General features: G+C 68.2%; 50 protein-coding genes, 1 other RNA gene and 1 pseudogene (2 of these 52 cut by a window edge). 20 read left to right on the top strand and 32 right to left on the bottom strand.

The window, feature by feature from the left end; all coding sequences use genetic code 11:
* The 8 genes from ftsA to ftsW all read right to left on the bottom strand — a co-directional run.
* Nucleotides 1-149 carry the 5' end (the start) of a cell division protein FtsA gene (ftsA, locus tag V5F77_RS01010; protein WP_429003676.1) on the bottom strand. The gene continues 1,141 nt to the left of window position 1, outside the view, so 149 of the gene's 1,290 nt are visible here — the first part of the coding sequence; the start codon lies at nt 147-149; the stop codon falls past the left edge of the window.
* 32 nt (nt 150-181) lie between these two features.
* Complete coding sequence (locus tag V5F77_RS01015) at nt 182-1,174, bottom strand: cell division protein FtsQ/DivIB (RefSeq protein ID WP_429003446.1); 993 nt, start codon at nt 1,172-1,174, stop codon at nt 182-184.
* The gene (locus V5F77_RS01020) at nt 1,141-2,061 is read right to left on the bottom strand and encodes a D-alanine--D-alanine ligase (protein ID WP_429003447.1); all 921 of its coding nucleotides are present in this window, start codon (nt 2,059-2,061) and stop codon (nt 1,141-1,143) included. The genes V5F77_RS01015 and V5F77_RS01020 overlap by 34 nt, the downstream gene beginning before the upstream one ends.
* 71 nt (nt 2,062-2,132) lie before the next feature.
* Entirely contained in the window at nt 2,133-3,068 is a 936-nt protein-coding gene (murB, locus tag V5F77_RS01025) for a UDP-N-acetylmuramate dehydrogenase (RefSeq protein WP_429003448.1), read from the bottom strand.
* 56 nt (nt 3,069-3,124) lie between these two features.
* A complete protein-coding gene (locus V5F77_RS01030; RefSeq protein WP_429003449.1) occupies nt 3,125-4,012 on the bottom strand; it encodes a cation diffusion facilitator family transporter in 888 nt (295 codons plus the stop codon).
* Between the two features lie 77 nt (nt 4,013-4,089).
* A complete protein-coding gene (gene murC, locus V5F77_RS01035; RefSeq protein WP_429003450.1) occupies nt 4,090-5,505 on the bottom strand; it encodes a UDP-N-acetylmuramate--L-alanine ligase in 1,416 nt (471 codons plus the stop codon).
* Nucleotides 5,502-6,632, bottom strand: a complete 1,131-nt coding sequence (gene murG, locus V5F77_RS01040; RefSeq protein ID WP_429003451.1) for an undecaprenyldiphospho-muramoylpentapeptide beta-N-acetylglucosaminyltransferase — start codon at nt 6,630-6,632, stop codon at nt 5,502-5,504. The genes murC and murG overlap by 4 nt, the downstream gene beginning before the upstream one ends.
* Nucleotides 6,629-7,801: a putative lipid II flippase FtsW gene (gene ftsW / locus V5F77_RS01045; RefSeq protein WP_429003452.1), complete on the bottom strand. Its 1,173-nt coding sequence runs from the start codon at nt 7,799-7,801 to the stop codon at nt 6,629-6,631. The genes murG and ftsW overlap by 4 nt, the downstream gene beginning before the upstream one ends.
* A gap of 136 nt (nt 7,802-7,937) precedes the next feature.
* Here ftsW and V5F77_RS01050 point away from each other — a divergent pair, with 136 nt between their 5' ends.
* Entirely contained in the window at nt 7,938-10,589 is a 2,652-nt protein-coding gene (locus V5F77_RS01050) for a ligase-associated DNA damage response DEXH box helicase (RefSeq protein ID WP_429003453.1), read from the top strand.
* A gap of 791 nt (nt 10,590-11,380) precedes the next feature.
* On the top strand, nt 11,381-12,082 hold the full coding sequence (gene pdeM, locus V5F77_RS01055; RefSeq protein ID WP_429003454.1) for a ligase-associated DNA damage response endonuclease PdeM: 702 nt from the start codon (nt 11,381-11,383) through the stop codon (nt 12,080-12,082).
* A gap of 164 nt (nt 12,083-12,246) precedes the next feature.
* Here pdeM and V5F77_RS01060 read toward each other — a convergent pair whose 3' ends face one another.
* From V5F77_RS01060 to V5F77_RS01085, 6 genes are all read right to left on the bottom strand, one after another.
* Nucleotides 12,247-13,056, bottom strand: a complete 810-nt coding sequence (locus V5F77_RS01060; protein ID WP_429003455.1) for a DUF2076 domain-containing protein — start codon at nt 13,054-13,056, stop codon at nt 12,247-12,249.
* Nucleotides 13,057-13,202: 146 nt separating this feature from the next.
* Nucleotides 13,203-14,801 (bottom strand): malate synthase A, encoded by a 1,599-nt coding sequence (aceB, locus tag V5F77_RS01065; RefSeq protein WP_429003456.1) that lies wholly within the window; start codon nt 14,799-14,801, stop codon nt 13,203-13,205.
* A 91-nt stretch (nt 14,802-14,892) separates the two neighbouring features.
* Nucleotides 14,893-15,531 carry a thiamine phosphate synthase gene (gene thiE, locus V5F77_RS01070; RefSeq protein ID WP_429003457.1) on the bottom strand — a complete coding sequence of 213 codons (639 nt, stop codon included), beginning with the start codon at nt 15,529-15,531 and terminating at the stop codon, nt 14,893-14,895.
* A gap of 157 nt (nt 15,532-15,688) precedes the next feature.
* The gene (gene glcF, locus V5F77_RS01075) at nt 15,689-17,017 is read right to left on the bottom strand and encodes a glycolate oxidase subunit GlcF (protein WP_429003458.1); all 1,329 of its coding nucleotides are present in this window, start codon (nt 17,015-17,017) and stop codon (nt 15,689-15,691) included.
* 61 nt (nt 17,018-17,078) lie between these two features.
* Entirely contained in the window at nt 17,079-18,287 is a 1,209-nt protein-coding gene (glcE, locus tag V5F77_RS01080; protein ID WP_429003459.1) for a glycolate oxidase subunit GlcE, read from the bottom strand.
* Nucleotides 18,288-18,312: 25 nt separating this feature from the next.
* Nucleotides 18,313-19,809 carry an FAD-linked oxidase C-terminal domain-containing protein gene (locus V5F77_RS01085; RefSeq protein WP_429003460.1) on the bottom strand — a complete coding sequence of 499 codons (1,497 nt, stop codon included), beginning with the start codon at nt 19,807-19,809 and terminating at the stop codon, nt 18,313-18,315.
* Between the two features lie 170 nt (nt 19,810-19,979).
* Between V5F77_RS01085 and V5F77_RS01090 the strand changes: the two genes are divergently transcribed.
* From V5F77_RS01090 to V5F77_RS01100, 3 genes are all read left to right on the top strand, one after another.
* The gene (locus V5F77_RS01090) at nt 19,980-20,915 is read left to right on the top strand and encodes a LysR family transcriptional regulator (protein ID WP_429003677.1); all 936 of its coding nucleotides are present in this window, start codon (nt 19,980-19,982) and stop codon (nt 20,913-20,915) included.
* Between the two features lie 123 nt (nt 20,916-21,038).
* Complete coding sequence (locus V5F77_RS01095; RefSeq protein ID WP_429003461.1) at nt 21,039-21,749, top strand: AzlC family ABC transporter permease; 711 nt, start codon at nt 21,039-21,041, stop codon at nt 21,747-21,749.
* A complete protein-coding gene (locus V5F77_RS01100; protein ID WP_429003462.1) occupies nt 21,742-22,053 on the top strand; it encodes an AzlD family protein in 312 nt (103 codons plus the stop codon). Before V5F77_RS01095 ends, V5F77_RS01100 begins: the two co-directional genes overlap by 8 nt.
* A 70-nt stretch (nt 22,054-22,123) precedes the next feature.
* Here the strand turns inward: V5F77_RS01100 and V5F77_RS01105 are convergent, their stop codons facing one another.
* From V5F77_RS01105 to V5F77_RS01135, 7 genes are all read right to left on the bottom strand, one after another.
* Nucleotides 22,124-22,843, bottom strand: coding sequence for a thioesterase domain-containing protein (locus V5F77_RS01105; protein WP_429003463.1), 720 nt, complete (start codon nt 22,841-22,843; stop codon nt 22,124-22,126).
* 173 nt (nt 22,844-23,016) lie between these two features.
* Entirely contained in the window at nt 23,017-24,603 is a 1,587-nt protein-coding gene (locus tag V5F77_RS01110; RefSeq protein WP_429003464.1) for a hypothetical protein, read from the bottom strand.
* Nucleotides 24,604-24,679: 76 nt separating this feature from the next.
* The gene (locus V5F77_RS01115) at nt 24,680-25,363 is read right to left on the bottom strand and encodes a LutC/YkgG family protein (RefSeq protein WP_429003465.1); all 684 of its coding nucleotides are present in this window, start codon (nt 25,361-25,363) and stop codon (nt 24,680-24,682) included.
* Nucleotides 25,363-26,817, bottom strand: a complete 1,455-nt coding sequence (locus V5F77_RS01120; protein WP_429003466.1) for a lactate utilization protein B — start codon at nt 26,815-26,817, stop codon at nt 25,363-25,365. Before V5F77_RS01120 ends, V5F77_RS01115 begins: the two co-directional genes overlap by 1 nt.
* Entirely contained in the window at nt 26,814-27,653 is an 840-nt protein-coding gene (locus tag V5F77_RS01125) for a (Fe-S)-binding protein (RefSeq protein ID WP_429003467.1), read from the bottom strand. The genes V5F77_RS01120 and V5F77_RS01125 overlap by 4 nt, the downstream gene beginning before the upstream one ends.
* A gap of 149 nt (nt 27,654-27,802) precedes the next feature.
* Nucleotides 27,803-28,429: a pentapeptide repeat-containing protein gene (locus V5F77_RS01130; RefSeq protein ID WP_429003468.1), complete on the bottom strand. Its 627-nt coding sequence runs from the start codon at nt 28,427-28,429 to the stop codon at nt 27,803-27,805.
* 12 nt (nt 28,430-28,441) lie between these two features.
* The gene (locus V5F77_RS01135; protein WP_429003469.1) at nt 28,442-28,975 is read right to left on the bottom strand and encodes a L,D-transpeptidase family protein; all 534 of its coding nucleotides are present in this window, start codon (nt 28,973-28,975) and stop codon (nt 28,442-28,444) included.
* A gap of 117 nt (nt 28,976-29,092) precedes the next feature.
* On the opposite strand from V5F77_RS01135, the gene V5F77_RS01140 reads away from it, so the two are divergent.
* From V5F77_RS01140 to V5F77_RS01150, 3 genes and pseudogenes are all read left to right on the top strand, one after another.
* Nucleotides 29,093-29,779: a response regulator transcription factor gene (locus tag V5F77_RS01140; RefSeq protein WP_429003470.1), complete on the top strand. Its 687-nt coding sequence runs from the start codon at nt 29,093-29,095 to the stop codon at nt 29,777-29,779.
* Nucleotides 29,780-29,805: 26 nt separating this feature from the next.
* Nucleotides 29,806-30,291, top strand: coding sequence for a cyclic nucleotide-binding domain-containing protein (locus V5F77_RS01145; RefSeq protein ID WP_429003471.1), 486 nt, complete (start codon nt 29,806-29,808; stop codon nt 30,289-30,291).
* A 27-nt stretch (nt 30,292-30,318) separates the two neighbouring features.
* Nucleotides 30,319-30,720: pseudogene (locus tag V5F77_RS01150) on the top strand (DUF2267 domain-containing protein); the annotation flags it as partial.
* A gap of 229 nt (nt 30,721-30,949) precedes the next feature.
* On the opposite strand, the gene V5F77_RS01155 reads toward V5F77_RS01150, so the two are convergent.
* From V5F77_RS01155 to V5F77_RS01170, 4 genes are all read right to left on the bottom strand, one after another.
* Entirely contained in the window at nt 30,950-31,774 is an 825-nt protein-coding gene (locus V5F77_RS01155; protein WP_429003472.1) for an exodeoxyribonuclease III, read from the bottom strand.
* A 157-nt stretch (nt 31,775-31,931) separates the two neighbouring features.
* A complete protein-coding gene (locus V5F77_RS01160) occupies nt 31,932-32,870 on the bottom strand; it encodes an outer-membrane lipoprotein carrier protein LolA (protein ID WP_429003473.1) in 939 nt (312 codons plus the stop codon).
* 116 nt (nt 32,871-32,986) lie between these two features.
* A complete protein-coding gene (locus V5F77_RS01165; protein WP_449317015.1) occupies nt 32,987-35,548 on the bottom strand; it encodes a DNA translocase FtsK in 2,562 nt (853 codons plus the stop codon).
* A gap of 14 nt (nt 35,549-35,562) precedes the next feature.
* Nucleotides 35,563-36,753, bottom strand: coding sequence for an aminotransferase class I/II-fold pyridoxal phosphate-dependent enzyme (locus tag V5F77_RS01170; protein ID WP_429003474.1), 1,191 nt, complete (start codon nt 36,751-36,753; stop codon nt 35,563-35,565).
* A gap of 232 nt (nt 36,754-36,985) precedes the next feature.
* Here V5F77_RS01170 and V5F77_RS01175 point away from each other — a divergent pair, with 232 nt between their 5' ends.
* A complete protein-coding gene (locus tag V5F77_RS01175; RefSeq protein ID WP_429003475.1) occupies nt 36,986-38,251 on the top strand; it encodes a serine hydrolase domain-containing protein in 1,266 nt (421 codons plus the stop codon).
* Between the two features lie 39 nt (nt 38,252-38,290).
* Here the strand turns inward: V5F77_RS01175 and V5F77_RS01180 are convergent, their stop codons facing one another.
* Nucleotides 38,291-39,259, bottom strand: a complete 969-nt coding sequence (locus V5F77_RS01180) for a bifunctional riboflavin kinase/FAD synthetase (protein WP_429003476.1) — start codon at nt 39,257-39,259, stop codon at nt 38,291-38,293.
* A 139-nt stretch (nt 39,260-39,398) separates the two neighbouring features.
* Entirely contained in the window at nt 39,399-40,289 is an 891-nt protein-coding gene (locus V5F77_RS01185; RefSeq protein WP_429003477.1) for a TIGR01459 family HAD-type hydrolase, read from the bottom strand.
* A gap of 166 nt (nt 40,290-40,455) precedes the next feature.
* Between V5F77_RS01185 and V5F77_RS01190 the strand changes: the two genes are divergently transcribed.
* On the top strand, nt 40,456-40,872 hold the full coding sequence (locus tag V5F77_RS01190) for an Ohr family peroxiredoxin (protein WP_429003478.1): 417 nt from the start codon (nt 40,456-40,458) through the stop codon (nt 40,870-40,872).
* Between the two features lie 75 nt (nt 40,873-40,947).
* Here the strand turns inward: V5F77_RS01190 and rnpB are convergent.
* From rnpB to V5F77_RS01205, 3 genes are all read right to left on the bottom strand, one after another.
* Nucleotides 40,948-41,340: RNase P RNA component class A (gene rnpB / locus V5F77_RS01195), an RNA gene on the bottom strand.
* Nucleotides 41,341-41,371: 31 nt separating this feature from the next.
* Complete coding sequence (locus tag V5F77_RS01200) at nt 41,372-42,184, bottom strand: N-acetylmuramoyl-L-alanine amidase (RefSeq protein WP_429003479.1); 813 nt, start codon at nt 42,182-42,184, stop codon at nt 41,372-41,374.
* A 220-nt stretch (nt 42,185-42,404) separates the two neighbouring features.
* The gene (locus V5F77_RS01205) at nt 42,405-43,112 is read right to left on the bottom strand and encodes a TerB family tellurite resistance protein (RefSeq protein ID WP_429003679.1); all 708 of its coding nucleotides are present in this window, start codon (nt 43,110-43,112) and stop codon (nt 42,405-42,407) included.
* Nucleotides 43,113-43,427: 315 nt separating this feature from the next.
* Here V5F77_RS01205 and V5F77_RS01210 point away from each other — a divergent pair, with 315 nt between their 5' ends.
* From V5F77_RS01210 to mraY, 7 genes are all read left to right on the top strand, one after another.
* Nucleotides 43,428-43,901 carry a division/cell wall cluster transcriptional repressor MraZ gene (locus V5F77_RS01210; RefSeq protein ID WP_429003480.1) on the top strand — a complete coding sequence of 158 codons (474 nt, stop codon included), beginning with the start codon at nt 43,428-43,430 and terminating at the stop codon, nt 43,899-43,901.
* Nucleotides 43,898-44,938, top strand: a complete 1,041-nt coding sequence (gene rsmH, locus V5F77_RS01215) for a 16S rRNA (cytosine(1402)-N(4))-methyltransferase RsmH (RefSeq protein WP_429003481.1) — start codon at nt 43,898-43,900, stop codon at nt 44,936-44,938. Before V5F77_RS01210 ends, rsmH begins: the two co-directional genes overlap by 4 nt.
* Nucleotides 44,938-45,606 (top strand): cell division protein FtsL, encoded by a 669-nt coding sequence (gene ftsL, locus V5F77_RS01220; protein ID WP_429003482.1) that lies wholly within the window; start codon nt 44,938-44,940, stop codon nt 45,604-45,606. Before rsmH ends, ftsL begins: the two co-directional genes overlap by 1 nt.
* Before the next feature lie 195 nt (nt 45,607-45,801).
* Nucleotides 45,802-47,562: a peptidoglycan D,D-transpeptidase FtsI family protein gene (locus V5F77_RS01225; RefSeq protein WP_429003680.1), complete on the top strand. Its 1,761-nt coding sequence runs from the start codon at nt 45,802-45,804 to the stop codon at nt 47,560-47,562.
* A 40-nt stretch (nt 47,563-47,602) separates the two neighbouring features.
* Nucleotides 47,603-49,096 (top strand): UDP-N-acetylmuramoyl-L-alanyl-D-glutamate--2,6-diaminopimelate ligase, encoded by a 1,494-nt coding sequence (locus V5F77_RS01230; RefSeq protein WP_429003483.1) that lies wholly within the window; start codon nt 47,603-47,605, stop codon nt 49,094-49,096.
* On the top strand, nt 49,093-50,526 hold the full coding sequence (locus V5F77_RS01235) for a UDP-N-acetylmuramoylalanyl-D-glutamyl-2,6-diaminopimelate--D-alanyl-D-alanine ligase (protein ID WP_429003484.1): 1,434 nt from the start codon (nt 49,093-49,095) through the stop codon (nt 50,524-50,526). Before V5F77_RS01230 ends, V5F77_RS01235 begins: the two co-directional genes overlap by 4 nt.
* Nucleotides 50,527-50,530: 4 nt before the next feature.
* Complete coding sequence (gene mraY / locus V5F77_RS01240; RefSeq protein WP_429003485.1) at nt 50,531-51,613, top strand: phospho-N-acetylmuramoyl-pentapeptide-transferase; 1,083 nt, start codon at nt 50,531-50,533, stop codon at nt 51,611-51,613.
* A gap of 57 nt (nt 51,614-51,670) precedes the next feature.
* On the opposite strand, the gene V5F77_RS01245 is transcribed toward mraY, so the two are convergent.
* Nucleotides 51,671-51,871 (bottom strand): YgaP family membrane protein, encoded by a 201-nt coding sequence (locus V5F77_RS01245; protein ID WP_429003486.1) that lies wholly within the window; start codon nt 51,869-51,871, stop codon nt 51,671-51,673.
* A gap of 67 nt (nt 51,872-51,938) precedes the next feature.
* Here V5F77_RS01245 and V5F77_RS01250 point away from each other — a divergent pair, with 67 nt between their 5' ends.
* Both V5F77_RS01250 and murD read left to right on the top strand, forming a co-directional pair.
* Complete coding sequence (locus V5F77_RS01250; protein WP_429003487.1) at nt 51,939-52,313, top strand: ArsR/SmtB family transcription factor; 375 nt, start codon at nt 51,939-51,941, stop codon at nt 52,311-52,313.
* A gap of 86 nt (nt 52,314-52,399) precedes the next feature.
* Entirely contained in the window at nt 52,400-53,803 is a 1,404-nt protein-coding gene (murD, locus tag V5F77_RS01255) for a UDP-N-acetylmuramoyl-L-alanine--D-glutamate ligase (protein ID WP_429003488.1), read from the top strand.
* Nucleotides 53,804-53,910: 107 nt separating this feature from the next.
* On the opposite strand, the gene V5F77_RS01260 is transcribed toward murD, so the two are convergent.
* Nucleotides 53,911-55,854: a c-type cytochrome gene (locus tag V5F77_RS01260; protein WP_429003489.1), complete on the bottom strand. Its 1,944-nt coding sequence runs from the start codon at nt 55,852-55,854 to the stop codon at nt 53,911-53,913.
* Between the two features lie 199 nt (nt 55,855-56,053).
* Here V5F77_RS01260 and ligA point away from each other — a divergent pair, with 199 nt between their 5' ends.
* Nucleotides 56,054-56,736, top strand: partial view of an NAD-dependent DNA ligase LigA gene (gene ligA / locus V5F77_RS01265; protein ID WP_429003490.1) — the beginning only. 1,579 nt of this gene lie beyond the right edge of the window; the window shows 683 of its 2,262 coding nt (coding positions 1-683); the start codon lies at nt 56,054-56,056; its stop codon lies off the right edge, out of view.

Genomic DNA, 56,736 nt, shown 5'->3' on the forward strand with positions numbered 1-56,736 from the left:
ATGCCGAGCACGTCGATGGAATGGGTGCGCCGCCGCAGCACGTCGGAGCTGCCGCGCGGCTTCAGGCGGGCGATGACGCACACGATCTTGCTGGTACCGATGTCGAGCACCGCGATGATGCCGCTCTTCTTGGACGGCAACGGACGCATCTTCGGAGCGAAACCCTGTGCGAGCCGATGTCTCACGCCGCGCCTCCTTTCTTGGCCTTCGCACGGGCCTTCAGCATCTGGGCGCGGGCATCGGCCGCAGCGTCGGACAGGCGCACGACCACCCGGTCGGGCAAGCGCAGATCGACGATGGTGATGTCGCGGGTGAGCAGTTTCTTGTCGCGGTCGAGATCGGCGAGCTGGAGCAGTGCGCCGTCAACCCCATCCTCGGGCAGGCGAACGTCGATGCCGTTGCGCAGCTTCAGCGTCCAGCGGCGCTCGGCCACCAGGATCGCGGCGCGCACCTGGTCGCGCACCGCCGGCACGCGGGCGAGCGCATCGACGATCTCGCCGACACGTTCCTGCGCACCCTCGCCCACCACGATGGGCAGATTCACATAGCGCGGATCGTCCGAATAAGGCGCGATCGACGTGCCGTCCTTGGCGATGACGTTGATCTGGCCGTTCATCTGCCACAGCGCGTAGGCCTCGCGCTCCACCACATGGATATCCACCCGGTCGGGATAGACCTTGCGCACGCTGGCATTGGCGATCCAGGGCATGGATTCCAGCCGCGCCCGGGTCTCGTCGGCATTGACGAACAGGATCGAGGTGGTCGGCTTGATGCCCGCCGCCGCCAGGATTTCCGCGGGCGTGACGTGATTCTGGCCGGAGAGATTGACCTGGGCGATCTTAAAGCCGGCCACATTGGCGGCGGCGTCGCCGAGATCCACCACGAATTCGCGGGCTTCCTCCACATGGCCGCCCAGCACCACGCCATAGGCGGTGAAGCTGCCGATCACGACGAGGCTGAGGATCGCCGCGCCGCGGCGGCCGAATCGGGAGGCGCCGAGGCGCACCGTCATACGGCGCAGGAACAGGGCGATGCGGCTCGGCGGCGGCGGCTCGCGCATCGGCTGCGGGCGGACCGGCTTGCGGCCGACGATTTGTCCAGGCGGGTTCGCAGCCGGGCGCGGCCCTTGCGGGCGGTCCCTTACCGATCCAGCGACGCGTCCTCCACCATCCATGTCACAAGCTCGCCGAACGATACGCCCGAGTGGGCTGCCAGTTCGGGCACCAGGGAGGTCTCGGTCATGCCGGGTTGCGTGTTGACTTCCAGACAGATCAGGCCGGCGTCGTCGCCCGCATTTTCGTCATATCGGAAGTCCGCACGCGAGACGCCCCGGCACCCGAGTGCCTTGTGTGCCGCGAGCGTAAATATCCGCGCCTGTTGGTAAATTTCGGGTAAAATACGGGCAGGAAGAATGTGCCTGGAGCCGCCCGGCGCATATTTGGACTCGTAATCGTAAAACGGCTGGGTGGCCTCGATCTCGATCACGCCCGTGGCCTCCTCGCGGATCACCGCGCAGGTCAGCTCCAGCCCGGGGATGAAGCGTTCCGCCAGCAGGGTTTCGCCGTGCGGCCAATCGGCCCGGTTCAGTTCCTGGGGCGGATGGGCCTGGTCCTCGCGCACGATGAAGACGCCGACGCTCGACCCCTCCGCCACCGGCTTCAACACATAAGGCGGGGCTATGACATGGCCCCGCGCCGCTTCGGCCCGCGTGACCACCTTGCCGAACGCGACCGGGACGCCCGCCGCCGCCATCACGATCTTGGCTTGCGCCTTATCCATGGCAAGCGCGGAGGAGAGCACGCCGGAATGGGAATAGGGAATGCGCAGGATTTCCAGGATGCCCTGGATCGTCCCGTCCTCGCCGGGATGGCCGTGGAGCACGTTGAGCGCGGCATCGGGCCGGAGGCGAGCCAGCACTTCGGCGATGTCGCGCTTCACATCGACGCGGGTGACGCGATAGCCGCTCTGCTCCAGTGCGCCCGCACAGGCTTCGCCGGATCGCAGGGAGACCTCCCGCTCGGCGGACCAGCCCCCCATCAGCACCGCGACATGTTTGCTCATCTTCGCCCGTCCTTCGGCCGCGCCCGGCGGCGCGCGCGCGCCATCTAAAGCCGTCCAGCGTTTGCAATTCCCTAAAGCGGTGCGGGAATGCCGATCCGCTTGATCTCCCACTCCAGCGTCACGCCGGAGGTCTCCAGCACCCGGCGCCGCACCTCGTCCCCAAGCGCCTCGATCTCGGCCGCCGTGGCCCCGCCGAGATTGATGAGGAAATTGGTGTGCATCTGCGACACCTGCGCCCGTCCCAGCACCAGCCCGCGGCAACCGGCCGCGTCTACCAATTGCCAGGCCTTGGCGCCGGGCGGGTTCTTGAAGGTGGAGCCGCCGGTGCGGCTCTTGATGGGCTGCGTCGCCTCGCGCGAGGAGGTGATGCGCTCCATCTCGGCGGCGATCTCGGCCGCATCCCCCGGCGTGCCGGCGAACACCGCCTGGGTGAAGATGAAATCGTCCGCCACCGCGCAGTGGCGATAGGTGAAGCCCATGTCGGCATTGGACAGCTCATGGACCGCGCCGGTCCGGTCCACCGCCCGGCAGGAAACCAGCGCATCCTTGGTCTCGCCGCCATAGGCACCCCCGTTCATGCGCAGCACGCCCCCCACCGCGCCGGGAATGCCGCGCAGGAAGGCGAGGCCCTTGAGGCCCGCATCGGCCGCCGCCCGCGCCACCTTCACATCCGGCACGCCGGCGCCGGCCAGAACCCGCGTTCCCTCCACGCGGAGGTCACCGAACCCCTTGCCGAGGCGGATCACCACGCCCGGCACGCCGCCGTCGCGCACGATCAGGTTGGAGCCGAGACCGATCACCGTTACCGGAACGTCCATCGGCAGGCGTGCCAGCGCATAGGCGAGGTCGGCCTCGTCGGCCGGCACGAACAGGACTTGAGCCGGCCCCCCGACTCGGAACCAGGTGAGATCCGCCAGGGCCTGGTTCGCGGCAAGGCGGCCGCGCAGATCGGGCAGCAGCGCCGTGAGTTCCGGCACGAGATCGGCAAGGAGCGGGGTCGCGGACATGGGAAGCGTTTAGAACGGCACGGCGCGAAAGCCAACCTGCGTCGGCCGCGACACGCCTAGACCACCACCACGCCCCGGTGCTTCGCCTCGTCCTCCGGCTCCACATGGATGGTGACGATGGCGTGGTCCATCTCCTTGGCGAAAGCGCGCTCGATGCGGTCGCAAATCTCATGCGCGGCCGCCACCGTCATGCCGCCCGGCACCACGAGGTGGAATTCGACGAAGGTGATGCGTCCCGCATGTCGGGTGCGCAGGTCGTGCGCCTCCAGGGCGCCGTCGGCATGGGTGGAGACCAGTTCGCGAATGGCGGCCACCACGTCCGGCGGCGGGGCCGCGTCCATCAGCCCGCCGACCGATTCCTTCATCAGGCCCCAGCCGGTCCATAGGATGTTCAGCGCCACGATGCCTGCCAACAGCGGATCCAGCGTCGGCCAGCCGGTGATCGGCACCAGGATGAAGCCGGCGAGGACGCCCACCGAGGTGACCACGTCGCTCATCAGGTGCTTGCCGTCGGCCACCAGCGCAGGCGAGCGCAGCTTGCGCCCAACCCGCAGCAGCACCACGCACCAGAAGGCGTTGAGAATGGTGGCGCTGCCGTTCAGCAGCATGCCGTTCAGCGGCTGCTCCGGAAAGCGCGGATCGAGAAAGCCGAAATAGGCTTCCCGCAGGATCGAGCCGGCGGCCACCACGATCAGCACGCCTTCCAGCACGGCGGAGAGATATTCCGCCTTGTGATGGCCGAAGGGATGGTTGTCGTCGGCGGGACGGGCGCTGATCTTGAGCGCCACCAGGGCCGCGAGCGCCGCCGCCACGTTGATGATGCTTTCCAGCGCATCGGACAAAAGGGCGATGGAGCCCGTGACCCACCAGGCCGCGCCTTTCAGCCCCAGCACGATGATGCCGAGAAATACGCTGCCGACCGCGATCCAGAGCGTGCGGTTCATCTTCGTCTCCGGACGGGCGGGGGATCGTGAACGCCGCTTGCCTATCCGGTCCTACCCCTCAGTGCAACGCCTGTGGCTCACTGCGCCCCTGAAGCGAGGGCCTCCAGATCCCCCGGCAACGCATAGGCCCATTGCGTGATCGTGCCGGCGCCGAGGCAAATCACGTAATCCCCCGGCTTCGCGAGGCCCCGGACGATCCCCGCCAGGGCCTCGGGTCCTTCCAGCGCCGTAACGCTGCGGTGGCCGCGCGCGCGCAGCCCCTGGACCAGATGGTCGCGGTCCGCACCTGGGATCGGCGTTTCGCCGGCGGCATAGACGGGCGCAACCACCACATGGTCGGCATCGTTGAAGCAAGTGGAGAACTCGTCGAACAGGGAGGCGAGGCGGGAATAGCGGTGCGGCTGCACCACCGCGATCACCTGCCCCTCGCTGGCGGCGCGGGCCGCGCGCAGCACGGCGGCGATCTCGACCGGGTGGTGGCCGTAGTCGTCGAACACCGTAACCCCATTCCACGCGCCAGTGCGGGTGAAGCGGCGCTTGACGCCACCAAACTGGGCGATCGCCTCCAGGATGCGCGCGTCCGGCACGCCCAGCTCATGGGCCACGGCGATGGCGGCGGTGGCGTTCAGGGCATTATGGCGGCCTGGCATGGGCAGGCGGAAGCCCTCGATGCGGCTCAGCGTGTCGCCGGCCCGGTCGCGGAACACCACGTCGAACTTCGTGATGCCGCCCTTCAAGTCCACGTTCATCAGCCGCACGTCGGCCTGCGGGTTCTCGCCATAAGTGATGATGCGCCGATCCTCGATGCGCCCGACCAGCGCCTGCACCACCGGATGGTCAATGCACATGACCGCGAAGCCGTAGAACGGCACGTTCTCGACGAACGCCTTGAACGCCTCCTGCACCTTGTCGAAGGTCTTGAAATGGTCGAGGTGCTCGGGGTCGATATTGGTGACGATGGCGACTTCCGCCGGCAGCTTCAGGAAGGTGCCGTCGCTCTCGTCGGCCTCCACCACCATCCATTCGCCGGCCCCGAGGCGAGCGTTGGTACCATAGGCGTTGATGATGCCGCCGTTGATGACGGTCGGGTCCATGCTGCCGGCGTCCAGCAAGGTCGCCACCAGGGAGGTGGTGGTGGTCTTGCCGTGGGTGCCGGCAATGGCGACGCAGCTCTTCAGGCGCATCAACTCCGCCAGCATCTCGGCGCGGCGCACCACCGGCAGGCGCTTGGCGCGCGCCGCCTGCAGCTCGGGATTGTCGCGCTTGATCGCGGAGGAGACCACCACCACGTCGGCCTGGTCCACATTTTCGGCCCGATGGCCGACCACCACCGTGATGCCCTCGTCGCGCAGACGCTTTACATTGGCGCTCTCGGCCACATCCGAGCCCTGCACCTGATAGCCCAGATTATGCAGCACCTCGGCGATGCCGCTCATTCCGATGCCGCCGATGCCGATGAAATGGATGGAGCCGAGCGCCTGCGGAAGCTTCATACGGATGGTCCTCGATACGTGGCGATGGGCGCCCCCTGCGCCAGATGCGCGACGACATCGGCCAATTTCTCGGCCGCGTCGAGCGCGCCGGCGCTTCTCGCTGCTTGCGCCATGTTCGTCAATGCACGCGGATCGACGCCAAAGGTCGAAAGCGCCGCGGCAAGCCGCTCCGGCGTGAACGCGGACTGCGGCACCACCAGGGCGGCGCCGATGATCTCCAGCGACTTGGCGTTGGCCGCCTGGTCCTGGTCGAGGGCGTTGGGCAGCGGCACCAGGATGGCGGGCCGCCCGATGGCCGCGAGTTCCGCAACCGTGGAGGCGCCGGAGCGGGCAATCACCAGATGGGCCCGGCCCATGCGCGCCGGCAAATCGTCGAAAAACGGCCTGACCTCGGCATCGACCTGCAGGTCGAGATAGGTCTGCCGCACCCGTGCCAGATCCTCCTCCCGGGCCTGCTGGACCACTGAAAGGCGGCTGCGCAGATCGCCGTTGAGGCGCGCGATCGCCTGCGGCACCACGTCGGCCATCACCCGCGCGCCCTGGCTGCCGCCGAACACCAGCAATCGCAGCGGACTGCCGACCTCGGGCGCATCGAACCGCGTCTCCGCCGCAGCGTGCACCGCCGGCCGCAGGGGATTGCCGGTGAACACCGCCTTCCCCGCCAGATGGGGCTCGTCGGCCAGGATGTCAGGAAAGCCCGTGGCGATCGCGCTCACCCGCGCCGCCAACATGCGGTTCGCTCGCCCCATGACCCCGTTCGCTTCATGAATCAGGCTCGGTACGCCGGAAAAGGTGGCCGAGAGCACCGGTGGCACGGTGGGATAGCCGCCGAACCCGACCACGACGGCGGGCTTCAGCCGGCGCATCAGCGCCAGGCCGCGCACGAGACCCCGCAGCAGCGTGACCGCGGTGCGGGCCAGCGCGAGCGGCGAGCGGCTGCGCACGGTATCGGCGGGGAGCACATGCAGGGCGCCGGCGGGAAAATGCCCGGCATAGCGCGCGGCGCGGCTGTCGGTGACGAGATCCACCGCATAGCCGCGTCGGCGCAGCACATGCGCCAGCGCCTCGGCCGGAAACAGATGGCCGCCGGTACCCCCGGCGGCCAGTAAAATCAGAGGCTTGCTCATGCAGCGACAGCCTCATGCGACGGAGCCTCCGCCGGCGGCTCGCTTAACGCGGCGAGCGCCGCCGCACCGGGGTGCCGCCGCGAGAGGGCGAGCAGCATGCCCATGCCGAAGGCGAGCGAGATCAGCGAGGAACCGCCGTAGGAAATGAACGGCAGCGTCATGCCCTTGGCGGGCATGAGGTGAACGTTCACCGCCATGTTGATGGACGCCTGGAGGCCGAAGAGGATCGCCAGCCCGCTGGCGGCGAAACGGGCGAAGGGGTCCTGTTCGTCGAGCGCGCGGATGAGGCTGCGCAGGATGACGAAGGCGAACAGGGACAGCAGGATCAGGCACAGGATGATGCCGAACTCCTCCGCCGCCACGGCGAACACGAAATCGGTGTGGCCATCGGGCAGGATGCGCTTCACCGTGCCCTCGCCCGGCCCCTGGCCGAACCATCCGCCGTGGCGGAAGCTCTCCAGCGCGGTGTCGATCTGGTAGGTGTCGCCGGAGGCGGGATCGAGGAAGCGGTCGATGCGCTTCTGCACGTGCGGCACGACATGATAGGCGAGGACCGCCCCGCCGGCGCCGAAGCCGATGAGGCCCACCATCCAGATCCAGCGCAGGCCGGCGAGGAAGAACAGCGCCCCCCACACCAGCACCACCAGCATGGTCTGGCCGAAGTCGGGCTGGAGCACCAGCGGCAGCATCACGCTGCCCAACAGGGCAATGGCCAGAAGCTGGGCCGGCATTTCCGGTCGCTTGCTGCTTTCCGCGAACAGCCAGGCCGCCAGCACGACGAAGGCCGGCTTGAGGAATTCGGACGGCTGCACCGTGATCGGGCCGATGTTCAGCCAGCGCCGCGCACCCTTCACCTCGGGGCCGATCACCAGGGTCGCGAACAGCAGCACCAGGCACACCAGGAACACCACGATGCAGACGCGGCGAATGGTGCGCGGCGACAGGAACGAGGTGACGATCATCACGCCGATGGCGGGAATCAGGAACATCACCTGCCGGTTCACGAAATGGAACGGATCGGCGATGCCGAGGCGCGCTGCCACGGGCGGGCTTGCGGCGAGGCACAGCACGATGCCGATGATGATAAGGGTGAACAACGTGCCGAGCAGCAGGCGGTCCACCGTCCACCACCATTCGCTGAGCATGGTGCGGTCGGCGCGCGACATCATGGGGCGGAACTCCGGGGGAATTGGAATTTGTCGCTAAGATGCGACAGCTTGATTGACGCGTGATTAACCGCCCGCCGCTGGCCTCCCCCGGATCAATGCACCGATCGCTTTCGTCGTCTTTCCCGAATGCCCGCCCATGGCACAAAGGGAGAACGCGGCTTATCTTCCCCCCGTGTCCACTTTCGACAAAAAGCGCGCCCACGCGCTGCCGGACCCTTTCCGGCTCTGGTTCGCGCACCGTGGCTGGGTGCCGCGCGCGCACCAATTGGACCTGCTCGCCTCGGCGCGGGCGGGACGCTCGACCCTGCTCATCGCGCCCACGGGCGCCGGCAAGACGCTGGCCGGCTTACTGCCGACCCTGGTGGAATTGAGCGAAGCACGCCGCGCAAAGCCCCGGGCGAAGGCCCTCCCCCGGGCGACGGAGGAAGACGCCGGGACGCTCCCCGCCGCGGGCCGCACCCCGCCGCCGCGCGAATCGCCCTTGCACACCCTCTATATCTCTCCGCTCAAGGCGCTCGCGGTGGACATCGCCCGCAATCTGGAGACGCCGATCGCCGAGATGGGCCTGCCGATCCGGGTCGAGACCCGCACCGGTGACACCCCGGCCTCGCGCCGCCAGCGCCAGCGACGCGATCCCCCCGACATTCTGCTGACCACGCCCGAGCAGATCGCGCTTCTGCTCGCCTCCAAGGATGCGGAGTATCTGTTCGCCGGGCTCAAGCGGGTGGTGCTGGACGAACTGCACGCCCTCGTCACGTCCAAGCGCGGCGATCTGCTGGCGCTGGCCTTGGCGCGGCTGCGGGCGATCGCGCCGGGCTTGCAGAGCGTCGGCCTCTCCGCGACGGTGGCCGAGCCCGACGATCTGCGCCGTTATCTGGTCGGCCAGCATCCCGGCGCCAACGGCGAACCGGAGGCGCTGGCCGATCTCGTGATCGCCAAGGGCGGGGCGGCGCCCGACCTTTCCATGCTGGAGAGCGAGGCGGTGATGCCCTGGGCCAGCCACACCGCGCTCCACGCCTTGCCGGAAGTCTACGGGCTGATCGCCGCCCACAAGACCACTTTGGTGTTCGTCAACACCCGCTGGCAGGCGGAATTCCTGTTTCAGGAACTCTGGCGGATGAACGAGCTGAACTTGCCGATCGCGCTCCACCACGGCTCGCTCGACGTGGAGCAGCGCCGGCGGGTGGAGGCGGCCATGGCGGCCGGCAAGCTCAAGGGCGTGGTGTGCACCTCCTCCCTCGACCTCGGCATCGACTGGGGCGACGTGGACCAGGTGGTCAATATCGGCGCGCCGAAAGGCTCCTCGCGGCTGATGCAGCGGATCGGCCGGGCGAATCACCGGCTGGACGAGCCCTCCAAGGCGGTGCTGGTGCCGGCCAACCGGTTCGAGGTGCTGGAATGCCGGGCGGCGCTGGAGGCGGTGCGGGCCGGGGGACAGGATACCCCGCCCGAGCGCACCGGCGCGCTCGACGTGCTGGCCCAGCATATTCTCGGCATGGCCTGCGCCGCGCCGTTTTGCGCCGATGCGCTTTATGCCGAGGTGCGCTCGGCCGCGCCCTATCGCGCCCTCTCGCGGGCGGATTTCGACGCGGCGGTGGATTTCGTCGCCACCGGCGGCTACGCGCTGCGCGCCTATGAGCGCTTCGCCAAGATCCGCCGCACCAAGGAGGGCCTGTGGCGGGTCTCCAACCCCATGATCGCGCAGGCCTATCGCATGAATGTGGGCACCATCGTGGAAGCCACCATGCTGAAAGTGCGCCTGGTCTCCGCGCGCGGCGCCGCCAAGGGCGGGGTGGCGGGGCGGGTGCGGTTCGGCGGGCGCATGCTGGGCGAGGTGGAGGAATATTTCGTCGAGACCCTGGTCCCCGGCGACACCTTCGTGTTCGCCGGCGAGATCCTGCGCTACGAAACCCTGGTGGAGGACGAGGTCTATGTCTCGCGCTCCACCGCCACATCGCCGCGCGTGCCGGCCTATGCGGGCGGCAAGTTCCCGCTCTCGACCTTCCTCGCCGCCGGGGTGCGGGCCTTGCTCGCCGCGCCCGAGCGCTGGAAGACGCTGCCCGTCCAGGTGCGCGACTGGTTGAACCTGCAACGCCAGCGTTCGCGCCTGCCGGGGCGGTTCGACCTGCTGGTGGAAACGTTCGAGAATCGCTCCCGCCACTATCTCGTCGCCTATCCCTTTGAGGGGCGGCTCGCCCACCAGACCCTCGGCATGCTGTTGACGCGGCGGCTGGAGCGGGCCGGGTTCAAGCCGCTCGGCTTCGTCGCCAATGATTATGCCCTCGCCGTCTATGGCCTCTCCGACCTCAGCCTGGCGGTCGCACAGGGCCGGCTTTCGCTCGGCGACCTGTTCGACCAGGACATGCTGGGCGACGACCTGGAGGCCTGGCTGGCGGAAAGCGCCCTGATGAAGCGCACCTTCCGCACCTGCGCCGTGATCGCCGGGCTGATCGAACGCCGCTTCCCCGGCAAGGAGAAGACCGGGCGGCAGGTGACCATGTCCACCGACCTCGTCTACGACGTGCTGCGCCGGCACGAGAGCGACCATATCCTGCTGCGCGCGGCCCGCGCCGATGCCGCCACCGGACTTCTGGACGTACGCCGGCTCGGCGACATGCTCGCCCGCATCAAGGGCCGCATCGTCCACCAGCCGCTCGACCGCGTCTCGCCGCTCTCAGTGCCGGTATTGCTTGAGATCGGCCGCGAAAGCGTCGGCGGGGACGCCAACGAGGCGCTGCTGGCCGAGGCGGAGGAAGACCTGGTGCGCGAGGCCATGGGGGACGGCTGAGGCGCGACTTGGAATGTTTTCCTACGCCGGGACTGCGGTGCGGTGTCCCGCGAAAAAGTCGGATTCGCGGGGCGCAACGCCCGCGTCCCCGCGCCGTTTCCGGCGCGAGGGGGAGGGTGGCGGGAGCGGACGGCGCGCCGGCTAAGGCGCGCCTTGGTAAAGCAATGGTTGACGTCGGAGCCGTTGCTCCGCCCGCTCCCGCACGGTGATTTATGGCTCGCTTCGTGCGCTGCGTGGGTCGTTACCGCTCTCCCAACACGACCGGGCAAACGAACTCCGGTCCGGGACGCACGCTTTGGGCCTCCTCTTTTGACGGGCGAGGTGCGTTAAGCCCCGACCCGCCGGACAACCGCCCCCGCACCACACATCAGGTCGCTCCGGACGCATCCCTCACGGTGCAAGGCGCGCTCAGGATAGCCGGGACGGGGTGAATGTCAAGGATTTTATTCCTTTTAGGATTATTTGCTTTGAATTGAGGTTTATGGCCGGGGAAGCGCATCGGCCCCCTCACCCCGACCCTCTCCCCGTGGGGGAGAGGGGGAGCGGCGGTGCGGGCGGCAAGGCTGTCCCATCAGAAATTATCACCGCACTCGCACGTGCCTCACCTCTCCCCGCCGGGGAGAGGTCGACCGCGTAAGCGGGCGGGTGAGGGGGTGCGGAGGGGGAGGAAAGCGCTCTCGCCCCCTCACCCCAACCCTCTCCCCGGAGGGGAGACGGGAAACGGGAGCGGCGGGCGGGGGAGTGGCGGCCGCGCCGCTTGCCCCAGCGGACAGGATCGGCAATATCGCGTCATGCTGGCCCGTACCGATTCTGTTCCCCCTTCGTTCGTCGCCCTCGCCGGCGCGCAGGTGGTGCTGGACCCCTTGGGCGCGCTGGTCTGGCCCGCGCGCAGCCTGCTGGTGGTCGCCGACCTGCATCTGGAAAAAGCCTCCGCTTTCGCCCGGCGCGGCCAGATGCTGCCGCCCTATGACAGCGCGCAGACACTTGCTCTCCTGGAAACCCTGATCGCCCGCTGGGCGCCCGATGTGGTGATCGCGCTCGGCGATACGCTGCACGACCGCTGGGCCGCCGAGCGCCTCACCGAAGAGACCAAGGCCCGCCTCGCCGCGCTCCAGCACGGACGCAGCTTCGTGTGGATTGCCGGCAATCATGATCCCGAGCCCTGCGGCCTGCTGTGCGGCGAATGGGCCCGGGAGATCCGCATCGGCTCCCTCACCTTCCGCCACGAACCCGCGCCGATGGCGACACCCGGCGAAGTGGCCGGCCATCTCCACCCGGTGGCGCGGCTGGTGCAGCGCGGCCGCTCGATCCGCCGGCGGTGCTTTGCCACCGACGGGGCGCGCATGGTGCTGCCCGCGCTCGGCAGCCTCACCGGCGGGCTGAACGTGCGCCATCCCGCGATCTCCGGCCTGTTCAGCTCAAGCTATGAGGCCCATATGCTCGGCGCGGAACGCACCTATCGCATCGCCGCCTCGGCCTGCAGCGGCGACTGAGCCCCCGCGCGCCTTCTCATCCCCAAGCGCAAGGCAACAAAAAGCCCCGCGGGAGCGCCGCGGGGCCATTTATCTGGTGGCCTTGTGTCTTGTGGCCTTGTGTCTTGGGGGCCGTGTGTCTTCGAGCTAATTCAGATCAAGCCCGATAATCACGCCCAATCATCTCAGGCCCAGGAATCGTCGGAGGAATCCCCGCCGCCCCAATCGCCGCTGTCATCATAGCCGGCGTCCTGCGCATCGGCCACGTTCCAGCCGCCGTCATCGGCGGTCGCAGCGCCGGGATCGCCGCCCAGCGCGTTCTGCGCGTCGGCGCCGAGATCGCCGCTCGCCGGTGTCTCCTTCGGGGTTTCAAGCGCCGCCGCCTGCTCGGCCACCGGGCCGGTGCCGCTGGACATCAAGCTCTTGATGCCGTCGAACAGCAGCGCGCCGCCCGCGACACCGGCAGCCGTCGCCAGCGCGCCCTGGAGGAAGCCACCACCGCCGCCGCCAAACCCGCCGCCGAAGCCGCGCTGCTGGCCGCCCCAAGGACCACCCTGCTGGGGATAACCGCCCTGCTGGGGATAGCCACCTTGCTGCTGGGCATAGCCCTGCTGGCCCCACGGCGCGCCCGAATTGGGCTGAGCGCCGCTATTCACCTGCTGGGGCAGGCCCATGGGGCCGCCCGCTGCGGGACGTCCGCCGGTGCTGGGCACCGAGGTGCTCCGGCCGCCGCCGAACAGGCCGCCGAGGAAGCTGGTTTCCTGTTGCGGCGCGGGCTGGCGCGCCTGCTCTTCCAATTCCTGAATCCGGGCGGACGCCTGGGTCAGGGCATGTTCCTGAACCAGGACGGTCTGCGCCAGGGCATAGGTCGCATGGGGCAGTTCGGCAACGCGCTGCGCGATCAGCGCCTCGGCCTCGCGATCGCGCGGCTGGCCTTCCAGGCCGCGCATGCGATCGAACAGGCCGTCAATAAGCGCACGTTCCTCGGGAGTCATCTCCGCCTCCGGTTGTTGACCGTCCCGCATATGAGGAGGCCGCCATGGCGGGAGAAGGGTGCGAGCCCATGAATTTTTTGTAACGTTACGTAAGGTCGAAGCGGCCGCCGCCGCGCCAGGGCGATGCGGCGGCCGTCTTAATGCCCTCAGGCGATCAGCTTATAGGCCGGCAACGTGAGGAATTCCTCGAACTGCGGCGCCAGCGTCATGTCGGAGAACAGCGTGATCGCCTCCGGGAAGCGGCCCTTGTCATAGGTGTCCGCGCCCAGCGTCTCGCGCAGCTTGGCCATTTCATCGTCCAGCAGGCTGGTGAACAGCGCGCCGGTGACGGTGCGCCCGTCCTCCAGCTTGGCTTCGAGATGAATCCACTGCCAGATCTGCGCGCGGCTGATCTCGGCGGTGGCGGCATCTTCCATCAGATTATAGAGCGGCACCGCCCCGCGCCCGCGCAGCCACGCCTCGATATATTGCACGCCGACGCGGATATTTTCCCGCAGGCCGGCCTCGGTGCGCGCGCCCTGGTGCATCACCAGCAGGTCGTCGCGGGCGACGCTCACGTCCTGCCGCGTGCGCTGGAGCTGGTTGGCGGTGGGCATGAGGCGGTCGAACACCTCCTGCGCCACCTTCACCAGATCGGGATGGGCGACCCAGGTGCCGTCGCAGCCCTCGCCCGCCTCGCGCTCCTTGTCCGCCTGCACCTTGGCGAAGGCGGCGGCATTGGCGGCAGGATCGCCCTTCACCGGAATCTGCGCCGCCATGCCGCCCATGGCGAACGCGCCGCGCCGATGGCAGGTCTTTACCAGCAGCGACCCATAGGCTTTGAGGAAGGCTTCGCTCATCACCATGCGGCCCCGGTCGGGCGTCAGGAAGCGCGCGTTCTTTCCGAGCCGCTTGATGAAGGAGAAGATGTAGTCCCAGCGGCCGATGTTCAGCCCCGCCACATGGTCGCGCAGTTCGTAGAGGATCTCGTCCATCTCGAACACTGCCGGCAAGGTCTCGATCAGCACCGTCGCCTTGATGCTATTGGCGGGAAGACCAAGGCGCGCCTCGGCGAACGAAAACACCTCGTTCCACAGCCGCGCTTCCAAATGGCTCTCGGTCTTGGGCAGATAGAAATAGGCACCGGACCCCTGCGCCTGCGCCGCCTTGGCATTGTGGAAGGCATAGAGGCCGAAATCGAACAGGGAACCGGAAACCGGCGCGCCGTCCACCTCCACATGGGCTTCCGGCAGATGCCAGCCGCGCGGGCGGATGATCAGCACGGCCGGGGTGGCGCCGAGCTTGTAGTCCTTGCCGTTGGAGGGATCGTGGAAGTCTATTCTCCCGGCCCAGCGGTCCTTCAGATTGAGCTGGCCCTCGATCATGTTGGACCAGAAGGGCGAGGAGGCATCCTCGAAATCCGCCATGAAGACCTTGGCGCCGGAATTCAGCGCATTGACGATCATCTTGCGGTCCACCGGCCCGGTGATCTCCACGCGACGGTCCAGCAGGTCGTGCGGCAGGGGCGCGATGTGCCATTCCGCTTCGCGCACGCCTTGGGTCTCGGTGAGGAAATCGGGCAGTTCGCCGGCATCGAAGCGGGCCTGGCGGGCGGTGCGCGCCTCCAGCAGGGCGAGGCGCGTCGCGTTGAAATTGCGCTGCAGTTCGGCGACGAAGGCGAGCGCCTCGGGGGTGAGGATCTCCTCATAGCGCGGGCCGAGCGCGCCGGTGATGACAAGGCCGGTAGGCAGCGTGGGGGTCGACATGATGTCGGTCTCCTATGGGAACGAAACAAACAGCTTTCCCGGAACGGGAACGCCGCCGGTGCGCCTGAAGCGCGGTCCGGCGGGAAAATCCTCAGGCGCGGGCGGCGGCGATGATCGCCTTGAGCTCGCGCGCGGCGGCGGCGACATCGCCGGCCTTGCATATGGCCGAGACCACGGCGATGCCGTCCGCCCCCGCCGCGATGACCGCTCCCGCGCTTGCGGCGTCGATACCGCCGATGCCCACCAGCGGCAAAGAGATGCGCTTGCGCAGCGCGGCGAGCCCCGCGATGCCGATCGCCCCGCCGGCATCGCCCTTGGTGCCGGTGGCGTTCACCGGGCCGACGCCGACATAATCCACCCCCGAGAGATCGGAGGCGGCGAGTTCCTCGGGCGAGCCCACGGACAGGCCGAGGATGCGCCCGGGCCCGAGCACGCCGCGCGCGGCGGCGGGGTCGATGTCGTCCTGGCCGAGATGCACGCCGTCGGCATCGGCGGCCAGCGCCACGTCCACCCGGTCGTTGATGATGAGGGGAATGCCGTGGGGCGACAGCAGCGCCTTCAGCGCGCGCGCCTGTTCCACCAGTGCCCGCCCCTTGGCCTCGGGATCGCGCAATTGAACGATGGTGACACCGCCTTGCACCGCCTGTTTGACGGTGGCGAGCAGCCCGCGCGCCGCGGTCTGCCGGGCATCGGTGACGAGATAGAGGGAGAGGTCGAACATGGGCGACATAAGGTCTCTCTCGGCCGGAGCGGTTCGGAGCGGCGCACCGGGGGTTTACCCCATCGCGCGCCACAGACCTATGCCGCCGGATACGGAAGTCTAAGGGCCGCGCGAGCAACAGTGCTTCGCACGGAGGGCAACAGTGACGGACGACGCGCCGGCTTACTCACGCCGCCTTGGCGCCGATGCCGGCCCGGGCGAGGGGAAGCGGCACCGGGCCGCCGGTCGCCCAGTCCAGCAGTTCCACGGTGTGGACCACGGGAATGTCCGTTCCGCTGCCGATCTGCGTCATGCAGCCGATATTGCCGGTGGCGATGATCTGCGGCACCAGTGTCTCCAGATTGGCCACCTTGCGATCGCGCAATTGGCCGGCAAGTTCGCTCTGCAGCATGTTGTAGGTGCCCGCCGACCCGCAGCAGATATGGCTCTCGAACGGCTCCGCCACCTCAAAGCCGACATGGCGCAGCATCTGCACCGGCGGCCCCTTGATGTTCTGCCCGTGCTGGAGCGAGCAGGCGGCGTGATAGGCCACGCGGTGATCCATGGGCATTTGCGCCGCCGGCAGATGCAGCGTCGCGGCGAATTGGGAAATGTCCATGGCCAGCGCCGAGACCTTCGCCGCCTTTTCAGCATAGGCGGGGTCGAGGCGCAGCATGTAGCCGTAATCCTTGATGGTGGTGCCGCAGCCGGACACGGTCATCAATATGGCGTCGAGCCCGCCGCCTTCGATCTCGGCGGTCCAGGCGTCCACATTGGCGCGGGCCAGCGCCAGCGCCTGCTCCTCGCGGCCCATGTGATGCACCAGCGAGCCGCAGCATCCCTCGCCCTTCACCCGCACCACCTCGACGCCGAAGCGATTGAGCAGCCGCATGGCGGCCTCGTCGATCTCCGGCCGCAGCACCGGCTGGGCGCAGCCGCCGAGCAGCGCCACGCGCGCATGGCGCACGCCTTCGGCGGGGAATACGCCGGGCATTTCGCTGTGCGAGGGGCCGTGCGGCAGGCCGGGCGCGAGGCGCAGCATCGCCGCCAGCGGGCGCAGCGGCTTGATCGCATCGAACAAGGGCGCCAGCGGCTTGGCGATCGCCGCCCCCACGAGCGCGAAGCGGAAGCGGTTGCGATAGGGCAGCACCGCCGCCAGCAGGGCCCGGTTCAGCCGGTCGAAGAGCGGGCGCTTGTAGGTCTTCTCGATATGGTCACGGGCATGGTCCACCAGATGCATGTAATGCACGCCGGAGGGGCAGGTGGTCATGCAGGAGAGGCAGGACAGGCAGCGGTCCACATGCTTGACCACTTCCTCGGTGGCCGGGCGCGCGTTCTCCAGCATGTCCTTGATGAGGTAGATGCGCCCGCGCGGACTATCGAGCTCATCGCCCAGCAGCACATAGGTGGGGCACGTGGCGGTGCAGAAGCCGCAATGGACGCAGGCCCGCAGGATCTTGTCCGCCTCGACGATGTGCGGATCGGCCAGCTGCGCGAGGGAAAAATTGGTTTGCATGGGTCAGCGATCGCCCGCGCTATGGGAAGGACAGAAGCCGTTCATCGAGATGGGATGCATCTCACGCCCCCGCATACATGCGGCCGGGGTTGAGCAGGCCCTTGGGATCGAAGCTCGCCTTCACCCGCTGGCTCAAGGCCGCGTGGGCGGGTTCGAGCGGCTGGAACACGGCGCCGGCGCGCTGCGCCGGGTCCGCGCGCACCAGGGTCGCGTGGCCGCCGTGGGGCGCAAGATGGGCGCGCACCGCCTCGGCCTGGGGCCGGGCATCGGGCATCTGCACCCACACCAGCCCACCGGCCCAGTCGCAGAAGGCCTCTGCGTCGAGATCCCGCGCCAATTGGGCCGCAAGATGCGGCCCGGCCATGGGCGGGGTGGAAATGCGCCAGACCGCCCGTTCCCGCGTGCCCGCGAACGGCAGCACGTCGCGCACGCCGGCCCATAGCGCGGCAGACGCTTCCGCCTCGAGCACCTCGACCCCGCCGAACGGCATCAGCACGCGGATCAGCATCGCGCGGCGCGCCTTCACCGAGGGTTCGAACCCTTCCAGGCGCAGAGCCACCACGGAACGGTCGGTTTCAAGCTGCGGCAGGCGGGGTGCGAGGGCCGCAGGAAGGGTGGCGGCGGCGGAAACCTCGCAGGACGAGCCCATGGCCGCGCTCATGGCGCGCGCGCTCGAATCCGCGTCCAAGGCGAACACGACGAGGGTTTCCTGCGTGGGCGGGCGCGGAATCACCTTCAGCGTCACCTCGCTGAGCACGCCGAGGGTGCCGTAGGACCCCGCCAGCAGGCGCGGCAGGTCGTAGCCGGTGACATTCTTCACCACCCGCCCGCCGGACTTGAACACTTCCCCCCGCCCGGAGATGGCCCGCGCGCCGAGCGCATGGTCGCGCGCCGCGCCGTGGCTGATGCGCCGCGGACCCGACAGATTGCAGGCGAACACGCCGCCGATGCTGCCTGCGCCGGAGGGTCCCCCCAGCAGCGGGCCGTAATCCATGGGCTCGAACGCCATCATCTGCCCGTTCTCGGCGAGCAGCGCCTCGATCTGCGCAATCGGCGTGCCGGCGCGGGCGGAGAGCACCAGTTCCCCCGGCTCATAGAGGGTGACGCCCTGCACGGCCGAGACGTCGAGGGTGCGGTCGGTCTGGCTTGCCCGGCCGAGGCCGCGCTTGGAGCCGTGGCCCACCACCTCCAGCGTCTTGCCTGCGGCAAGCGCCATGGTGACGGCTTCGGCGATCTCCGCCTCGTCCTGGACTTTCACGATATCGGACATGGGACTTCCTGGCCGTGACGGCCGCTCAGAAACGAGGAATGTCGGGAAACGGCACCTGGCCACCGCTCACATGCATGCGGCCGAGTTCGGCGCAGCGCTGGAGCGTCGGGAACACCTTGCCGGGATTGAGCAGGTTCTGGTCGTCGAAGGCGCATTTCAGCCGCTGCTGATGGGCAAGGTCCACCTCATTGAACATGGTGGGCATCAGGTCGCGCTTTTCCACGCCCACGCCATGCTCGCCGGTGAGCACGCCGCCCACCTCCACGCACAGGCGCAGGATGTCGGACCCGAAGGATTCCGCCGCGTCCAGTTCCCCCGGCTTGTTCGCATCATAGAGAATGAGCGGATGCAGATTGCCGTCGCCGGCGTGGAACACATTGGCCACCCGCAAGCCGTATTGGGCCGACATCTCCCGCATGCGCGCCAGCACCAAAGGCAATTGCTTGCGCGGGATGGTGCCGTCCATGCAGAGATAATCGGGCGAGAGGCGCCCCACCGCCGGGAAGGCGGCCTTGCGGCCGGCCCAGAAGCCGAGCCGCTCCTCCTCGGTCTGCGACACCCGCAAGGTGGAGGCGTTGCAGCCCTTGGCGATCGCCGTCACCTCCCCCAGCAGATGGGCGCATTCGGCTTCCGGCCCGTCCAGCTCGACGATCAGCAGCGCTTCGACGTCGAGCGGATAGCCCACGTTCACGAACGCCTCGGCGGCGGCGATGGCGTCGCGGTCCATCATCTCGATGCCGCCGGGAATGATGCCGGCGCTGATGATGCGCGCCACGCATTCCCCCGCATCCTCGGACGTTGGAAAGCCCACCAGCACCGCGCGGGCGGTCTCCGGCTTCTTCAACAGGCGCACCGTGACTTCCGTGACCACCCCGAGCAATCCCTCGGAACCGACGATCACCCCGAGCAGGTCCAGCGCGCCGGGATCGAGATGCTTGCCGCCGAGCCGCACGATCTCGCCGGTGATCAGCACCAGTTCCACGCCCAGCACGTTATTGGTGGTCAGCCCGTATTTCAGGCAGTGCACGCCGCCGGAATTCTCGCCCACATTGCCGCCGATGGTGCAGGCGATCTGCGAGGAGGGATCGGGGGCATAATAGAAGCCCTCATGCTCCACCGCGCGGGTGATGCCGAGATTGGTCACGCCCGGCTGCACCACGGCGCAGCGGTTGGCGAAATCGATGTCCAGCACCTTGTTGAACTTGCCCATGGCGAGCAGCACGCCGTCCTGCAGCGGCAGGGCACCGCCGGACAGCGAGGTTCCCGCCCCGCGCGGCACCACGCGGACATTGTTGTCGTGGCAATATTTCAGCACGCGCGCCACCTGCTCGGTGGTGCTCGGAAGCACCACCACCAGCGGCAATTGCTTATAGGCGGTCACCCCGTCGGATTCGTAGGGGCGCATTTCTTTCTCGTGCGCGATCACGCCTTCGCCGGGCACGATCACACGCAGATCGGCGATGATCTTCTCGCGGTTGGCGAGGGTCGTCTCGTCCGCTGCCGGAAGCCTGAGGCTCGTCATTGCGGCATCCTTGAACCGTTTCCTTTTTTTATAAGTATAATGGGTTCGCAGCGAAAAGCGGTCGCGGATTATTTCCGCTACGGCTAAAATCAAAAAAGCAGATGGAAACAATACGCCGCGCCACCGCCCGCCCCACCGCGCAACGCCGCCCCACGGCCGATACCCGGCCCATGATCGGCAATCTCGGGGATCTGGAGATTTTCGCCCGCATCGTCACGGCCGGAAGCCTCTCCGCCGCCGGGCGGGAGCTGGGCCTTTCCCCGCCCGTGGTCTCCAAGCGGGTCCAGCGGCTGGAGGATCGGCTCGGCGCCCGCCTGTTCCAGCGCACCACCCGCAAGGTCACGCTCACCGAGGCCGGCCAAGGCTTCTATGAGCGGGTGGTGGCAATCCTTGCCTCCATCGAGGAAGCGGAGACCCAATTGTCGCGCCGCTCCACCGAGGCGCGCGGGCTGCTGCGGGTGTCGGCGCCCACCTCGTTCGGCCGCCTGCACATCGCGCCCCATCTCGGCCCGCTGCTCAACGCCAATCCCGACCTCACCATCGATCTTGAATTGTCCGACGCGTTCGTCGACATCGTCGGCGAGGGCTTCGACCTTGCGGTGCGCATCGCCGACCTCAACGATTCCAGCCTCGTCGCCCGTCGCCTCGCCCCGGTCCACCGGGTGCTCTGCGCGAGCCCGGCCTATCTTGCCCATGCCGGCGTGCCGGAAAGCTTCGCCGATCTCAACGGCCACACGCTGCTCGCCACCCACGGGCAGGACCCCTGGCGGCTGGAGGGACCGGACGGGCCGGTGACGCAGCGCGTCCATTCCCCGCTGCGCACCAATTCCAACGAAGTGGTGCGCGAGGCGGTTCTGGCCGGGGTGGGCATCGCGCTGCGCTCCACCTGGGATGTGGGCCCGGAATTGCGCAACGGCGCGCTTCAGGTGGTGCTGCCGTATTTCCACGCCTCCCATCGCGTCGGCGTGTTCGCGGTCTATCCCAGCCGCCGCTTCCTGCCGCAGAAGGTGCGGGTGTTCATCGACCATCTCGCCGCGCTCTACGGCTCGGTGCCGCCCTGGGACGAGGGGCTGGAGGAGGTTCTGGCGCCCACGCGCGCGGCCTGAGCACGGCATCGGGACGCGCGCGGCAAGCGCACGCATAGCTGACGCAGCGCGCATGTCGAAAACGGGTTGGTACCTCTCGCAGCGTTGGGCATAAAAGTTCCATGCCCTGCCCCGCCGCGATTCATGACTGAGCCCCGCCCCGCCCCGGTCCGCATCACGTCGGCCGGCGTGCGCCTCGGCATGAAGGCCATGTGGCCGCTGATGCCGGGAATCGCCGTGTTCGGCGCCGCCTTCGGCGCGGCGGCGGCGCAGAAAGGGTTTTCGGCCGCGGAAGCCGCCCTTTCCAGCGGCCTCGTGTTCGCCGGCCTCGCCCAGATGGTGGCGCTCGAAGGCTGGACCCAGAGCTGGACCCCGGCGAGCCTGCTAGCGCTCGCTCTGCTCACCTTCACCGTGAACATGCGCCATTTCCTGATGGCCGCCTCCATGCGTCCCTGGCTCGGACGGCTTCCGGGATGGCAGGCCTATGGATCGCTGCTGTTCCTGGCCGACAATAATTGGGCGGCCGCCATGCGCTACCATGCCCATGGAGGCAATGATGCTGGCTTCTTCGTCGGCTCCGGCCTGCTCACCTGGATCGTCTGGGTGGTTTCGACCGTGGCGGGACAGGTGATCGGCGGCGGCATTCCCGATCCCAAGGCGTTCGCCATCGATCTGGTGGTCCCCGCCTTCTTCATCGCCATGCTGGTGCCGAACTGGAAGGGCCGGCGCGAGGCCGTCGGCTGGGGGGTCGCGGCCGTGGTGTCGGTGGGCGCGTCCTATCTGGTGCCGGGCTGGTGGTTCATCGTCATGGGCGCCGTGGCGGGCGCGGTCGCCGGTGGCTTCACCGATGAATAGCGCGCTCGATCCCGGCACGGTGCTGGCCATCTGCGTGATGGCCGGCGCCACCATCTTCAACCGCACCGCCGGCTTCTTCCTGATGCGGCTGGTGCCGGTGACGCCGCGGGTGCGCCGCATCCTCGATTCGCTGCCCGGCGCGGTGCTGGTGGCGATCGTCGCGCCGGCCGCGGTGCATGGCGACAAGGCCATGGCCGCAGGGCTCGCCGTCGCCTTCCTCGTGACCTGGCGCACCAAGAACGATTTCTACGCGGTGCTCGCGGCGGTGCTGGTCGGCGCCGCGATCCGCGCCCTCGGGTTTTAGAGCACGCGTCGATCCGCTTGCATCGCAAGCCGACCAGATCATGCGTCTTGGGGGCCGTCTCCGACGAGCCTTAGCGGGCCACCTGCGGCGCCGTCGCCACTGCCGCTTCCGCCCGGTCCGAATTCGCGGGCGCGGCCATGGAGGGCGCGGGGACGGCGCTCGGCGCGGGCTCGCGCGGCGCCACCGGCTTGGGCTTGGGGCGCACCGCCAGCCCTTGCACCATCTTGATCACCTCGGCATGCAGCATTGGCGACTTCTCGATGTTGAAATGATCGAGCGTGGCGGCATTGTCGAGATTGCGATTGATCAGCTGCCCCTTGAAGCCCGGGCCGATCGCGAGGCTCTTGCCGAAGCCGTTGTTGTTCTGGAAGTAATTGATGAAGCGGCCGCCGGTGTTGGACACCGAGGTCACGCCCACGGGATCGAAGGTCACCACCAGGCGCGGCGGCAGGCCGAGGGCGGTCATGCGCTCCGCCATCTCGATGGCCGCGTCGGCGCCGAGCGAATGGCCGACCACCACCACCGGGGCCCGGCGGTGCGCCTTGGACCAGGCGACCGCATCATCGGCAAGCTGGGGCCACTGGCCATATTCATAGACCGTCGCGTCGATCCCCTTGGCCCGCAGCTTCCCCGCCAGATCGTCCATGCCTTGGGAAAAGACATTGGCGAGCCCGCGCATGAGATAGACCCGGACATTGGGGCTCTGGGCCTGGGCCGGCATCAGCGCGGAGGGGACAAGCACGCAGAACGCCGCGAGCAGCGACAGGACAATCCGCAGGCGAGACGTCATGGGTTCACCGTCATGTTTCTATCGTGTTCTGCCGAACAATCGCATCTCGGGCAACGGAGATGCGCGCTCCACGCTGCACAATTTCGTCACGATTGAGGCGGTTTCCACACATCCGTTGCCTGATTGCATCAGTGCCACCCGCGCCGCGCCGCTTTTTGTTGCGCCGCACCGGGTCAGGGGGCGAGGGGAGCGGCGTCCGGGGACATCGGCGAGGCCGCCTCTTCCTCGCGCAGGCGCGGTGCCGCGACCAGGGGGCCCGACAGGCCCGCCAGGAAATAAAGCGCGATTCCGGCGAACGCGATATAGGGCCCGAGGAACGGGGCCCAGGTGCGCAAGGTCCAGAAGGCCCCGGCAAACATGCCGCTGGAGCTGAGCCGGGCCCGCATGGCGGCATGGGTCGCCGGCTCGTCCAGGATATCCTCCGGCAGGATGCCGCGGATCTCGATCGTCATCAGAAACTGCCTCAGCCGCTCGGCGTCCGGGTACGGCACCTGCAGGAACGGCTTGTTCGCCAGCGCGGAGAAATCGCCGGTGCCGAGAAACTGCCGCACGTTATCGGCCTGCATCTTTCCCTGCTGCCCGCGGGTGATCACATCCGTGGGCACGACGGTAAGCGCGATGTGGCCGAGGCCGAGGGCGACGATCACGAGCCACGCGGCGGCAAAGCCAAGGCCGGGGGCGCGGCGCGGCAGGGTCAGCGCGCGATCCCTGAGCAAGGCGGCGATCGCGACGAAATTGGCCATCAGACCTACCGACGTCATGTCCAGGTAGCGCGAGGCGCCCACCCCTTGGGCGCGACCATAGGCCAGAGAAAGCCCCTGCATCGCGACCCAGCCGCCGATGCCGATGCACAGCCATGCGGGATCGCTGATCGGACGCTTCTCCATCAGCACGCGCACGGTCAGCCAAATCAGCGGGGCATAGAGCAGCAACGGGGTGATCGGGCTCGGCGGCAGCGGCCAGCTCGCAACGCTCTGCAGGGCCTCGAGGAATTGCAGCAGCGACTGCGCCTTCAACGAGGCATGTTGCGGCAGCGATGGCACCAGCGCCAACAGCACCGCGCCGAACACGAACAGCACGCCGATCCCGGCCCATTCGCGCCAGCCCCGCCGGCGGCCGACCGCCGCCTGTGCCGCCACCATCACGCCGGCCACGATCGGCGTGCAGGCGCCCGCGCCCACAGAAAAGAACGCGATCAGCGAGAACAGCGCGCCGAAGAACCAGCGCACGTCGAACGCCTCGGCCGTCGCCAGCAGCCACAGGCTCAGGACGGAAAACAGCAGCGCCAGGTAGAAGGAGGACTGGAACCCCGCCAGCGTGTTCTCCCAGCCGAACGGGACCGCCAGGAGAAGGGCGACGAAGGCCGTGAGCGCGATGGTGGCGCTCGCGCTCACCATGCGGCGCAGCAGCACGATCACCACCACGCCGCAGGCGGTGTGGATGGCGGCGTTCACGCACATCTGCAGGATCGGGTCCCAGCGGCCCGAGGCTTCCAGCAGGAGGAGATCCAGCAGCCGCGTCATCAGCACGCGGTGCTCGTTATGGAGCGCGATCAGGTTGGCGAGCGGAACGTGGCCCTCAAGATAGGGCTTGTACAGCAATGCGCCTTCCGCATTCCACTGGTCCCAATAGGGCACCGAGCTGCCGTACAGCCAGATCAGGCTGAGCTTCGCCCCCATGACCACGACGACGCAGGCGAGAAGTGCGAGCCACCAGCGAGGGCCGGAGGGATAGTCGCAATCCGAGGCTGGCACCTGCATTTCGCACATATTCCCTTTGGTCACCCGCCCGTCGCGGCGCCCTCGCGATAGGTTTGGACCAAGCTCCGGGGCGCTGTCAAAGTGACGGACCGACAAGCAGCACATGCAGGCTGCGCGGCCCGTGGGCGCCGAGCAGCAAGGTCTGCTCGATGTCCGCCGAGCGCGAGGGGCCGGTGATCCAATTGACCGTGCGCGGCAGAACCCCGGGTCCATAAGTCCACCGGATGCGGTCCCACACGGTCTCGTAATCGCCCGCCACGTCGCGCGCATCCACCACCACCAGATGGTGGTCCGGCAGCAAATTGAGCGTGCTCGGATTGTCCGGCCCGGAGAGCATCACCACCGTGCCCGATTCGGCGATGCCGGCGAAGGCGTGCGAAAGGCCGGCGAGCTGGCGCCCGTCAGAGGGGCCGATCCACACGTCGAGATTGGGCGCGCTGCCCCACGGCAGGCCGGCGAGGCGCGGGTCGGCGCCGCGCAGGATGGTGGGCGGCAGATTGCGTTCGCGCAGATACGTGGCGATCGCGGCCGGCACGTCGGCAGCGCTCGGCAGATGGTCGAGCGTGGCGGCGGCGGCGACCACCATCGCCTTGAACAGGTCCAGCCGCTCCGCCGGCGGCAGGTCGGCGCGGGCGGGAACGATGCCGCGCGGATGGCCGGCGATGCGGTCGGCCACCTCCTGCCGGCGAGGCGCTTCCTTGCCGGTGGCGCCGAGCGCGCGCCGCACCGAGGCGAAGACGATGTCGCGGGAGGAAGTCATCAGCGTCCGCCTCCCGCAGCGCGGCTGGCCTGCGCCTGCTGGCGCGCCTGCCATTGGGCCTGGAACGTGTCCCCCTCGGGGGTGGGGAAATCGCGATATTTGGTCCAGCCGCCCGCCAGCGGCAGGGAAGCGAAGCGCCCCTTCGCCTTTCCGAGCAGGGACAGGCCCCACATGGCGAGCCGCGTCGCCGGCCGGTAGAGCCAGCCGCGCCGGGCGAAGAACGCCCAGACGGCCAGTCCATAGCGCTGCGGCGCCGGGGTGAGGTGGCGCTCGAACTCCTTCTCGCGCCAATGCCGCATCAGCTTCGGCAGCGGGATGCGCACCGGGCACACGGCCTCGCATCGCCCGCAGAAGGTGGAGGCGTTGGGCAGGTTGGCGCCCTTCTCGATGCCGATCAGCGCCGGGGTCAGCACCGCGCCCATGGGGCCGGGATAAACCCAGCCGTACGCATGGCCGCCGACCGCGTGATAGACCGGGCAATGGTTCATGCAGGCGCCGCAGCGGATGCACCGCAGCATCTCTCGGAACTGGCCCGCCAGCATGCCGGAGCGGCCGTTGTCGAGGATCACCACGTGATAGTCGCCCGGCCCGTCGACATCGCCTGGGCGGTGCGGGCCGGTGGAAAAGGTGGTGTAGACGCTCATATCCTGCCCGGTCGCGGAGCGCGCCAGCACGCGCAGGATCTGGCTCGCGTCCTCCAGGGTCGGCACCAGCTTTTCCAGCGAGGCCAGCACGATGTGCGCCTTCGGCAAGGTCTGGGTAAGGTCGCCGTTGCCCTCGTTGGTGACGATGATGGAGGTGCCGGTCTCCGCCACCAGGAAATTGGCGCCGGTGATGCCGACGTCCGCCACCAGGAACTTCTGGCGCAGTTCGCCCCGCGCCTCGGCCAGCAGCGCGGTCGGCTCGGAGAGGTTGCGCTCGGGCGGCAGATGGGCATGGACGCGGCGGAAGTCCTCCTCCACCTGCGCCTTGCTGAGATGGATCGCGGGCGCGATGATGTGGGAGGGCGCCTCGCCGCGGATCTGGATCAGATATTCGCCGAGGTCGGTCTCCACCGGCGCGATGCCGTTGGCTTCCAGATGGTCGTTGAGGCCGATCTCTTCGGAGATCATGCTCTTGCCCTTGGTGACCGTCTTCGCGTCCAAATCGCGGCAGATGCGGGTGACGATGTCGCGCGCCTCGGCGGCATCCACGGCGAAATGCACCTGGCCGCCGGCCGCGATCACCTGCTGCTCGTAGCGCTCCAGATAGAGGTCGAGATGGGCCAGGGTATGGTTCTTGATGTCGCGCGCGCTGTCGCGCAGCGCCTCGAACTCAGGCAGATTGGCCGCCGCCGCCGCGCGCTTGCCGATGAAGCCCAGGCCCACCTTGGAGAGCGTCTGCTGCAGCACCGGGTCCGCCAGCGCTTCGCGGGCATTGGCCTTGAACTGCGGCGAGGTGATCTGGACGCTCATGCCCCTGCCCCTTGCTTGCGCGCGGGTTCCTTGCCCGCGGTTTGCTTGCCCGCGGTTTGCTGGCGCGCCGGCTCGCCGATGGCGGGTTCGCCGCCCTGCCCGGCCAGCACTTCCGCCACGTGGCGCACCTTGATGTCGTGGCCCATGCGCTGGAGCTTGCCGGCCATGTTCATCAGGCAGCCGAGATCGCCCGCCAGCAGCGTATCGGCGTGGCTGGCGACGATATTCGCCGCCTTCTTCTCGACGATCGCGTTGGAGATGTCGGGATATTTCACGCAGAAGGTGCCGCCGAAGCCGCAGCACACGTCGGCATCGGCCATCTCCGCCAGCTCCAGCCCCTCGACCGAGGCGAGAAGCGTGCGCGGCTGGGCCTGGATGCCCAGTTCCCGCAGGCCCGAGCAACTGTCGTGATAGGTGACCGTCCCGTCATAAGCGGCATCGACCCGTGTCATGCCGCGCACGTCCACGAGGAACGAGACCAGCTCGTACACCTTGTCGCAGAAGCGCGCGATGCGCGGCATCCAGTCCGGCTCGCCGACGAACAGCTCGGGATAATGGGTCTTGATCATCCCGGCGCAGGACCCGGACGGCACCACCACGTAATCGAAGGTCTCGAACGCCGCGACCATCTGTTCGGCCAGGGCGCGGGTGGTGACGCGGTCGCCGGAATTGAACGCCGGCTGACCGCAGCAGGTCTGGCGCGGAACGCTGACCTCGCAGCCCGCATCCGCGATCAGCTTCGCGGCGGCAAAGCCCACGGAGGGACGGATGGTGTCGACCAGGCAGGTGACGAACAACCCGACCGAGACGGGGCGCGTGTGAGGAGATGCAGTCATTTGGCCTGAGATCATTCCAGATGGCGCACGCACCGGCGCGGGGCGACGCAAGGGCACCGACAATTGGGACGAGACCGCTCGCGTTGCCTTTTCATAACACTGGAATCTCTACAAACAAAAGCTGCGCCGCCACGCTGCGCGCAAGGGTCTCAGACCACCTTCAGCCCGAGCCCGGCAAGCAGCGCGGCCGCCTGCTGCTTGGAAATCACCGCACCCTTGAAGCGCCCGGCATCGCCGAGGCGCAGGCCGCCAAGGTCCGCGCCCCGCAGGTCCGCCCCCTGGAAGCGCGCGTCCGTGACATTGGCATCGCGCAGATTGCAGCCCTGGAACACCGCGTCGCGAAAATCGGCTTCGGTGAGATCGGCTCCGGCGAAGTCGAGCTGGTCGAGGCTCGCGCGCCGGAACGACAGCCCGTGCAGCGCCGCGCTGATGAGAAGGCAGCGTTCGAAGGACAGGCCGAGCGTGCGCGCATCGACAATCTGCACCCCGGTCATCTTGCAGTCCGTGAACATCGTGGCCGAAAGACCGGTGCCACGGCACACGGCATTGTTGAGGTCGCAGCCGGAAAAGCGCGCTTCGGTCAGGTCGGCGGCGGAAAAATTCACCCGCCCGCCCTTACAGCGCGCGAATTCGCATCCGCCGAGTTCGAGCCCGCGCAGGTCCGCGCCGGCAAAGTCCCAGCCGGAAAAGCGCACCGGCTCGCCCTGGGCCCGCAGGGCGGACTCGAAATCCGCACGGACCGCAATTCCGTGCGGAGCGGGAATATCCACAGGCATGATCCGTGTTCCCTAGCTGATGATCAGGCGCGCGTTGGGTTTCAATCGCGCGGCGAGGCGGCGCAGGTCCGCCGGACGCAGGGCCACGCACCCCTCGGTCGGCAGGAAGCCGGGGCGGGCCGCATGGATGAAAACCGCTGATCCGCGGCCCTTCACACGCGGACGTGTATTGTGGTCGAGCACCAGCACAAGGTCATAGAGCGCATCGTCCCGCGCCATGCGTTCGTGGGACACGGAAATCGGGAGGTGCACGGGGCGATTGTAGCGGCGGTCCTGCGGATCGTCACACCAGCCGTCGGTCGGGGCGATCGGCTTGGCAGGCAGGAGAGTCATGGGGCGCGGACGCCGGTCCGGGCGATAGAGCACGCGCTCGATACGCCAGCGGCCGGCCGGGGTGCGCCCATCGCCCTCGCGCTTGTCGAAGCCGATGCCGGCCCGCCCGAGGGCAACGGGAATCGCCAAGCCCGCCAGCGTGAGAATGCCCCGGTGGGGTGTTCCAGGCAGGCGGCGAACGTGGATTTTTTCGATCCCCACAGGAACTTGCACGAATAAACCCCACCACTATACCAGTTTGCAACATTCTTTCGCGGGTAAATTTGCAGGATCGCCGCAGCATGATGTACTTGCGCGATTCGCGTTCCCGCAAGGGTAACGGAGGTTTTTATGGCCAATGCGTGGAAGATCCTGGTGGTCGAGGACGACCCGGAACTGCGCGAAGCCCTGATCGAGCAGCTTGCGCTTCAGGATGAATTCGAACCCGTGCCGGCGGAGACCGCCCAGGGGGCGATCGATGCTGCCCGCAACGGCGCGATCGACCTTGTCATCATGGACGTGGGCCTGCCCGACATGGATGGCCGTGATGCCGTGCGCCAGATGCGCAAGAACGGCTTCAAGGCGCCCGTCATCATGCTCACCGGGCATGATACGGACAGCGATACCATTCTCGGCCTTGAGGCTGGCGCCAACGACTATATCGCCAAGCCGTTCCGCTTCGCGGTGCTGCTGGCCCGCCTGCGCGCCCAGATGCGCAGCCACGAGGCGAGCGAGGACGCGGTGTTCGCCATCGGCCCCTACAGCTTCCGCCCCGGTGCGAAGATGCTGGTGACCGATCGCGGCTCCAAGATCCGCCTCACGGAGAAGGAAACCGCCATCCTGCGCTATCTCTATCGCGCGGGAAAATCTCCGGTGGCGCGCGAGACGCTGCTTCAGGAGGTGTGGGGCTATAATTCCGGCGTCACCACCCACACGCTGGAAACCCACATCTACCGCCTGCGGCAGAAAATCGAACCCGACCCCTCCGCCCCCACCCTGCTCGCCACCCAGGCCGGCGGCTACAAGCTGGTGCCCTGAAGCATGACCGACGCAGGGAGCCGCCCGTGAGCCTCGAACAGGACGTCGCCTTGCTGCAGGACGTCCCGACCTTCGACATGCTCACGCCGGATGCCCTGCGCACGCTGGCCATCAGCGCCGACGCGCTGCGTCTCTCGGCCGGCGATGTCCTGTTTCGGGAAGGCGATACGGCGGATGCCGGCTATGTCCTGATCTCCGGTCGCCTGGAGATGGTGGAGGAGAAGGGCGCGCGGCGCCGGGTGCTGTGCGAGGTGCTGCCCGGAGCTTTAGTGGGCGAAAGCGCTTTGGTGATCGCCCTGCCGCGCCCCGCAACCGCTTTGGCGCTCGAAGCCTCGACCCTGCTGCGCATTCCCCGCGCGACGTTTCTTCGGGTGCTGGAAGGTTTTCCCGACGCGGCGGTGCAGTTGCGCGCCCTGTTCGCCAGCCGGCTGGAAGCGACTTTGGGCGCCCTCGATACGCTGCGCCGGGAAAAGCTGGAGCCGCCCCTCCGCCCGCCGGTCCGGCGACGGTAAAGCTGGCATCGCCACGTGCCGATTCCCATGGAGCTGCAGCACGCGAGCGAGGATTTCGAGCGCTTCCTCGCCGATGCGCGCGACACGTCGGGCCTGACGACGCGCAACCAGACCTACACCATGGTGGAGGGGGTGTTGCGCACCTTCCGCGCGCGCCTCTCCCCGGCCGAGGCGATCCGCTTCGCCCAGGTGCTCCCGCCGGTGCTGCGGGCGATCTTTGTTTCGGATTGGGACCTCGGGCTCGCCCCCTTGGCCTTTGGCGAGCGCGCCAGCCTGACGCGCGAGGTTCAGGGCTTGCGCCAACACCACAATTTCGCGCCTGAGACCTGCATCGCCGACGTTGCTGCCGCGCTGCGCCGCGCCACCGATCCCGACGCCCTCGACGCGGTGCTGCAATCCCTGCCCCCAGGCGCGGCCGAATTCTGGCGCGAGCCCGCCGCCGACCGTTCCCCCCTCTCCCCCACGGGGAGAGGTGAGGCATGTGCGAATGCGGTGAGACTTTCGATTGGGAAAAAGCTTTGCCGCATGAACTTTGCTTCCCCTCTCCCCCACGGGGAGAGGGTTAGGGTGAGGGGCCAAAGCATTCTCACCGCGCCCCCTCACCCGTCCGCTGCGCGGTCGACCTCTCCCCGGCGGGGAGAGGTGAGGAAAACAGGCCTCAGACGTCGAATGTCACCGCCACCGGCACATGGTCCGAAGGTCGCTCCCAGTTGCGCGCCTCCCGCAGCACGGTCATCGCGCGCGCTTGAGGCGCAAGGCCCGGGCTGGTCCAGACATGGTCGAGGCGCCGGCCGCGATCGTTCACCGTCCAGTCGGGCGAGCGATAGCTCCACCAGGTGAACAGCTTCTCCTGCGGCGGCACGAAGCGGCGCATGACATCCACCCAGGGGCCGGAGGCCTGAAGCCGGTTCAATCGCTCCACCTCCACCGGGGTATGGCTCACCACGCCGAGCAATTGCTTGTGGCCCCACACGTCGGTTTCCAGCGGCGCGATGTTGAGATCGCCCACCAGCACCGCATGGCCATCCCGGGCGTTCACCTGCTCGGGCAGACGCTCCCAGGCGGTCAGCTCGTCGAGGAAGGCGAGCTTATGGGCGAATTTCTCGTTCAGCTCGGGATCAGGAATGTCGCCGCCCGCCGGCACGTAGAAATTATGCACCGTCACCGGCGCCGAGAGCCCGGCGGAGGCGCCGAGCGTCACGGCGATGTGCCGCGCGTCGCCTTTGGCGCAGAATTCCTGCCGCTCGATGGCCTCGAACGGCAGGCGCGAGAGGGTCGCGACCCCATGCCAGCCCTTCTGCCCGTTGAGCGCGATATGGGGAAAGCCAAGCTCGCGCACCGCGGCCAGCGGAAACTTGTCATCCTGGCACTTGGTCTCCTGCAGACACAGGACGTCGGGCTTCAAAAGCTCCACCATGGCCTTCACGAGGTCGAGGCGGATGCGGATGGAATTGATGTTCCAGGTACAGACGGTGAGGGACACGGAGTGCTCGGCGGGCTTTCGGCGGGAGCGCGAGACCTAGACCCTCGGCATACGCACTGGCAAGGGCGACGAGCCGAAGGGCGGCAGCAGGAGCCGCTCGGCCCGTCCCCCTCCCGGCCCTCCCCCCGCAAGCGGAAAAGGGAGCGAAACGCCGGCCCTACTGAAGCATGCGGTCGAAATTGATGACGAACAGCTTGGGGTCCGGCCGACGGGTATAGTCGAGCTTGTAGAGCGCGACAGAGGTATCATAGCCCTGCGGATCAGTCACAATCCACTGCTTCAGGCTGTAGTCCTTGGCGTCGAACAGGATCAGCAGGCGATAGGTGCCGACCATGGGCACGGTCTCTTCCATCACCACGCTGATGTAGAGATCATCCTGATAGACGCCCTTCACATGCGGATCGCGGGCCAGGTCCGTGCGTTCCGACAAAAGGAAGCGCAGCGGCGTCTGCGAGAGCGGCGTGATGTCCTGGGTGTTCAGCTTGCGATCGCGCACCGCCACCGACTGGCCGTTGGCGATCAGCTCGATGGGTACCGGCGCATCATATTCGAACCGCACCCGGCCGGGCTTCTGCATATAGATGTCGCCGGTCTTGCGGGTGCCGTCCGGATCGATCTGCACGAACGTGCCGGTGAGATTCTGCACCGCGTTCCAATAGGCGCTGATCTTGTCCGCCGTGGCGGGATCGGCGCGGTCGAGATTGGTCTGGGAGGGTGCGGCGACCGGACCCTGCGGCGCGCGCGGGCCGCCGGAGCGGGCGGCGCTCTGGTTCGGGGCGAGCTGCAGCGGCGCGCTCGGCGCGGCATTGGCGCTCGCGGGGCGCTGCTGGGGCAGTGGCACATTGACCGGAGCGGCGGAGGCCTGTGGCGCTGCGGCCTGCGGCACCGCGGGGGCGCTCGGCTTGGGCACCGCCACCTGCGGCGCGAAGATCTGCGAGGGACTGGGCTGCGACGCCGTGCCGCCGGGCCCCAGCACTTCGCCGGGCGGCAGCAGCACGCCCTGCGCGGCCGCGCCACCGCTTTGCCCGAGGGCGGCAAGCGCCGCGACGCCGAAGGCAAGGGCGAAGGCGAAGGGCGAAGGCCGGCGATGGGGCATCAGGGGGTCTCGATGGGCGAACGGGGCGTGCGGACGAATCTTCACTGTCACACTTCCCTTAAATCTTGCCTATGGCGAACCTGTGGCCCTGCGGCAACTCCAAATGCCGCCCCAGACTATTCCGCCGCTTCGTCGGCAAGCAGGATTTCCCGCTTGCCGGCATGGTTCGGGGCGCCGATGACGCCTTCCTTCTCCATGCGCTCCACCAGGGACGCCGCCCTGTTATAGCCGATCTGGAGCCGGCGCTGGATATAGGAGGTGGAGCATTTCTTGTCGCGCAGCACCACCGCCACCGCCTGCGAATAGAGATCCCCCTCCTCGCCGAACGCGCCCTTGTCGAACACCGCGCCATCCTCGCCGTCGCCCTCTTCGGCGAGGTCGGCGGTCACGGCTTCGAGATAATCCGGCGCGCCCTGGGCTTTGAGATGCTTGACCACCCGCTCGACCTCGTCGTCGGAGACGAACGGGCCGTGCACGCGGCTGATGCGGCCGCCGCCGGCCATGTAGAGCATGTCGCCCTGGCCGAGCAGTTGCTCCGCGCCCATCTCGCCGAGAATGGTGCGGCTGTCGATCTTCGAGGTCACCTGGAACGAGATGCGGGTCGGGAAATTGGCCTTGATGGTGCCGGTGATGACATCCACCGACGGGCGCTGGGTGGCCATCACCAGATGGATGCCGGCGGCACGGGCCATCTGCGCGAGACGCTGGATGGCGCCTTCGATCTCCTTTCCGGCGGTCAGCATCAGGTCCGCCATCTCGTCGACGATCACGACGATATAGGGCAGCGGCCCCAGCTCCATCTCCTCGCGCTCGTAGATGGCTTCGCCGGTCTCGTGGTCGAAGCCGGTCTGCACGGTGCGGGCGATGCTCTCGCCCTTCTTCTCGGCTTCGGCGACGCGGGCATTGAAGCCGTCGATGTTGCGCACGCCGAGCTTGGACATCTTCTTGTAGCGGTCCTCCATCTCGCGCACCGCCCATTTGAGCGCGATCACCGCCTTCTTGGGGTCGGTCACCACGGGGGCGAGCAGGTGCGGGATGCCGTCATAGACGGAGAGTTCCAGCATCTTGGGATCGACCATGATGAGCCGGCACTGCTCCGGCTTCAGCCGGTACAGCAGCGAAAGGATCATGGTGTTGATGGCGACCGACTTGCCCGAGCCGGTGGTGCCCGCCACCAGCAGATGGGGCATGCGGGCGAGATCGACGATCACCGGCTCGCCGCCGATGGTCTTGCCGAGCGCGATGGCGAGCTTCTGCCCGCTGTCGCCGAAATCCTTGGTGGCGAGAAGTTCGCGCAGCAGCACCTTCTCGCGCTTGGCGTTGGGCAGCTCGATGCCGATGGCATTGCGCCCCGGCACCACCGCCACGCGGGCGGAAATGGCGCTCATGGACCGGGCGATATCGTCGGCGAGGCCGATCACGCGGGAGGATTTGATGCCCGGCGCCGGCTCCAGCTCGTACAGCGTCACCACCGGGCCGGGACGCACCTGGCCGATTTCCCCGCGCACGCCGAAATCGTCCAACGTGCCCTCCAGCAGCTTGGCGGTGTCGGCGAGCGCCTCCGGGCTCATGGCCGGCCCCTTGGAGGGGGGCGGCGCGCCGAGCAATTGCAGATCCGGCAGCCGGTAGGCATGGGGCCGGCGACCCTCGGCGCGGCCCTCGCGGCCGCCCTGGCGGGTCCGGGACGACGCGGTGCGGGCGGGAGGCGCCGCCGGAATCGCGGCCTCTTCCGGGTCCGCATCGCCCTCGGTGCGGCGCACGCCGCCGAGGGCGGGCGCCTCATGGGCGGGACCGGCATGCAGGCGCGGTTCGACGCGGCCCTGGTCATCCACCGTGCGGCGCTCGGAGGCGAACATCTCGCGGGCGAAAGCCGCGCCGAGCGCCGCTGCACGCGCCGGCGCGGCCTTGGCAGAACCGGAATTGCCCGTGCGGGCCTTGCGGCGGCCGAACAGGCGCGCCTTGGCGGACAGGAAAGTGTGGGTCAGCGCGCCGAGGGTGAGCGCGCCGCGATCCTCGTCCTCGAACGCCTCATCCTCGTCGTCGTCCTCGGCGGTTTCGCCCGCTGCGAGGCGCCGCTTGGGCTTGCCGCTCCGACAGGCGAAATACATCCCGCCAAACCCGCAGACGGCGCCCACGGCAGCGATCAGCACGGTTTCGAAACCGCCGCTCCAGCCGCCCCGGAATACCGCGATCAGGCGCGGGAATAGATCGCCGATCACCCCGCCGAGGCCAGTGGGCACGGGCCAGACGCCGAAGGTCGGCAGGGCCCCGAGCAATGCGCTCATGCCGAGCACGCCAAGGGTGAGCGCGCCCGCGCGCACCTGCTCACCCGGCAGCGGACGGCAGGTGACCAGCCGCCATCCCCAATAGGCCAGCGGCAGCACCAGGAACAGGCTGGCCAGCCCTAGGCCCTGCATCAGCAGGTCGGCGAGGATGGCGCCCGGCCGGCCGAGCACGTTCTTCACCGGCGCGCCGCTGGCGTTGGAGAGGCTCGGGTCGGTGGCGGTCCAGGTCACCATGGAGACGAGCGCGAACAGGCTCGCGCCCAGCAGAGCCGCGCCGCAGATCTGGCTGGAGCGGCGGCGCATCGCGCCGCGCACGCTCTCGGGAATGAAATCCATGCCGAGCCCATGGCGCAGGGCCATGGCGGGGGCGGGACGACGGCGAGCCGGGGCCATGCGCGGAAGCTCCCTCACGTCAGCCCGGCGACGAGGCGCTCCAGCACCTCCCCGCACGTGGCAAGATCCTGGACCAGGGCGACCCTGACATAGGGGTCGCCCGCATTGATTCCGGTCGCGTCCGGGCGGGCGAGATAGCCGCCGGGCACGACCCGCAGCCCCTGCTCCTTCCACAGCCGCAGGGTGGCCGCTTCCCCGCCGCCCGCCGCCGAGGCGTCGAGCCACAGGAAGAAACCGCCGCCAGGCCGCGCATAGCCGAAGCGCCCGCCGAGCATCTGGTCGGCGAGGTCGAATTTCTGCACGTAGAGCGCGCGGGATGCCGCCACGTGGGCTTCATCGCCATAGGCGGCGATGCCCACCGCCTGCAGCGGCTCCGGCACCTGGGGCGCGGCCACCCAGCGGAAGGCGAGAAACGCCTTCTGGAAGTCCGCATCCCCCGCGCAGAAGCCGCAGCGCAGGCCGGGCAAAGACGAGCGCTTGGACAGCGAGTTGAAGGCCACCACGCCGGAAAAATCGCTGCCGCACACTTCCAGAATGCCGGTGGGCTTTTCCGCGCCGAGATAAATCTCGGAATAGCATTCGTCGGAGAACAGATAGGTGCCGTGGGCGCGGGTAATGGACAGCAGCCGCTCCAGATAGGCGCGCGAGGCGATCGCGCCCTGCGGATTGGCCGGCGAGGCGATGAACACCGCCACCGCCCGCGCCATCAGCGCGTCGTCGAGGGCGTCGAGATCCGGCAGCCAGCCGGATGCGCGGGTTGTGGGCAAGGGAATGGCCTCGCAGCCGGCGGCCTCGGCACCGGCGGCATAGGCGGCATAGAAGGGATTGGGCAGCAGCATCACCGGCCGCCCGCCACGATCCCCCGTCAGCCGCCGGGCGACGATGGCGGCGGACACCAGGCCCTCGCGCGACCCGTTCAGCACCAGGATTTCGCGATCCGCATCCACCGGCCGGGCGAGGTCATAGCGCCGGCCGAGCCATTGGGCGGCAGCGGCGCGGAACGCCGGCGTGCCCTCGGCGCGGGGATAGCGGCCGAAGCCGGGCAGCGCGCCCGCGAGCACCGGGCCGACGAAATCCGGCATGGCATGCTGCGGCTCGCCCACCGCCGCGCTCAAGGGCGCGCGGCCGGGCTCCGTGCCCGCCAGCAGGTCGGCAAGGCGGATGAAGGGGGAGCGGCGGTCCTGGGGAGCGGAAGGAGCAGGCACAGGTTCGGCTATCGTCTCGCGCGGTCGGGATCGACGCACAATGCCGAAACTCGGTTAAGAACCGCCTAAGCCCGCCGCGATCCTATCGACAGCCACATTCCGCAACGGCATTCTGCGCCTGCCACGGATCATCACACGGCCAGCAAGGCCGCACCGGGGCCGGATCGAGGCCCGGGACCGCCAAGTCCCGCCTCGGCCTGAAACGATTAAAACCACTCGGGAGAAACAATCCATGGCAGGGAGCATCATGCGACCCCTGGTGCCGGCGCTTCTCGCGCTCGGCATCTTCCACGCCGCGTCCGCGCAAGCGGACGACCTCAGCTTTTCCCAGGACGCGCTGAAGCGCATTCCCGTCGCACTCCAGCGGGAGATCGACAAAGGCACCCTTCCCGGCGCGGTGACGCTGATCGCCCACGACGGCAAGATCGTGCATTTCGAGGCCCACGGCTTTCTCGATGCCGCCAAGACCAAGCCCATGACCAAGGATGCGGTGTTCCGTGCCTTCTCCATGACCAAGCCGTTCGTCTCGGTGGCGGCGATGATGCTGGTGGAGCGCGGGCAGCTCAGCCTGCGCGACCCGGTGGGGCAATATATTCCCGAGATGAAGGCCATGACCGTCATCGCCGAGAAGAAGGACGAGAGCGGCAAGACCGTGCGCGAGGTGGTGCCGGCGAAAAATCCCATCACCATCCAGGATCTGCTGCGCCACACCTCGGGCCTCACCTATTCCGGCAGCGCCCCGTTCCCGGAAATCAAGGAGGGCTATGAGAAGGCCGACATCGAGAGCCGCAATTCCGATCTGTCGCCGGAAGCCTTCGTGAGCGGCCTCGCCAAGATCCCGCTCGCCTACGAGCCCGGCACGCGGTTCGAATATGGCCTCTCGGTGGACGTGCTGGGCGTGGTGGTGGAGCGCGTGAGCGGGAAGCGGCTCGACGTGTTCCTGGAGGAAAACCTGTTCAAGCCCCTGAAGATGAAGGACACCTCGTTCCAGCTCACGCCCGCCCAGGCGCCACGCCTCGCCGATGCGTTCGATGCCGACCCGCAGAAAGAAGCGGGGTGGAAATGGGTGCGGGTCGACCAGGACCCCGGCAAGCGCTACCGGCTCGGCGGCGCGGGCACCGTCACCACGGCGGAGGATTATTTCCGCTTCTCCCAGATGATGCTGAACGGCGGCGAGCTGGAGGGCGTGCGCATTCTCTCGCCCAAGACCGTGGACTTCATGCTGTCCGACCATCTGATCGGGCTTGCCGGCTCCACGGCGGCGAGCACCGGGCCGGGCTATGGCTTCGGGCTCGGCTTCGCGATTCGCCGCTATGAAGGGTTTGCGGTGGCGCCGGGTTCGGTGGGAGACGCCATGTGGGCGGGGGCCGGCGGCACCTCCTTCACCATCGATCCGAAGGAGGAGATCGTCGGCGTGTTCATGGCCGCCGCGCCGACGCCGCGCGTGGCCACGCGCATGCTGTTCAAGAATTTGCTCTACGGCGCGACCGTGGATTGAATGCGCGCCGGCCGGGGTCGCACCCGGCCGGTTCCCCGCTCACACCGGCCAGACCTGCGGGCGGGCGAGCACGAGGCGGGCGGCGGCGCTGTCCTTGTCCATCTGGGCAATCAGCGCCGCGATGCCGTCGAACTTCATTTCCGGCCTGAGATAGCCGTGGAAGGCGACATCCAGCTCGCGGCCATAGAGGTCGCCGGAAAAATCGAACAGATGCACCTCCAGCAGCGGGCGGCCGTTGTCGAAGGTGGGCCGGCGGCCATAGCTTGCGACCCCGTCCACCACATGCCCGTCGAACCGCACCCGCACCGCATAGATGCCGAAGGCGAGCTGCGTGCCCTGCGGCATGGCGAGATTGGCGGTGGGATAGCCGAGGTCGCGGCCGCGCTTGTCGCCGTGGATCACGGTCGACCGCACGCTCCAGGGGCGCCCCAGCATGTGCGCGGCGTGGCCCACCTGCCCGGCGGCGAGCGCATTGCGGATCGCGCTGGAGGAAATGGGGTCGCCCTCGTCCATGGCCGGCTCGACCACCTCCACCGGGAAGCCAAGACGCGCGCCGGCCTCGCGCAGGAACGCCGGCGAACCGGCGCGGGCGCGGCCGAAATGAAAGTCGAAACCCACCACCACGCCCGACGCACCGAACCGCCGCACCAGGATTTCGTCGACGAAATCCTCCGCCGTCACCCGCGCCAGCGCGGCGTCGAACGGCAGCACGATCACGCCGGAAAGCCCGGTGCGGGCGAGACAATCCACCTTCTGTCGGCCGGGGGTGAGGCGGAACAGATTGGCGTCCGGCTGGAAGAAGCTGCGCGGATGGGGCTCGAAGGTCAGCGCCGCCGCCGGCCGCCCCAGGGTCTGCGCCATGTACAGGGCGGCATCGATCACCGCGCGATGGCCACGATGCACGCCGTCGAAATTGCCGATGGCCAGCACCGGCCGCGCGATTTCCGCGGGGAGCGGCGCGATGCCCTCAATGACGGGGAAAGAGGTGTCGGGAAAGGGGGTGGGCATCGGCAAGGGCGGCCGGGCAATGGAGGGGAGAGAACCCTTCGCGCGCACACGTGCCAGCGTCAAGCACGGGATTGTGCGGAGGGAAAGCGGCGCGCGGACATCGGGGCGGCGCCCGGCGCGCCTCAAGGGCGCGGGGCGATCACCAGGCCAACCGAGGCATCACGCCGCGCGGATGGGCGTGGTCGGAAAACAGGTTCGCGAGCGCCTCGGCGTCGGGCTCGCTGCCGTTTTCCCCGTGCAATTCCTCGGCATGGATGCCGCTGGAGATGAACAGGCTGTCGAAGCCGGCCGCCGTGGCGCCGATGATGTCGGTGCGCAGCGCATCGCCGATGGCCAGCACCCGCTCGGCCCGCACCGGCGCGCCGCCGAACGCCGCCGCGTGGCGTAGGGCAACGTCGTAGATCGGCTTGTGCGGCTTGCCGCAATAGATCGCCTCTCCACCCATCTCCTGGTAGGACTGCGCCAGCGCCCCGGCGCAATAGACCAGCGTGTCGCCGCGCTCGACCACGAGATCGGGATTGGCGCACACGAACAGCAGGTTCCGCGCCTTCATGGCGGCGAGGCGGCCGGCGTAATCCTTCGGGGTTTCCACATCATCGTTCAAAAGGCCGGTACAAACGACGAGTTCGGCCTCCTCAAGGCTGGTCGGCACCACGTCGAGACCGTCGAAGGTGCCGAGATCGCGCTCCGGGCCGAGGTGGAACAGCCGCACGCCCGGCCGGGCGGCGAGCACGTCCCGCGTCACGTCGCCGGAGGTGACGATGCCGTCATAGGCGTCGCGCGGCACGCCGAACCCGTCCAGCATGGCGGCGACGAACACATTCGGGCGCGGCGCGTTGGACACCAGGAGCACCCGCGCACCGCCCGCGCGGGCGCGCTGCAAGGCCGCGCCGGCGGCGGGAAAAGCGGCGAGGCCGTTATGGAGCACACCCCAGACGTCGCAGAGGATGAGATCGTAATCGCCCACAATTTCCGAAAGGCCGGAAACCAAACGGGGGGCCACGAGCTTGTCCTTCGCGCCATCGATCATGGGCTGTCTCCTTGCTGACCTGCGGCAGGCCGGTTCGCAGGGAGGTGCCACGGCAGGCCCGCCGCCACAAGGAAAACCATGCCGCAGCGCGGGAGGAGCCCGCCCCTGGGTCATGCGTCCCGCGAGGGGCACGCCGCAGATCGCGCACCAACCGAAGGATCAGACCATGGCATTCGAAACCCTCTTCACCGCCACCGCCGTCTCCCACGGCGGCCGGGGCGGCCATTCCGAAACCACCGAAGGCTCGGTCAAGGCCGATCTCGCCATGCCCAAGGGCGGCGTCCTCGAACCGGGCAAGACCACGCCGGAACATCTGTTCGCCGCCGGCTATGCCGCCTGCTTCGGCGGCGCGCTCGAAGCCGTCTCCAAGGCTAAGGGCGTAGATGCGAGCGGCGCGGAAGTCACCATCGCCGTGAGCTTCGGCAAGGTGGAAGGCGGCTTCGGCCTCGCCGCCAAGATCAGGGCGAAAATCCCCGGCAAGAGCGAGGCCGAGGTGATGGAGCTGCTGGAGGCGGCGCACAAGGTGTGCCCCTATTCCAAGGCCGTGCACGGCAATATCGAGGTCGAGCTGTCCGCCGCTTAAGCGCTGGGACGCGGCGACGACCTTGCACGCGGCGCGGGCGCGGCCGTACCGGGCCGGGCGTCCGTTTCGGGGGAAAATACCAGCCGGCCTGTAAGCCGGGTTCTGTACGGCGGGCTTGCGCCCGCGTGGCGACCATTCATCTGGGACACCGATTGCTCGGTGCCTCTAGCAGTCAACCCGGATGGCGTCCCGAAGACAGGGCCTTCCCTTGGGAAGACGGATCTTCCCGAGGGATGCCATCCCTATTCGACTTTGCTCCCGGTGGGGTTTACCGTGCCGCTTCCGTTGCCGGTCGCGCGGTGGGCTCTTACCCCACCGTTTCACCCTGGCCCGCGCATGCGCGGGTGGTTTGATTTCTGTGGCACTTTCCCTAGGGTCACCCCCGCCGGACGTTATCCGGCACCGTGTCTCCGTGGAGCCCGGACTTTCCTCGGCACCCTGAGGTGACGCGGCCGCCCGGCCGGCTGGTGGGCCTGAATGGGCGTTCGCGCCCGCCACGTCAAGAGTGGGCGCCGCAGCCATCCCCGTGCCCATGCGGCGGCGTTCCCTCCTGGGGGCGGGCCGCGATCAGGTCGCGCAGGGTCATGATGGTGGAGGCGTCCGCCACGCCGTCCACCTTGGACCGGCGGAAATGGCGCTGGAACGCGGTCACGGTCGCCCGCGTCTGCTCGTCGAACGTACCCGTCACATCAATGCCATAGCCGTAGAGCGCCAGCATGGCCTGGAGCGCCGCCACCGGCTCGCCGCCATCGCCGATCATGAAGAAGCGTCCCCCGCGGGCGGGCGCCTCCGGCACGAGATGGCCGATGCCGGCCCGGTGCAGCAGATCCCACGGGAATTTCTCGCCCGGATCGTCCTTGCGCAGGGGCGCGACGTCCGAATGGGCCAGCACCCGGTCGGCGCGTATGGCGTGGCGGGCGATGATATCGGCGCACAAGGCGCCCACCGCCGTGACCTGCACTTCGGGAAAATCGGGATAGCCGAGGCTGTGGCCGGGATTGACGATCTCGATGCCGATGGAGCGGGAATTGATGTCGGTGGTGCCGTCCCAGGAGGAGACGCCGGCATGCCAGGCGCGGGCCGCCTCCGGCACCATCTGCACGACCGTGCCGTCCTCCAGCACCACATAATGGCAGGAGACCTCTGCCGCCGGGCTGCGCAGCAGGGCAAGGGCGGCTTGCGCGCTCTCCATGCCGGTATAGTGCAGCAGGATCATATCGACGGCCGCCTTGCGCATCCCATAATTCGGCGAGGGCGCGAGGGCGGATACGAGCCCGCTGTCGGGCGCGAAGGGAAGCGCGGTTTCGCTCATGGGCGCGGCTGCCGTGTGCGGGCGACGCGGGAGCCGTGCGGCATGCTCCGCATGTTCCCCCTCCCCGACCCTCCCCCGCAAGCGGGAGAGGGAGCCTCCAAGACTCGCAAAGCGGCGGCCGGCCCCTGCACGGAACGAGCCCTCTCCCGCTTGCGGGGGAGGGTTGGGAGGGGGCAAGCCGCCAGAGGACGAGCCGCCAAAAGCGCCATGCGGGCGCCCCTCACTTCAGCCCCCGCAGCTTTTCGATTCGGCCATAGGCCACGTTCAGCGCCGCCACCCGGTCGTTGGCGAGCTTGATGGCGGCCGGCGGCAGGCCGCGCGCGGCAAGGCGGTCGGGATGGTGCTCGCCGACCAGCGCGCGCCAGCGGGATTTCACCTCGGCGTCGGACGCGTCCGGGGCAAGGTCGAGCACGGCATAGGGATCGCCCGGGCGGCGCACATGGCGCGCCTCGATGCGCTCATAGGCGGTTTCGTCGAACCCCAGGAGCCGCGCGACCTCGGCGAGAAACACCAGTTCGTCCTCGTGCAGCGCGTGGTCGGCCTTGGCCACGTGGAACAAGGCGTCCAGCAGATCCTCGCGGGTGTCCGGCTCGTCAGCGAACAAGGTGCCGATCTGGCGGGCATAGGCCTCGAACCCGGCGGTGTCCTGCTTGGCGAGGTTGAACACCCGCGCCACGCCCTCCAATTCCTCGTCCGGAATGGCGAACACCTCGCGGAAGGCGGCGACCTCGGCCGGCACCACCACGCCGTCGGCCTTCGCCATCTTGGCGGAAAGGGCGATCAAACCCACCGAGAAAGCGGCCGGGCGCGGGCCCGGTGCAAGGAAGCGGTCGACCGCGTGTCCGGCGAGCGCGCCCACCAGCGCGCCAAGGGGTCCGCCGAGGGCGAGGCCCACGCCCGCCCCACCGATCAGGCCCACATGCTCCATCACCGCCACGGCCGTCCCTCTCCCGAAGTGCCCATTCCCATGCCCGCCCAACTCATGCGGGCGGGCAGGGCACATGCAATAGCGCGCGCCACACCGGCGCGCATCGGCGATTTCAACATTTCTTAAGGTGTACGGACCGTAAATGGCCTGTGTCTGTCCCATGTGGATTCGTTGACGGCCCATCTTATCCCATGATAACCCATAGTGACCCATATGAATGGTTCGGCGCGTCGCGCGCCAGCTCCGTTCACGCCGGTTCTTCCGGCGGGGCCGTTGCGGGTTTTGGGATCGAGCGCGGAAAGGGTCACGGGGGCCATGGACCGCTTCGTGTCCACCTACACCATGCGCCTGGACGCCAAGGGGCGGGTTTCCATCCCGGCGCCTTATCGCGCGGTGCTGGCCAAGGACGGGGCGGAATTTCTCTATTGCCATCCGAGCCTGGCCGAGCCGGCGCTCGATGCGGGCGGCAACCGCCTGCTGTCGGAGATCGACACGCTGATTTCGCGCTATCCGCCCTATTCGGAAGCGCGCGAGGAACTGGCCGCCGCCCTCTACGGCACCAGCGAGACCTTGAAGATCGACGGCGAAGGCCGGGTGATGCTGACCGAAACCCTGAAGGCCCATGCCTCCATCACGGATGCGGTGTCGTTCGTGGGGCTCGGACACAAGTTTCGAATCTGGGAACCGGAGCGTTTTCGCACCCATCTCGCGGAGGCCACGGAGAAGGTGCGTCAGCTTCGGCGCGCGCTCGGTTCCAGAGCGGAGAACGAAGGGAGCAATCTGGGATGAAAACGGGCCGCGGGGTCGGGCCCACCGACGCCGCAGGCGGACCGGCCCGTCATCTTCCTGTGATGCTGCCTCAAGTTCTCGCGCACCTCGCGCCGAAGGATGCCGGCACTTATGTGGACGGCACCTTCGGCGCGGGAGGTTACACCCGTGCCATCCTCGCGGCGGCGGACTGCCGGGTGATGGGCATCGACCGCGACCGCTCAGCCATCGCCGGGGGCGCCGGGCTCGTGCTCGAATCCAACGGCCGCCTGGTGCTGGTGGAGGATCGCTTCTCCCAGCTCGACACCCTCGCCCAGACCATGGGCTTTGCCCCGCTCGACGGCGTGGTGCTCGATATCGGCGTCTCCTCCATGCAGCTCGATGAGGCCGATCGCGGCTTCTCCTTCCGCCGGGACGGTCCGCTCGACATGCGCATGGGATCGGATGGGCCATCGGCCGCAGACCTCGTCGCCACCTTGCCGGAAGCCGATCTCGCCCACGTCATCTGGACGCTCGGGGAAGAACGGCTCTCGCGCCAGATCGCCAAGGCCATCGTGCAAGCGCGCGCGGAAGCGCCGATCATCCGCACCGCGCAACTCGCGGATATCGTTTCCAAGGTGGTCTGGGCGAAGCCCGGGGAGATGCATCCCGCCACCCGCACCTTCCAGGCGCTGCGCATCGCGGTAAACGAGGAGCTGGACGAGCTGGCCACCGCGCTCGCCGCCGCGGAGCGGGCGCTCAAGCCCGGCGGCCGGCTGGTGGTGGTGACGTTTCATTCCCTTGAAGACAGGATCGTTAAGACTTTTCTGTCACACCGAAGCAAGGCACCGTCCGCCTCGCGTCATCTGCCGCAAGCCGAGGGGCCGGCCCCCTCCTTCCGCCTCCTGTCAAAGGGGATGGTGGAGCCCGACCCCGACGAAGTGGCAGAAAATCCGCGCGCCAGGTCCGCGAAACTTCGCGCGGCCGAACGCACGCAAGCTCCGGCGCACGAGGAGGGCGATCTCGCCGGGGTGCTTCCCGCCGAGTTTTCTCAACGCCGTGGTCGGAGACGGACCTGATGTTTCGCGTCGCCAACCTCGTGATGGTCGTGGCTCTGCTTGTGACCGCCGGGGTGGTCTACCAGGTGAAGTACGCCTCCATGGCGGAAGCGGAGCGGTTGGCCCATCTGCGCCAGTCCATCCGCAGCGAGCGCGACGCCATCGCCGTGATGCGCGCGGAATGGGCGCGCCGCACCTCGCCGATCTATATCCAGGGCTTGGTGCAGCGCCACCTCGACCTGCAGCCGCTGAGCGTCGATGCCATCTCCTCGCTCGACGGCCTGCCGGAAAAGCCTGCTACCAATTCCGATTCCATCGGCGGCATGCTCGAAGCCCTGGTGGATACGCCGCTGACCACCTCCTCGGTCGGCAAGCCGGCGGTCGCAAAGGCTGAACCCGCCACGCCCGCCTCCCCCGCCAACGCCCTGCCCACGGGCGGAGGCGCTGCCGTCCTGCCGTCCAGTTCGGCCCTTCGGCCGGCCAATGCCCCGGTGCGGCCGAAGCCCGTGCCGCCGGTCGCCGCCGCTGCCCCGCGCCAGCGGCCAGCGCCGAACCTCCCGTTCTGGGCGCCAAAGCCGATCGGGCCTGCACCGTCCTACGCGCCCTCTCCGTCCTATGCGCCGCCCGCTCCCGCCGAGAACACGCTCGCCCCCATGCTTCCGCCGGGCTCGCTCCCGGCCAATCGCTGAGGAGGCCGCCTTATGGTCGCGCCCGCCGAATTGCTGAAAAAGATCGACCTGTCCAAGGTGCCCGCGCCGGTGCGCGCCGTCGGCGGAGTCGCAGGCCGCCTCGCGGGGCGGCTGGTGAGCGGCATCTTCCTGTTCTTCTTCAACATCATCCGCCGCGTCAGCCATCGCCTGGCGCGGATCATCTATGGCCTCGGCATGGGGCTGGTGCGGCTGGCGGTCGGCACCGTGAGGTTCGCCTTCGCGTTTGCCCGCGGCACCGTGCGCGCGCTGTTCGGCCTCGACCGGGTGGATGCCCAGACGGTGACCCGCGCCCGCCTGCAATTGCTGGTGGTGACCTTCTCCCTGGTGTTCATGGTGATCGCCGGCCGGCTGGTGTTCATGGCCATCACCTCCGATCCCCAGGGCACGCGCGGCGGCGGCTCGGAAGCGGTCGCATCGGCACGGCCCGACATCATCGACCGCAACGGCGACACCCTCGCCATCGACGTGAAATCGCCCTCCCTGTTCGCCGAACCCCGGCGCCTGATCGATCCCGACGAAGCGTTGGAGGGACTGCTCAAGGTGCTGCCGGACCTCGACGTCGCCGAAGCGCGCGCGCGCCTCAATTCCGGGCGCGGCTTCGCCTGGCTGAAGCGCGAAATCACCCCAAGCCAGCAGCGCGCGATCTACCGACTCGGCCTGCCGGGAATCGGCTTCGTGCGCGAAAATCGCCGCATCTATCCCGATGGACCGACCATTTCCCACGTCATCGGCGGGGTGAACGTGGACAATCAGGGCATCGCCGGGCTGGAAAAATATATCGACGGACGCGGCCTCGCCGAACTGCATCTGGCCGGCTTCGCCAGCGACAGGCAGCAGGAGCCGGTGCAATTGTCGATCGACATCCGCGTGCAGAACGCCGTGCGCGACGAGCTGGTTGCGGCGAAGGAGAAGTTCAAGGCCAAGGCGGCCATGGGCGTGGTCACCGACGTGCGCACGGGCGAGATCATCTCCATGGTCTCGCTGCCCGACTTCGATCCCAATGTCGGCGGCGATCCCAGGGACAATAATTATCTCAACCGCCTGACCACCGGCGTGTTCGAGATGGGCTCCACCTTCAAGGCCCTGTCCTTCGCCATGGCGCTCGACAGCGGCAAGATCGGCCTCACCTCTACCTTCGACGCGCGCGGCTCCATGCATTTCGGCCGCTTCACCATCCACGATTATCACGCCGAAAATCGGGTGCTCTCGGTTCCCGAGATCTTCCTGGTGTCGTCCAACGTCGGCACGGCGAAGATGGTGCTGTCGTTGGGCGTCGATGCCCACAAGGCGTTCCTGAAGAAGATGGGCCAGCTCGACCGGCTGCGCACCGAGTTGCCGGAAAGCGCCGAGCCCATCGTGCCCAAGCGCTGGGGCGAACTGAATTCGGCCACCATCGCCTTCGGCCACGGCATCGCCGTTGCCCCGCTTCAGGCGGTGATGGCCGTGAACTCCATGATGAACGGCGGCTATCTCATTCCCCCCACCTTCCTCAAGCGGACTGAGGCGGAAGCCCAGAAGGTCGCGGTGCGGGTTCTGAAGCCGGAAACCTCCGACAAGATGCGCTATCTGCTGCGCCTCAATGCGGAAAAGGGCACGGCCACCAAGGCGGAGGTGCCCGGCTATTATGTGGGCGGCAAAACGGGCACCGCCGAAAAGGTCGTGGGCGGGCGCTATTCGAAAACCAAGCTGCTGACCTCCTTTACCGCCGTCTTCCCCATGGATAAGCCGCAATATCTGGTTCTGGTGATGCTGGACGAGCCGCAGGCCGTTCCCGGTACCTATGGCTACGCCACCGCCGGCTGGAACGTGGCCCCCGCCTCGGGCAAGATCGTGGAGCGCATCGCCCCCATGTTGGGTGTGATGCCGCGCCAGAACCTGCCGACGGCGGATCAGATGATCGGCATGGCGCGCCAGAAGGTGGCCGACCGCCAGTGACCCATTCCCGCGGGCCGCGGACGAGGAAAGACGAGACGGCATGACCGAGCCCGTGCACGCCCCGGCGGAACAGACCTCTGCCACCGGCACCTGGGACCTTCCGCAGGTTCTCTCCGGCCACGCGCGGATCGTCGCGGGGCGCATGCAGGTCGCGATTACAGGTATCACCGCCGACAGCCGCAAGGTCGAGCCCGGCTTCCTGTTCGTCGCCATTCCCGGCACCAAGGTGGACGGTGGGCGGTTCGTCGCGGAAGCGCTCGCCAAGGGCGCCGCCGCCGTTCTGATGGAACCCCAAGGCGAGCCGCCGGCCATGGGCGGGGCGAGCCTCGCCTTCTCGCTTGACGTGCGAAAGTCGCTCGCGCGCGCGGCGGCACGTATCTATTCCAGGGCCCCGGGCACCATCGCCGCGGTCACCGGCACGGCGGGCAAGACCTCGGTCGCCTATTTCCTGCAGCAGGTGTGGGACCATCTCGGCTTCAAGGCGGCCTATCTGGGTACCCTCGGGCTGGTGGCGCCGGGCAGCACCAGCTATGGCGGCCTCACCTCCCCCGACCCGGTGGAACTGCACCAAACCCTGGACGCCCTGGCGCGGCAGGGCGTGACCCATATGGCGCTGGAAGCCTCCTCCCACGGGCTGGACCAGCGCCGGCTCGATGGGGTGCAGTTCGCAGCCGGCGGCTTCACCAATCTCGGCCGCGACCATCTCGACTATCATCCGAACGTGGACGCCTATTATCACGCCAAGCTGCGCCTGTTCACCGAACTGCTGCCCGATGGGGCACCGGCGGTGGCGGGGCTCGACGCCCCCTATGGCCGGACCACCCTCGCCTGGGCGCGCACGCGCGGCCTGCCGCTGCTCACGATCGGCCAGGGCGGCGATCTCGACGTCCGATCGATCGTTGCGGAGGGGGTGTCGCAGCGCATTACCTTCAACGGCGGCGACGAAGTGGTGGTGCCGCTGATGGGCCGCTTCCAGGCCGACAACGCCCTGCTGGCGGCCGGCCTCGCCTGGGCCTGCGGCGTGCCGCCCGAGGAAGCGCTCGACGCCCTGACCGGCCTGACCGGCGTGCCCGGCCGCCTGGAGCGGGTGGGCGAAGATGCCTCCCGGCCGATCTTCGTGGATTACGCCCATAAGCCCGAAGCCCTCGCGACCGTGCTGGATACCCTGCGCCCGGCGGTCACCGGACGGCTGATCGCGGTGTTCGGCTGCGGCGGCGATCGGGACCGGGGCAAGCGCCCGCTGATGGGCGCCATCGCGGCGGAACGCGCCGATATCGTCATCGTCACCGACGACAATCCCCGCAGCGAGGTGCCGGCGGCCATCCGGGCCGAGATCCGCGCCGCAGCCCCCGATGCTGTGGACATCGGCGACCGGGAGGAAGCGATCCGCACCGCGGTCATGATGCTTCAACCTGGGGATGCTCTGGTTGTCGCAGGAAAGGGTCACGAAACCGGCCAGATCGTGGGCGATCGAACCCTCCCGTTCTCGGACAAAGCGGCGGTCCTGGCCGCCTTAGGGGAGATAGGCGCATGAGCGTGGCGCAGCTTTACGGTCTGGACGAACTCGCGTCCGCCACCGGTGGCGCCGTGCGCGGAACACCAGGTGCCGTTACCGGCATTTCCATCGACACCCGGACCCTCGCGGCGGGCGACGCGTTCTTCGCCATTACCGGCGACAGCAGCGACGGCCACGCTTACGTGACCCGCGCGCTGGAAAACGGCGCTGCTTTGGCGGTGGTGGCGCGCGACAAGGCCGACGCCTTCGCCCCCGACGCGCCGCTGCTGCTGGTGGAGGATGTGCTTGAGGCAATGCGCGGCACCGCAGCCGCCGCCCGTGCCCGCACACAGGCCGCGATCGCGGCGGTCACCGGCTCGGTCGGCAAGACCACCACCAAGGAAGCCTTGCGCCTCGCCCTCTCCGCCGACGGACAGACCCACGCCTCGGCCGCGTCCTACAACAATCATTGGGGCGTACCGCTCTCGCTCGCCCGCCTGCCGCGCACGGCGCGCTACGGTGTGTTCGAGATCGGCATGAACCATCCCGGCGAGATCACGCCGCTGGTCCGGCTGGTGCGCCCGCAGGTGGCCATCGTCACCACGGTCGAAGCCGTGCACATCGCCCAGTTCGCCAATATCGAGGAGATCGCCGACGCCAAGGCGGAAATCTTCGACGGGCTGGAGCATGGCGGCACGGCGGTGCTGAACCTCGACAATCCCCTGTTCGCGCACCTCAAGGCCGCGGCCGAAGCCAAGGGCGTGGGCCGCATCGTCAGCTTCGGCGCAAACCCCGCAGCGGACGTGCGCCTGGTGGACGTGAGCCTGAAGGCCAGCTGCTCCACCCTGGTGGCGGACGTCCTGGGCACGCAGGTGACGCTGAAGGTGGGCATGCCCGGCCGACATATCGTGCAGAACGTGCTGGCGGTGCTGGCAGCGGTGAAGCTGCTGGGGGCCGATCTCGCGCTCGCCGCGCTTGCCCTCTCGGCCCTGAAGCCGCCGCCGGGCCGTGGCGTGCCGGTGGAATTGGCCGTATCGGGCGGCACCGCCACGCTGTTGGACGAAAGCTATAATGCCAATCCCGCCTCCATGCGCGCCGCCATCGACGTGCTGAGCCGCACGCCGGTGGGCCCGCGCGGCCGCCGCATCGCCGTGCTTGGCGACATGCTGGAGCTGGGCTCCGACGGGCCGGCCCATCATCGCGAGCTTGCCGCCCCGCTGCGCGCGGCCGGCATCGACCTCGTGTTCGCCGCCGGCCCGCTGATGCATGAATTATGGGTTGCACTCCCCTCGAATATGCGGGGCGGCTATGCACCCACCTCCCAGGCCTTGACCGGGCTGCTGTCTTCCGCCATCCGCTCCGGCGACACGTTGATGGTCAAGGGTTCCAACGGCAGCCGCATGGGCCCGCTGGTGAAGGCCCTGGCCGACCGCTTCCGCACGCCCGACGAGGCGCTGCTCGAGGGATAATTAAATGCTCCAATGGCTCTCGCAGCTGCACGACTTCTTCCCGGGCCTGAACGTCTTCCGCTACATCACCTTCCGCACCGGCGGGGCGATCGTGACGGCGCTGCTGTTCGTGTTCCTGTTCGGCCCCTCGATCATTTCCACCTTGCGCCTCAAGCAGGGCAAGGGGCAGCCGATCCGCAGCGACGGACCGCAATCCCATCTGCTGAAGAAGGGCACGCCCACCATGGGCGGGCTGATGATCCTCTCCGGCCTGCTGGTGGCGGTGCTTTTGTGGGCGAACCTCTCCAATCCCTATGTCTGGGCGGTTCTGGCGGTGACCGCCGGGTTCGGCGTGATCGGCTTTTATGACGATTATCTGAAAGTGACCAAGCAGACCCATGCCGGCTTCTCCGGCAAGGCGCGCCTTGCCGCCGAGGCGCTGATCGGCGGCCTCGCGGTGATCGCCATCGTCCATGCCGGCAAGTCCGGTCTTTCAACCTCGGTCGCCTTCCCCTTCTTCAAGGACCTGCTGCTGGATCTCGGCTGGTTCTTCGTGCTGTTCGGCGGCTTCGTGATCGTCGCGGCGGGCAATGCGGTGAACCTCACCGACGGGCTCGACGGGCTGGCCATCGTGCCTGTCATGATCGCCGCCGGCTCGTTCGGCGTCATCGCCTATCTCTCCGGCAACGTGCTGTTCGCGGATTATCTGCAGATCCATTACGTCGCCGGCGTCGGCGAATTGGCGGTGATCTGCGGCGCCATCATCGGCGCGGGTCTCGGCTTCCTGTGGTTCAACGCGCCGCCCGCGCAGATCTTCATGGGCGATACCGGCTCGCTGGCGCTCGGCGGCCTGCTCGGCACGGTGGCGGTGGCAACCAAGCACGAGATCGTGCTGGCGGTGATCGGCGGGCTGTTCGTGCTGGAGGCGGTGTCGGTGATCGTGCAGGTGATCTCCTTTCGCCTCACCGGCAAGAGGGTGTTCCGCATGGCGCCCATCCACCACCATTTCGAACAATTGGGCTGGACCGAATCGCAGGTGGTGATCCGCTTCTGGATCGTCGCCGTGGTGCTCGCCTTGCTCGGCCTCGCCACCCTCAAGCTGCGCTGAAACGCACCAAAAGCGCCGGGGCGCGGGACGCGTCCGGGCCCGCGGCGCCAGACTGCCTCATTTCACCTTGCAGGTGCGGATCCCGAACAAGGTGTAGGCGGGGCAGAAGCCAATCGCGGCCGAGCCGATGAGGCCGGCGCCAAGGGCCGGAAGAATATAGACCCACACGCCCGTCACGCCCGTCAGGAGGGGCGAGAGGATGAGGGCGGCGCCGAGAATGGCCCGCAGCGTCCGGTCCAGAGTGCCGAGATTGGTCATCGATTTGCTCCCTTGCTTGGGTGAAGTATTTTAGGAAGTGCTAAAACGTCAACTCCGGTAGATCCCCATGCCGCCGCTCCCCGCCGTTTCAACCGGGCCTGACCGAGAGCCCGAAGCGGCATTCGCACCCGCCGACGATCTGCTCGCGCGCAACGCCCCGCTGGCCGCCGCCCTGCTCGCCTCCATGGCCCATCCCAAGCGCCTGTTGGCGCTGTGCCACCTGCTGGAAGGCGAACGCACGGCCGGCGACCTCGCGGTCCGGGTTGGCCTCAGCCCGTCGGCGCTCTCGCAACATCTCGCCAAGATGCGCGCGGCCGGGCTGGTGGACAGCCGGCGGGACGGACAGGCCATTTGCTATTTCCTCGCCGGTCACGAGGCCCGCGCGGTGCTGGAAACCCTGCACAGGCTGTATTGCGCGCCCTCCTCACCGCCTTCGCCTTGACGCAACGGCGCGGCATCACAGCCGCTTCCCTCGGAACCGGCAGCGGTCTAGTGCTGCATATTCATTGTTCCTCAGGTCGCCTGCCCATGATCCCCGTCACCACCTTGAAGGATCGCCGCGTCGCCGTGTTCGGACTCGGCGGCTCCGGTCTTGCCACCGCGCATGCATTGATTGAAGGCGGGGCTCAGGTCATCGCCTGGGACGACGGCGTGGCCGGACGCACCAGGGCCGCCGAGACCGGCGTTGCCTTGCAGGATCTGCGGACCATCGATTGGTCGGACATCTCAGCGCTGGTGCTGTCGCCCGGCGTGCCCCTCACCCATCCCGCGCCCCATTGGTCGGTGGAGCTGGCCCGCGCGGCGGGGGTCGAGGTGATCGGCGACATCGAATTGTTCTGCCGCGAGCGCAGGGCGAAAGCGCGCCATTCCCCGTTCGTCGCCATCACCGGCACCAACGGCAAATCCACCACCACGGCGCTGATCTCCCACCTTCTTGCCGTGGGTGGGCGCGACGTGCAGATGGGCGGCAATATCGGCACCGCCATCCTCTCGCTCGCGCCGCCGAAGGGGCAAAGCCGGGTCCATGTGGTGGAATGCTCCTCCTACCAGATCGATCTGTCTCCCACGCTCGACCCCTCGGTGGGCGTACATCTCAACCTGACGCCCGACCACCTCGACCGCCATGGCACGTTGGAAGGCTATGCGGCCGTCAAGGAACATCTGGTTGCCGGCGTGGAGCGCGGCGGCACGGCGGTGGTCGGCGTGGACGACACCTTTTCCGCCGCCATGGCGGATCGCGCCGAACAGGCCGGCATCCATGTGGTGCGGATTTCGGTGGAGCGCCCGCTCGCGGACGGCATCTGGCGCGACGGCACGGACATCGTCGTCAGCCGGGGCGGCGTCGAGCACGAGCGGCTGTCGCTGGCCGGCATCGGCTCCCTGCGCGGCGCGCACAATGCGCAGAATGCGGCGGCGGCCTATGCGGCGGCGCGGGCCATCGGGCTTGCCCCGGAAGTCATCGCCATCGGCATGCGCCGCTTTCCCGGCCTTGCCCACCGCATGGAAGAAGTCGGCCATCTCGGGTCGGTTCTGTTCGTCAACGACAGCAAGGCCACCAATGCGGATGCGGCGGAACGGGCGCTGGCGAGTTTCGCCAATATCTTCTGGATCGCGGGCGGCAAGGCCAAGGCGGGAGGCATCGCGCCGCTGGCGCCGTTCTTCCCCCGCGTGCGCAAGGCCTATCTGATCGGCGAGGCGGCGCCCACCTTCGCTCAGACGATCGGCGATGCCGCGCCCCATGAAGAGGTCGGCACGCTGGACGCCGCCGTGGCGATGGCGGCGCGCGATGCCGCCGCCTCAGGACTTGAGGATGCCGTCGTATTGCTCTCGCCGGCCTGCGCCAGCTTCGACCAATATCCCAATTTCGAGGTGCGCGGCGATGCCTTCCGCGCCCTGGTGCACGCTTTGCCGGGCCTCAAAGCCAAGCCCTGACGCCCCGAGCCCTGACGCGCCAAGTCGCTAACGCCCCAAGCCGAAAGGCCGGAGCGCCGCGCGGGATTTACCAAAGGCCCACAAGTCACCTCATGGGCCTTTTGGTGTTATTTCGCGGCCGCGACCGGCGCCATCACTTGCAGGGTCTGCACCACCTGCTGACCGAAGCCGGTGAGCAGATTGTACTGCTCGGCCACGCTGTTGCCGGCCTGCGCCACCACCAGCGGGCAATAGGCCGAGATCAGCGCATTCGCCACATCCGAGCGGCGCGCCTTGGGATTCTGCTGCGCCAAGGTGGTGGCGAGCTGCGCCACGGCGGCTCCCGCGAGCGGCGGGGTCGGCTTGCCAACCAAGCTTACAGCCTTGTCGGTCAGATCCTTCGGCACCAGCTTGCCGTCATTGGCCGGGCAGGTGAGCTTCGCCGCGATCGAGGTGGGCTGGCGCGCCACCAGCGAGGTGCCGACCGGGGTTGCCCATATGATCGACACATCGGGCATCGGCACGGCGGCGACGGCGGGCGAGACGTCGGCCGCCACCTGCAAGGTGAAGCGGCGCAGCTCCGCGCTTTTCTGCCAGTCCGGCAGATCGCTGGTTGCAACCACCGGGCAATAGGCGGCGGTCAGCGCGTCCACCACAGTACCGGGGGTCGCGTCGGTATCGGCTGCGCTGTAGGCGGCGGTGAGGACGTGGATCTGGCGATTGCCGCCCTGCATCATCTGGGTGATGGCGGCGACCGCCTTCGGGTCCGGCCCGGTCGAGCCCGGCCCGCCGCCCACCTTCGGGCAGTCGAAGGCCGAGGCCTGCTGGGTGCCGTAATCCGGCACGTGCGCGGTGGCGCGCCAGGCGGCGACCATGGCCGGGGTGGCACTCGGATCGGCCTTGTTGCCCCAGGACGTGCGGACATAGTTCGCGAGATCCGCCACCTGCTGATCGCTGAGCCGGCCGGCGAAGGACGGCATCGGCCCGTAGGTGCCGCCGGAAGGCAGGCCGCCGAGGATCGCCATGATGACGTTATAGGGCTCGCTCGCCACCACCGCCGGATTGCCGGCGAGCGGGGGAATGATGTCGGTGGAGCCGGCACCCTTGGACATGTGGCAGGGCGCGCAATTGTCCACATAGCTCTTGGCGGCGCGCTGGAACACGTCCGCCGGCAAGGGCGAGGCGGCCTGCGGCGCGGGCACGTCCTTGGGCGGCGGCGCATCCATGAGATAGGTGACGAGGGCCGTGAGGTCGGCCGGGGTCAGGAAGCCGAGGCTGTCGTGCACCACTTCCGCCATCGGCCCGAACACCGAGGTCTTGCCGGTGGACGAGCCGCTCTTGAGGAAGGTGGTGAGCTTATCGGCGGTCCATCCCGACGCCTTCAGTCCGGCGGTGGAAATGTCCGGCGCCCAATAGCCGTCGACCTCGGTGCCGAGGAAATTCTGCTTCTGCTTCACCGCGCCCATCAGGTTGCGCGGGGTATGGCAGTCGCCGCAATGGGCGAGCGTCTCGGCAAGATAGGCGCCGCGATTCCACGCCTCGCTCTTGCCGGCGGTCGGCTTGAAATAAGCCGGCTCGAAGAACAATTCGCGCCACGCCAGCAGCCCGAGGCGCACGTTGAAGGGGAAATTGAGCTGATTTTCCTTGCGCGGCTCGGCAATGGCGGGAATGCGCCGCACGAACGCCCAAAGCGCTTTGAGATCGTCTTCGCTGACGCCGGTGTAGGCGTCGAACGGCATGGCCGGATACAGATAGGCGCCATCGGCCCGAATGCCGTCGTGCAGCGCGGCCTTGAACTGCTCATAGGTCCAGGTGCCGATGCCATAGGTGGGATCGGACGTGATGTTCACCGAAAACATGGTGCCGAACGGCGTCGCGAACGGCAAATTGCCGGCGAACGGCTTCTTCGGGTCGCCGGAATGGCAGGGCATGCAATCGCCAGCCTTGGCGAGATAGGCGCCCTTGTCCACCAGGGCCGAATCATCGGCCTGCGTCTGCGCCCATGCGGCACCTGAATATGCTGCCGTTGCGGCACAGGCAGCCCACAGAGCCGCTTTGCGAAGCCTACGCATGAACCCGCCCCCTTTTTGAATGTCCCATCCCTACATTGGACATCTTACATTTTAGAGACGGGAAGACAGCCCCCCTCGCGCTCAGTTGCCGCGGGCACGGGCTTGGGCGAAAAGAGCAGGACATCGGCGCGCCGCGCCGTTTTCCTTCGCCCCGCCCGTTTGCCCGCCCTCCGGGGCCCGCAGCGAGAAGAAACGTCGCATGCCGCGCTCAAAGTCCGCCTCCGACCGCCCGCTCCGCGACCAGATCGTGGAAAGCCTGACGCCAGATGATGCCGCAGCCGAGCATGCGCGGCTCGCGGACGAGATCGCCGCCCACGACGCGCGCTATTACCAGGAGGATGCGCCGACCGTCACGGATGCGGAATACGACGCCCTGCGCCGCCGCTACGAGGCGATCGAGGGCCGCTTTCCGGACCTGCGCGGCGGCGACAGCCTTTCGGAAAAGGTGGGCGCGGCGCCGGTCTCGAAATTCGCCAAGATCACCCACGTCGTCCCCATGCTGTCGCTGGGCAACGCCTTTGCCGACGAGGAGGTGGTGGAGTTCGTCGCGCGCGTGCGGCGCTTCCTGAACCTGCCGGCGGGGGAGCAATTGGCCTTTACCGCCGAGCCGAAGATCGACGGCCTGTCCTGCTCCCTGCGCTATGAGCGCGGCCACCTCGTCTCGGCCGCCACGCGCGGCGACGGCAGCCAGGGCGAGGATGTGACCGCCAATGTGCGGACCATCACGGAAATCCCGCATGTGCTGAAGGGCGAAGGGGTGCCCGAGCTGATCGACGTGCGTGGCGAGGTCTATATGGACAAGGGCGATTTCCTTGCCCTCAACGCCCGCCAGGAAGAGGCCGGCAAGCCGCAGTTCGCCAATCCGCGCAATGCCGCCGCCGG

It is taken from the genome of Roseixanthobacter psychrophilus (assembly GCF_043195195.1).
Lineage (GTDB): Bacteria > Pseudomonadota > Alphaproteobacteria > Rhizobiales > Xanthobacteraceae > NCEH01.

Coding starts and splice junctions, on each gene's coding strand:
- V5F77_RS01015 (WP_429003446.1), bottom strand. CDS start 1,174: ATGGATGGTGGAGGACGCGTCGCTGGATCGGTAAGGGACCGCCCGCAA.
- V5F77_RS01020 (WP_429003447.1), bottom strand. CDS start 2,061: ATGAGCAAACATGTCGCGGTGCTGATGGGGGGCTGGTCCGCCGAGCGG.
- murB (WP_429003448.1), bottom strand. CDS start 3,068: ATGTCCGCGACCCCGCTCCTTGCCGATCTCGTGCCGGAACTCACGGCG.
- V5F77_RS01030 (WP_429003449.1), bottom strand. CDS start 4,012: ATGAACCGCACGCTCTGGATCGCGGTCGGCAGCGTATTTCTCGGCATC.
- murC (WP_429003450.1), bottom strand. CDS start 5,505: ATGAAGCTTCCGCAGGCGCTCGGCTCCATCCATTTCATCGGCATCGGC.
- murG (WP_429003451.1), bottom strand. CDS start 6,632: ATGAGCAAGCCTCTGATTTTACTGGCCGCCGGGGGTACCGGCGGCCAT.
- ftsW (WP_429003452.1), bottom strand. CDS start 7,801: ATGATGTCGCGCGCCGACCGCACCATGCTCAGCGAATGGTGGTGGACG.
- V5F77_RS01050 (WP_429003453.1), top strand. CDS start 7,938: ATGGCACAAAGGGAGAACGCGGCTTATCTTCCCCCCGTGTCCACTTTC.
- pdeM (WP_429003454.1), top strand. CDS start 11,381: ATGCTGGCCCGTACCGATTCTGTTCCCCCTTCGTTCGTCGCCCTCGCC.
- V5F77_RS01060 (WP_429003455.1), bottom strand. CDS start 13,056: ATGACTCCCGAGGAACGTGCGCTTATTGACGGCCTGTTCGATCGCATG.
- aceB (WP_429003456.1), bottom strand. CDS start 14,801: ATGTCGACCCCCACGCTGCCTACCGGCCTTGTCATCACCGGCGCGCTC.
- thiE (WP_429003457.1), bottom strand. CDS start 15,531: ATGTCGCCCATGTTCGACCTCTCCCTCTATCTCGTCACCGATGCCCGG.
- glcF (WP_429003458.1), bottom strand. CDS start 17,017: ATGCAAACCAATTTTTCCCTCGCGCAGCTGGCCGATCCGCACATCGTC.
- glcE (WP_429003459.1), bottom strand. CDS start 18,287: ATGTCCGATATCGTGAAAGTCCAGGACGAGGCGGAGATCGCCGAAGCC.
- V5F77_RS01085 (WP_429003460.1), bottom strand. CDS start 19,809: ATGACGAGCCTCAGGCTTCCGGCAGCGGACGAGACGACCCTCGCCAAC.
- V5F77_RS01090 (WP_429003677.1), top strand. CDS start 19,980: ATGATCGGCAATCTCGGGGATCTGGAGATTTTCGCCCGCATCGTCACG.
- V5F77_RS01095 (WP_429003461.1), top strand. CDS start 21,039: ATGACTGAGCCCCGCCCCGCCCCGGTCCGCATCACGTCGGCCGGCGTG.
- V5F77_RS01100 (WP_429003462.1), top strand. CDS start 21,742: ATGAATAGCGCGCTCGATCCCGGCACGGTGCTGGCCATCTGCGTGATG.
- V5F77_RS01105 (WP_429003463.1), bottom strand. CDS start 22,843: ATGACGTCTCGCCTGCGGATTGTCCTGTCGCTGCTCGCGGCGTTCTGC.
- V5F77_RS01110 (WP_429003464.1), bottom strand. CDS start 24,603: ATGCAGGTGCCAGCCTCGGATTGCGACTATCCCTCCGGCCCTCGCTGG.
- V5F77_RS01115 (WP_429003465.1), bottom strand. CDS start 25,363: ATGACTTCCTCCCGCGACATCGTCTTCGCCTCGGTGCGGCGCGCGCTC.
- V5F77_RS01120 (WP_429003466.1), bottom strand. CDS start 26,817: ATGAGCGTCCAGATCACCTCGCCGCAGTTCAAGGCCAATGCCCGCGAA.
- V5F77_RS01125 (WP_429003467.1), bottom strand. CDS start 27,653: ATGACTGCATCTCCTCACACGCGCCCCGTCTCGGTCGGGTTGTTCGTC.
- V5F77_RS01130 (WP_429003468.1), bottom strand. CDS start 28,429: ATGCCTGTGGATATTCCCGCTCCGCACGGAATTGCGGTCCGTGCGGAT.
- V5F77_RS01140 (WP_429003470.1), top strand. CDS start 29,093: ATGGCCAATGCGTGGAAGATCCTGGTGGTCGAGGACGACCCGGAACTG.
- V5F77_RS01160 (WP_429003473.1), bottom strand. CDS start 32,870: ATGCCCCATCGCCGGCCTTCGCCCTTCGCCTTCGCCCTTGCCTTCGGC.
- V5F77_RS01165 (WP_449317015.1), bottom strand. CDS start 35,548: ATGGCCCCGGCTCGCCGTCGTCCCGCCCCCGCCATGGCCCTGCGCCAT.
- V5F77_RS01175 (WP_429003475.1), top strand. CDS start 36,986: ATGGCAGGGAGCATCATGCGACCCCTGGTGCCGGCGCTTCTCGCGCTC.
- V5F77_RS01180 (WP_429003476.1), bottom strand. CDS start 39,259: ATGCCCACCCCCTTTCCCGACACCTCTTTCCCCGTCATTGAGGGCATC.
- V5F77_RS01185 (WP_429003477.1), bottom strand. CDS start 40,289: ATGATCGATGGCGCGAAGGACAAGCTCGTGGCCCCCCGTTTGGTTTCC.
- V5F77_RS01190 (WP_429003478.1), top strand. CDS start 40,456: ATGGCATTCGAAACCCTCTTCACCGCCACCGCCGTCTCCCACGGCGGC.
- V5F77_RS01200 (WP_429003479.1), bottom strand. CDS start 42,184: ATGAGCGAAACCGCGCTTCCCTTCGCGCCCGACAGCGGGCTCGTATCC.
- V5F77_RS01205 (WP_429003679.1), bottom strand. CDS start 43,112: ATGGAGCATGTGGGCCTGATCGGTGGGGCGGGCGTGGGCCTCGCCCTC.
- V5F77_RS01210 (WP_429003480.1), top strand. CDS start 43,428: ATGGACCGCTTCGTGTCCACCTACACCATGCGCCTGGACGCCAAGGGG.
- rsmH (WP_429003481.1), top strand. CDS start 43,898: ATGAAAACGGGCCGCGGGGTCGGGCCCACCGACGCCGCAGGCGGACCG.
- ftsL (WP_429003482.1), top strand. CDS start 44,938: ATGTTTCGCGTCGCCAACCTCGTGATGGTCGTGGCTCTGCTTGTGACC.
- V5F77_RS01225 (WP_429003680.1), top strand. CDS start 45,802: ATGGGGCTGGTGCGGCTGGCGGTCGGCACCGTGAGGTTCGCCTTCGCG.
- V5F77_RS01230 (WP_429003483.1), top strand. CDS start 47,603: ATGACCGAGCCCGTGCACGCCCCGGCGGAACAGACCTCTGCCACCGGC.
- V5F77_RS01235 (WP_429003484.1), top strand. CDS start 49,093: ATGAGCGTGGCGCAGCTTTACGGTCTGGACGAACTCGCGTCCGCCACC.
- mraY (WP_429003485.1), top strand. CDS start 50,531: ATGCTCCAATGGCTCTCGCAGCTGCACGACTTCTTCCCGGGCCTGAAC.
- V5F77_RS01245 (WP_429003486.1), bottom strand. CDS start 51,871: ATGACCAATCTCGGCACTCTGGACCGGACGCTGCGGGCCATTCTCGGC.
- V5F77_RS01250 (WP_429003487.1), top strand. CDS start 51,939: ATGCCGCCGCTCCCCGCCGTTTCAACCGGGCCTGACCGAGAGCCCGAA.
- murD (WP_429003488.1), top strand. CDS start 52,400: ATGATCCCCGTCACCACCTTGAAGGATCGCCGCGTCGCCGTGTTCGGA.
- V5F77_RS01260 (WP_429003489.1), bottom strand. CDS start 55,854: ATGCGTAGGCTTCGCAAAGCGGCTCTGTGGGCTGCCTGTGCCGCAACG.